Below are 55,474 nucleotides of genomic sequence, written 5' to 3'. Positions count from 1 at the left end.
TGCGCTACGTCGGCTATCTCACCTGTCCCGGTCTCCCCCAGGTCGTGACCTACGATGCGGGCGACCGAACGCTTCGCCCGCCGGTACGTTTGTACGCCGAAGCGGACGACGACGTACTCGCGCTCCAGAGCGATGTACCGGTCTCCCCCTCGGCAGTATCTGATTTCGCACACTGTCTCACGGGATGGATAGCGGAGCAGAACGCTCTCCCGTTGTACTTCAGCGGATGGCCCACCGAAGTGGGCGACGGACGGGCGCTCTGGGGCGTCGCCACAGGCGATGGCGGCCGACTCCTGGACGAACGGTCCACCGAACCACCGGCAGAGGACGGTATCTGGAGCGGCCAGACCGGTGCACTCCTCAATCGCGCACAGGAGACGAATCTGACCGCGCTCGGGTTCATCACCGAAGCCGACCCGCAGTTTCCAGACCCGGTCGCAGCCTGTGTTCTCATCAATCAGGCGATCAACCCCATCGCAGGGGTAGAGATCGACGACTCGGCACTCCGTCAGCACGCCGAAGAGATTCGAGAGGAGAAAGCACAGTTCGCACACCAGATGGGAGAGACCGACGGTGACGACAGTTCACGCGCCGAACCGCTTCGGATGTTCCAGTGAGTTTCACGAGGTGGTCGAACGACTCTGAACGACCATCGTCACGAACGCCTCCATCGACTGGTCGGTGTTCCATCGGACTTATCCACGCCAAACTCGAACCGGGAACTGATGGAGCGAAGTGCGGCAATCGAACGCGTCGAGGAGATCGTCGAGACGGTCGAAAACGATACCATGCCTGTTCCTGTCCGTGAGATCTGGGTGTACGGTGACGTGGCACTCGGTCTCGATCCCATCGACCGACTCGACGTGTACGTGACGAAAGACATCCTGCTCCGAGGGGACAGCGCCGATCGCGAAACCGAGTTCGTGGACACTCACGGCGTGAAAGGTATCGGGAAGACCGTTCGCGCGGCGTGGGGCGACGAACACCCCGAGTTGATCCGGGCGAACGACAACGGCTACGCAGCCCCCGAGAAGTGTCTGGCGGCCCACCTCCTCCCCGAGGACGAACCGGTGCATCTCGAAGTCTGCAATTCGAGTTTCGAAGACAACGTCACGCAGCGACTCAAAGGCGCGATCACACGAAACGCCTACGAGCAGATCCTCGACCCGCGTGGCGTCTGTCTCTGGGTCGACGGGCACCGAAGCGACGAAGCCTTTCGGAAGTTGCACGCCAGCGAGTTCGCCTTCCCGACGCTTCCCGACGCGCTGGAGATGCTCGGAATGGACGAAGAGAAGACAGGAAAAGCGGCGGAAGCCGTCGAATCCTACCGACGACGGCAGGAAGGCACGACGGTTCGCGGTGACGTAGTGTAGCGGTCGATCTGCGAACAGGCGGCACGCTGTTCACGCGGGGGATTGCCGCACAACAGCCCAGACCCCCCGCGCGGTGATTCTCAGGTCACGTCGGGTCTGGCTGCGTTTCGGTATATAAATTCTCGGTCGCGTCGCCATCTCTCGAATCACCTTCGAAACGTTACTTCTGGAACACGTCTTCGAAACGCTACTTCTCGAATCCGTCCTCGAATCGGAACGTCCCGTCTCGCTGAACGACTTCGCCATCGACCTCGATGAACGAATCCTCGCTCATATCGACGATCATGTCGAGATGCGTTGCGCTCTCGTTGTACGGTTGACCCTCCGGCACCGTCTCACCGATCGCCCGTCCGATAGCGAGGTGGACGGTGTCGCCCATCTTCTCGTCGAACAGCATGTTGTAGGTGAATCGGTCGATGTCGCGGTTCATCCCGATGCCGAGTTCACCCAGTTTGCGAGCGCCCTCGTCTGTATCGAGAACGCCCGTGAGGATTTCCTCGTTCTTTTCGGCACCGTGTTCGACCACCTCACCGCCCTCGAATCGGAGCCACGCACCTTCGATCTCTCTCCCCTGCCGGATGAGCGGTTTGTCGAATAGCACGGTTCCCTCTACCGAATCAGGAACCGGTGCGGTGAACACCTCGCCACCGGGCAGGTTCTTCTCGCCGTAATCGTTCACGGGTTTCATCCCCTCCACACTCATCCGGATGTCCGTGGTGTCACCGGAAACGATATGAACCTCGTCGGCCGGGTCTAAGATCTCGACCATCTGCTGTTGGAACGCACGCTGTTCGTCCCAGTCTTTGTTCACTGCACCGTAGACGAACTCCTCGTAAGCTTCGGTGCTCATCTCGGCGAGTTGGGCTTCGCCGGGTGCGGGGAACTGCGTGCCGACCCAGCGTTTGCCCATTCGCTCCTGTTGAATCGGTGCGTTGGCGCTCGCGTAAGCGGCGGTCTTCTCCGGTGGCACGTCGCTCGTCTCCGCCGTATTCTTCGACCCTTTGACGATGATGACGACATCTGTCTCCTCCATCTTCGCCAGCGAGTGCTCGTGGAGGTCGAAATCGGCGGTCTCACAGTTTCGGAGGAACGCCCGGTCTGCCCGCGAACTCCGCATCGAAAGCGTGGGTTTCGCACCGCGCTCACCGAGCTTTTCGTAGAGTGCGACCACGAGGTCTTCCGCGACTGCGGGTGCAGCGACCTGTACCGAATCACCCGGTTCGACCGTCACGGAATGGTCGACGATTATCTCTGCGTGCTCGTGGATTCGTGGATCCATATCGTATCCCTGAACCGTTCTCGTGATAACGGTTTGCAGTCTCCCGTTTTACCGACGAGAATGAACGACCAGAAAGCGTATCTATCAGCGGTTCTCAGTCGAGCGCGTGCCATCTCACATTCTTTCCAGGCGGACAGTTCTGCTTGGTTGTCTCTCCCTCTGTGCGGGGTGTTCGTATGGGATCGGCTAGGAGGGTCTCCGTATCGGCGGAATCGTCCTCATCAATCGGGATTCGGAAACACATACGCTTTCGGTACGGCTTCGTCGTGACGGGTCACTCGTTCACGATGAGACGTACGAGCTAGGAACCGATGCTGAATCGGCTGGTCACAGTATCGACGCAACGTGGCCTTCTTCGCCAGCAGTGTACGAAATCGAGGTCGCAGTCGATGGCGGGTCGTCGGAAACGGTCGAATACACGAGCGACGACGCGAACGGTGACTGTACCATCGTCTATATCGAGACGCGACCAGGAACGCTGTACATCGGAAGCCACGAGTCGGCCGAGGAGTCGATCGACTGTTAGCACTCGTCTTCGACGAGAATCACCGAATACCCCCTCACCACGGCGTGTGGGTACGTATCTCGGACCACCGTATTGTGTGCGTCGTTCGTTTCTCGGTTCACACTTTCCCAGTCGTGACGTAGAACGGAACGACCTCGGCCCGCCGATACTCGTCCGCTTGCATCTGGTCGATAACGGCACGGCCCATCTCACGCCAGTCGGTACGCAGTCGGTCGTACTCGTTCGGGTCGAGTGGCCCGACCAGCATGTCGTGCCTGTCCGCCAGCGCCCCCGCTGTCGCTTTCCGTTTCGCGTCTTCGAGGTCGCGTTCCGAGTACGGCGGTTCGACCGTCTTCGCGTGGTGGTGCGTGCGGGTCGAAACGTCGTCGAGTCCGGCGGCGTGGAAGGCGTCTCTCGTTCCCTCTCCACCGAGCGTCACGTCGGTGTTCACGCCCGCGACGTACGCTTCACGCGCGCGTCGGGAGAGTTCACTCTCCTGCGAAACGGTCGACTCGACGGACACAGCCGAGTTGTCCGGTTCGATGGCTGCCACGAGGCCAGAGGAGACGCGTGTGAACTCCTCCACCGTTCGCTCCGGGTCGGGGAGATTGATGAGGAGAGCCTGACAGACGACGAGGTCGAAACTGTCGTCCGGAAACGGAAGTCGGTTGGCATCGCCCGCGACCACCGGGACGTGTTCTCGTGCGACCGCGAGCAGTCGTGGGTCTGCATCGACGCCGATTACGTCTCCGGATGTCTCTGTTGCGAGGACACGCGCGAGTTCACCTGTGCCACAACCAACATCGAGTACGCGCTGGCGGGTGTCGAGTTTGAGGTCGCGGAGTGCCTCGCGGGACTCCCAGAGGCCCTCTCGCGTCTGTTGGAGGTAGTCGGCAGTGAACTCTCGCACAGTCTTATCTCGTCACTTCGAGCAGTGGCACAAAAAGCGGGGCGGTTCCGGTCGACGAGCAGGGTGATTTTGATCGGCCGTCGGGCTATCCTACTCGGCCACCTACCGTCATACCAAGGTTGATACCTACCAGCGAACCTACGGTGAGACAGTGTCGTCATCACGTACCGATTTCCTCTCCGGCGTTCGAGTCGCCCTCCCGATACTGCTTGGTGTCGTCCCGTTCGGAATGGTCGCTGGCGTCGCCGCGGTGAACGCGGGCATCCCCGCGATACAGGCGATGGCGATGTCGGTTATCATCTTCGCAGGCGCGTCCCAACTGGCCGCCGCGGATCTCATCGGACGAACTGCACCCGTGGCGGTCGTCGTTCTGACCGTCCTCATCATCAACCTCCGGATGATGATGTACAGTGCGTCCATCGCGCCCTACTTCAAACGCCAGTCGGCGCGGTGGAAGGCGGGACTCGCGTATCTGCTCACCGATCAGGCCTACGCCGTCTCCGTACTGGAGTTCGAACACGACGAGACGACGAGTCGGCGGTGGTACTACCTCGGTATCGCAACCCCTCTCTGGGTGACGTGGCAGATCGCCACCGTCGCCGGTATCTTCCTCGGAACGACCGTCCCCGCAGGCTGGCGACTCGAATTCGCGGTTCCACTGGTCTTCCTCGCGGTGCTCGTCCCGAGCGTCACCGACCGTGCGACCACCGTTGCAGCAATCGTCGGTGGGACGATCGCCGTCGCCGCCAACGGACTGCCGTTCAATCTCGGACTCGTCACCGCCGCGGTCGTCGGTATCCTCGCTGGTATGTTGTTCGAGGAGGTGGCCTGAATGGTACAGACTGAGTTCGGGACAGGAACCCTGTGGCTCATCATCATCGCGGCGGGTATCGGAACCTACGCGATTCGACTGTCGTTCATCATCTTCTTCGGGCGACTCGACGACATCCCGGAGCGCGTCGAACAGGCGCTTCGATTCGTCCCTGCCGCGGTTCTCTCGGCACTGGTCGTCCCCCAACTCGTCTACGTCGATGGATCGCTCACCCTCTCGGCGGACAACGCACGCCTGTTCGCGGGCACGCTCGCCGTACTGGTCGCGTGGAAGACGGAGGACATCTTGGCGACGCTGGCCGCCGGGATGGGTGCGATATGGTTGTTCAGTTTCCTATTGCCGTAGGAATCGGCCGATCTGGGGTGTTCAGATCTCGTCTCGCCGAGTCACCGGCCACGCAGAACCGTCGCTGCGACCGCGACGACGACACAGACGATGGCGAGACCTGTGACGACCGGATTCCCTGTCGAATCGAATCGCCAGCCGAAGAGGGTGTAGCCGACGAGACCGACGAGGAAGGCAAGAAAACCGACAAGTTGGAAGGGTCTGGACTGGAAGCGCATATCGGGGGGTTTCAGCCGGGTATCAAAAAGATTCGGAGGTTGGAGTGGTGGCTCAGCAGTCGCCGTTATCGTGGATCTCTTTCACGCGCTCGATGTTCCACGCGAAGCCCTTGCCGTTCTCGGTCGGAGTTTCGAGGACGAGAGGAACGTCTTCGAGTTCGGGATGGTTGATGAGCGCGTCCATCCCCTCCTCACCGATGAGGCCCTTGCCGATGTGGGCGTGTTCGTCCTTGTTCGTTCCGCACTCGTGTTTCGAGTCGTTCAGGTGGATACACTGAAGGTGGTCGAGTCCGACCACGTCGTCGAACTCATCGACGGCATCCTCGACACCGTCGCGGGTGGAAAGGTCGTACCCCGCCGCGAAGGCGTGTGCCGTGTCGAGACACACGTCGAGATCTTGCTCCGACCGGGAGAGCACTTCGGCCAGGTGTTCGAAGTCGCCGCCGAGTTTCGTTCCACTTCCGGCGTCGCTCTCGACGAGAACGGTCACACCGTCGGGGATGTCGAGTTCGTCGAGCGCACTGGCGGCGTTGTCGAGACCGCCCTCGACGCCAGCACCGGTGTGCGCGCCGAGATGGACGTTCACGTATTCGACGCCGAGTTTGTCCGCGGCGTCGACCTCGGTTTGCATGCTGGCGATGGATTTCGCTCGAAGGTCGTCTTTCGGCGTACAGAGGTTGACGAGGTACGAAGAGTGGATGACCCACGGGCCATCGAGTTTCTCCTCGGTTTCGGCTCTGAACAGCTCCGCCTCCTCGTCGCCGATATCGGGGTCTTTCCACACCTGCGGCGAGGTTGTGAATATCTGTCCACAGTTGCCGCCGAAGGCGACCTGTCGGTAGACAGCGTCGGCGATATTCCCGTGTGGGGGCTTCGACTCGTCGCTGGAGACTCTCGAACGGGAGATGGAAACGTGTGCTCCGACTCGCATGTTCGCTGGGTAGTAATCCGGGGGTCAAAGGTACTTCGAAGCGCGTGTCTTGACCGAATCGTTAAATCAGAAGACTGAGAGAACAGGATGATGACCAATTCAGACGAACTGTCGGTCGGGGACAGCGCACCCGAGTTCAGCGCCCCACTCGTTACCCCCGACGGAGAGGTCGTGGAAACGCCCCTGTCCGCATTCCTCGAAGACTGTCCGGTGTTGCTCTCGTTCTACACGAACGATTTCAGCCCGGACTGTATCGACGAGTGGTGTTCGTTCCGCGATTACGACTGGTTCGCCAGTGGCGAGCAGGTGCAGGTCGTCGGCGTCAGCAAATCCCGTCCGACGACACACCGAAGATTCATCGACTATCTCGACCTCCAGTTTCCACTATACAGTGACCGCGACCTCGCCATCGCCTCGTCGTTCGGCGTGAAGTATCGCGCGTTCAAGATCATGAAACGAGCCAGGCGGTCGTGCTTTCTCATCGGCCAGGACGGAGAGATTCGATACGTTTGGATCGGTAGTCATCCAATCGATCCGTCGAGGGATACACCACCACTGACGGAGATACACGCCGCTATCGAAGCGGAGTTCGGCCCGGAACCCGAGACGTTCGGGTTGGGATGAGATTCAGGCAGTCGGATCGTCGCGCTTTTTCGTCCACGATTCACTTGCGAACTTCGCGTCCGCGTGTTCACGCGCACGAGCTACCTCTGCGTCCGTCCACGATCCTTCCTCGGCATCTGCCCAGTCGTGAAGCGCGTTCTCGACCGCAGTGACGGCTTCGTCGCGGTCGATACTCACCTGTTCGTTTATCGTCGTCACGCGGTCGGCGAACTCACTGGGCGTCGTTTCGGGGTCGGCGAACGTCGAGAGGTGGCGATCTGCATCGAGTGCGAACTTCAACGACCCGTGCTGGATGACGGCATCTTTCCGCCGGTACTGGGCGTTTCCGCTTATCTTCCGACCGTTCGCCACGATATCGTGGGCTGGGTGGAGTTCCCGCAGATAACACGCCGGTTCGTAGAGCACGGGTAGCGTTTCGTCCGTGAACTGGGCGTCGACCCCCATGCGCTCGAAGGCGTCGAAGACAGGGTCACAGAGCAGTTCGTACGTCTCCATCAGATCGCCAGGAAGTTCCTCGGCGGGAGCGACGATTGAATAGGAGATGTCACCGAAGTTGTCGTGATAGATGCCGCCACCGCCGGTCGGTCGTCGAGTGACGGTGATACCTTCGCGTTCGCAGAAGTCCCAATCGACCGTCTCGGGGTCTTGTCGATAGCCCAGCGATAGCGTACTCGGCTCCCAACGATAGACGCGGAGGGTACGCGGGCCGCCCTCGGCGGCGGTTTCGGCCGCGATCTCGTCCAGTGCCATGTTCAGTGGGCCGTCCCACGACTCCTCTCGAATCAGTCGCCACTCCCTGTCCGCCAGCGTCATGACTCGGAGTTAGGAGGGGTCGGGGAAATCGATTGCGGACGAGGGATCTCCGAGACCGTGGAGCGGCGATGGCGATTCAGCGTTCGAACGTCCCCGTGAACACGTCTTCTGCGATTCGAACATCGTCGAGGGCGTCGTCCAGGTCGCGATGGGGAACGCCCGGTTCCACGTCCAGCATCTCCGAGAGCGCGATCAGTCGGAACCGGTACTCGTGTGGGCCGTGACCCTCCGGCGGGCACGGTCCGCGATAGCCCAGTTCACCGAAGTCGTTTCGTCCCTGGTACGCACCGTCGAGCGTGCCGACCGTCTCGGTTTGCGGGATACCTTCGTGTATCTCGACCGTGTCAGGCGGCAGGTTCCAGAGGAGCCAGTGGGTGAACGTCGTGGCTGGTGCATCCGGATCGTCTACGATGACCGCAAGCGACTCGGTCTCGTCGGGGACGTCGCCGATGGTCAACTCCGGGGACACGTCCGCTCCCTCGCAGGTGAACTTCTCGGGAATCGAACCGCCGTGGGTGAACGCCGACGTGCGAAGTGAGAGGTCGGTCATACGAAGCAGTTCGACACCGATTTCAATAGACGTGACGGCCTCTGTGAGGGGATGGCGGCGAAGATGGCGCATTCACATCGTCGAAAGAGGAATCTGCCGCAGTAATCACCCGGTGGTCTGACCTGGAACGAAGACGACGTCCACGACGACGTCTTGTCCCGTCTCTCTGGTCATTCTGTCGTCGATTCGCCGTGCCACGTCGGGTGGAATCTCTTCGTTCGGGCGGTGTGCCGCGACGACGTTGACTTGGGCGGGCCTATCAAGTAGCACGTCGTCCACGTCGTATTCGACGCTGACAGACTCGGCTTTCATCGCACCGAACTGGCCGTCGTCGTCGAACATCGCATCGACTTCGACTTCCGCCACCTGCTCGACGTTTCCGACCTGAAAGGACGCCCACGTGACGGCACCGAGGGCGATGGATAGCAGAGCGATACCGAGAACGATGGTGCCGATACGGACCCGGACTATCCGACGAGCCTCCTCGGCGTGTTCTCCTCTTTCGGGGCGGTATCCGGCGACCCAGAACAGGATGAGTGCCGAGAGATTGATGGCGAGCAGGTTCACGAGGACGAGCACGCCAGCAGCGACGGTGACGCCGGGGTATCCCCACGCCAAACCGAGCCCGGAGGTCGCAGCAGGCGGGATGAGTGCCACCGCGATGGCGACGCCGACCAGAGCCGACCCGGCCCCTCGCATGATGCTCACGGCACCAGCGATACCCGAACCTAGTGCCAGAAAGAGTGAGAGGAAACTTGGCGTCGTCCGCTCTCCGACTTGCGGAATCGTCCGGATGTCGATGGGCGGCAAGAGGACGGACTCTTTCAAGAACAGTCCGAAGACGGCGGCAGTGGCGATTGCTGCGAGGAGACCGGTTACCTGCAGCATCACACCTCGGGACGTCATATCGGAGTTTGCGAGCACCGCCCCGACGCTGGCGGAGATCGCGGGACCCATCAGTGGGGCGATGACCATCGCGCCGATGATGGTCGCGGACGAATCGAGCAACAGGCCGGTCGTCGCGATGAGCGTGCTCACGATGAGGAAGATGAAGAACGTCGAGGCCGCGGGCGCGAGGTCTTCGGCCCGCGCAACGAGTTCGTCACGCGAGATGCGATAGCCGCCGTATCGCTCCTTCAGTGCCCCGAGTTTCTCGGAGACGACCGTCTCCGTTGGCATGACGATGGTGTAGGAGTCCTCCTTGATGCCCGCCGCGTACAGCCGGTCGAGGACGGGTTCGACACCGGTTTCGGGAACCGGAAACGAGACCAGAGCCTCGAAGTTGCCGCGACCCGTCTCCTCCCAAACGGCATAATCGATCCCCTCGTCGTCGAGGACAGAGAGCACCTCCGCCCGACCCCCCTCTGGAATGAGCACCTGAACGAGACGCATGGGGGCTGCTACGTGTTTGGAGAATATAATATATAAGAAACTATAATTAACATATCATTTCTGATTTGATATTACGGTTGGTCACGACGATTCGACAGTCGTTTCGTACTGTCGTGAGAGTGCTCCGTCATGGACGACTCCCAGACAGGCCTCCTCCACCACGTCGAACTGTACGCCTCCGATTTCGAGACGTCGGCCTCGTTCTGGGAGTGGTTGCTCGGCGAACTCGGCTACTCTGTCTACCAGGACTGGGACGATGGTCGGTCGTGGAAGCGCGGAGCGACCTACATCGTCCTCGTACAGGCCGACGAGGAGTATCTGGACGTCCCCTACCACCGCTGTCGGCCGGGGCTGAACCACCTCGCCTTCCACGCCGAGTCGCGCGAGCACGTAAACGAGATAACCGAGAAGTTGCGAGAGCGGGACGTCCCGATTCTCTACGAAGACGACCACCCCCACGCTGGCGGTGAGGGCCACTATGCGGTCTACTTCGAAGACCCAGACCGGATGAAAGTCGAACTCGTCGCACCGGAGTGACGGCGTGGGAATTCTCCGTCTGCTACTCATGATATCGCTGGACGGTTTTTGAAAGCCCTCGCGTGCTCTCGGTGATTGGTCGGTGTGCGCTTTCGGCGGTTGATCGGCCAGCCGATACTGGGTTGCTGTCATGGAATCTAAATCCTATCCGATGCCGTACTGGCTAAGCAGTTCGAGGCCGCCGAACTCGAAGAGAAAGTAGTAGAGCTGGACGAAACCAGCCACGACGAGCACCGCGCCAGCGACTCGCGTCAGTCTGCCCGACTGCCGAGAGAGACGGCGAACGAGCGTATCACGACCGAGGGCTGCGAGGAGGGTGACGGCGACCATCAACAGGCTCATCCCGCCAGCGTACGCGCCGAGGGTCATCACTGCGGCGACCGAACCGGCGGAGAGGGCGCTCAACGCGACGGCGATGAAGACGGGAGCGGTACATCCCGCCGCCGCCACGGCGTAGACGACGCCGAACAGCACGAACCCGGTCGCAGACCGTCGGCGTTCGGGAAGCGGAACGTGGAACGTCACCGACTTCCCCGCGAGCATCACGGAACCCAATACGACGAGTATCGCCCCTACCACGAGTTCGAGGATGGTCACACTCGCGAGTGCGCGCGTGCCGACCACCACCGCGATGCCGAGGAGTGCCGCGTACACGACGAAGAAGCCGATGCTGGCGAGCAGCCCGACGATGCTAGCCCGCCGGATTCGGACGTGTCGGGGAACGCTCTCCGCATCCTCCTCACGACCGAGGTAGTAGGCGACGTAGCCCGGCAGAAGTGGGTACGCACACGGGGCGAAGAACGTCACGACGCCTGCGCCGAAGGCGAACACGATGCGGGGAGTTTCGAACTCGATCATCCTCTCACGGCTTCGATCTCGCTGACGATGGTGTCGGTTGCGGCCAGTCCGACGTGTCGCCAGTGCTCCGTTCCATCGGGTGCGAGCAGAAGAAGCGTCGGTAACCGTTTCGCATCGTACTGCGTCGCCGCTTCGAGATCGGGGTCGATCGCAACCGGCCACGTCGCGTCGTACTCCTTCCAGAACGACCGGACGGCCTCACGATCTGTCTCGGACGTTATCGAGAGCAGATAGAACGACTTGGAATCGAAACGCTCGCGCACTGCTCGGAGGTGTTTCATCTGTGGGCCACAGGGTGCACACCACGTCGCAAAGAAATCGAGCAACACCGTTTTCTCCGGAGGCCGAACCCGGACGGAACCTCCCGGTGACCCCGCGACTGACAGGGTTTCCAGTTCGCTCGTTCCGGACTGACTGCCGAGACATCCCGCGAGGACGCCCACCCCGAGGACACTCGCCCCCTGTGTACCTATCCGTAGGAACGCCCGACGGGTGTACCTGTCCATACTCGACGTTCGCTTCGAAACCAGTTATCGGCGCGGGGGTCGTGCGAATCACTCACACACTCGCCAGTGGACTAAGCCCATCTGCGACAACCGACGACTATGGAGCGACGTGCGTTTCTGGCGACACTCGCCACCACCACGGTCGGCGGACTCGGTGGCTGTCTCGGCGGTGTGGAGCACCGCGGCGACCTGTTCGGAAAGGGCGAATCAGGAGGGGATACAGAACGACCACCGACCGCACCGCGCATCGACGACCTACCGGTACCGAAGAAGGAACTGAACCGCGGCGCGTTACGGGACGCGATTCCGGCCATCACGGAGCCTGCGTTCGGCTCCGACTGGGAGGGTGTCACGGTCGAAGTCACGAACGAGTTCGGGACGTACACGGCCCATCCACGACTCGCTGACAACGACGAGGTTATCGGCATCGAACGGGCCGGACAGGCCCGCGCGTACCCACTCCGGGTGCTGAACTGGCACGAGGTCGTCAACGATTCGCTCGGCGGCCCACTGCTCGTCACCTACTGTCCGCTCTGTGGCAGTGGCGTCGCCGCAATCCGCGCACCGCGCGGCGAGAAGACCGTGTTCGGCGTCTCCGGCTTGCTGTGGAACGCGAACCTCGTGCTGTACGACCGGACGACTGATAGCCTCTGGTCGCAACTCGCTGCGACCGCTATTCGTGGCCCTGCAATTGGCGAGACGCTTGAACTCGTCCCATCGACGCTGACGACGTTGAAGGCGTGGCGCGCTGAACACCCCGATACGAAGGTACTACTCCCGCCACCTCGATCGAACACGGTCGTCGGTCGAGAGCATGGGATGCGCGACTACTCGCTCGACCCCTACGGTGGGTACCGAACGAACGAACAGATCGGATTCGATGGAGGGTCGTTCGAGGACGACCGTCTTCACCCGAAAACGCAGGTACTCGGCATCGTCGCAGGCGGGGAGGCACGAGCATATCCCCTGCCGACGGTGCGTCGCACGGGAGTCGTCAACGACAGGGTCGGAGGCAAACCCGTCGTCGTCGCAAGCGCCCCTGGTGAGGCACTGGTCGCCCACTATCGACGGGTAGACGGAACCACCCTCCGGTTCGAGGCCGACGGGCGAAAATACCTGCGAGCAGGCGGCTCGCGCTGGCGACGAACCACCGGCAGAGCCGTCGATGGCCCACATGAAGGGACGAAACTCGACCGGGCCACCGACGTGCCGCCGTTGTTCTGGTTCGCGTGGCTCGACGCCCATCCGAAGACGAGTGTGTGCGAACGGTGATACGGGAGAGTGTGAATCGTCTCGGGGTCAAGCCCCAGGGCATTCTCCTAGACCGCCTGTAAACGATGGCTTTGCGGTCGTGACCTCGAACCGCCCGACCGCGCGCGGATTAAGTGCGTCGGAAGCCGACACAAGGACATGAACCGTCGGCAGTTTCTCGCCGTCGTGGGTAGCAGTGGAGTAGCCGGTTGTTTCGGCCGCCCCCCAGAAAGCGAGACTGGCGAGACGACGACATCCACGAGCGATACGGCCACGACTAACGCGAACACTACGAGCGGTTCGAACACCACGATCGACAGCAGTCTCGCCGCACAGGGATTTCCAGCGACGATCTGCGAGGAAGAGCCACCGGGTGGATTTCAGGCCGTCGACGAACCTGCGTTCGCCAGCGATTGGTCGGGTCGGGAGATTTCGAAGCGGTACGGGGCGCTGAGCGCCGAAACCGTCGTCGTCGGGGTCAAGAACGGACAGGAGGTTCGAGCCTATCCCCTCTCCGTGCTCCGGTGGCACGAAGCAGTCAACGACACGTTCGGCGGGCCTCTGCTCGTCACTTACTGTACTATCTGTCAGAGTGGACTCGTCGCTGACCGGTTAGTCGCTGACGAACCGACCGTCTTCAGTGTGACCGGACTCCTGTGGCAGGCCCCCGGTCTCAGAGCGGGGGCGAGCGAACAGGAAGGGAAGGTCTTCGGCGCGACCCCGAAAAACGAGCCGGCCAGCGTCCGGAACTCGGGGAACCTCGTGCTGGCCGACGAGACAACCGGCAGCTACTGGAGCCAGATACTTGCCGAAGCAATCTGTGGCCCACGAACCGGCGACGAACTGTCGATTCGCCCTTCGGCACTTGCCACATGGGATGAATGGCGATTCGAGCATCCGAAGACAGAGGTGCTGTTGCCACCACCACACTCGGGGACGCTGCCGAAGTGAGAGTGAGGGGTGTCTATCGACTCGTCATCGCTGTTGGACGAATGTCTCGATGCGGTTCATCGCTTCGCGGAGGTCGCTCATCCCCGTCGCGTAAGAGACGCGCAGGTGGCTCTCACCGCCAGCGCCGAAGACGCTTCCCGGCACGACCGCGACACCCTGTTCTCGAAGGAGATCTTCGGCGAACGCCTCGTCGTCGCCGTCGCAGGCGGGGAAGGCGTAGAACGCACCTTTCGCCTCGAAGCAGTCGAGACCCATCTCCTCGAAGCGCGAGAGCACGAATCTGCGACGGCGGTTGTACTCGTCTCGCATCTCCGTGACCGCATCTTCACAACTACGGAGGGCTTCCAGTGCGGCGTACTGTGCGGTCACTGGAGCCGAAAGCATCGAGTACTGGTGGATTCGATTCATCGCGTCGATAGCCTCCTTCGGGCCGAGCGCGTAGCCCAGGCGGAGTCCGGTCATCGCATACGCTTTCGAGAAGCCGTTGAACACGACCGTCCGTTCGCGCATCCTAGGGAACGTCGCAATCGATGTGTGGTCACCCTCGTAGGTGAGCGCGGCGTAAATCTCGTCGGAGAGGACGAACAGGTCGTGGTCTCGGGCGAACGCCGCGATCTCTCCGAGTTCGTCGTCGGTTATCGTCGCACCGGTGGGGTTGTTGGGATAGCACAGCACGAGGGCTTCGGCCTCGTCTGCGCCTGCATCCGCCAACGCCTCGTAGGTGAGCACGAAATCGTTGGCCGCGTGGGTCGGTACCCGAACTGGTTCGCCACCCGAGAAGACGATGCCCGGAACGTAGGAGATGTACGACGGTTGGTGAACTGCGACGCGGTCGCCGGGGTCGACCAACGCTCGCATCGAGAGGTCGACGGCCTCGCTCGCACCTGCGGTCACCAGAATCTCGTCGTCCGGGTCGTAGTCGAGGTCGTACCGCTCGACGTGGGACGAGATGGCTTCTCGCAGGTCGCGCCGCCCGCGATTAGCGGTGTAGGACGTTCGTCCCTGCTCCAGTGCGTCGATCGCGGCGGTGCGCGCGGCCCACGGTGCGGAGAAATCCGGCTCTCCAACGCCGAGGGAGATGATGTCGTCTCGCTCCTCCGCGAGTTCGAAGAAGCGCCGGATACCCGACGGTGGAACTCGTTCGACGCGGTCGGCTGGGTTCATGGCGAGATAGAGAGGCGGTCGTCTTCGTCGTGGTCGTCGAACTCGATGCCCCGCTTCTTGTACGTCTCCATTACGAAGTGGGTCACCGTCTGGGTCACCTCGGGGATCGGAGCGATCTGCTCGGAGACGAAGTTCGAGACGTCGTGCATCGACTCACCTTCGACATAGATTGCGAAGTCGTAGTCGCCGCTGACCAATCGAAGCGACGTCACCTCCGGGAACTTCGCTATTCGGCGGGCAATCTCTTCGTACCCCGTTTCGCGGTCGAGTTCGACGTTGAGTTCGACCTCTGCCTCGACGTGTTCGTCCGAGAGCTGGTTCCAGTCGACGACAGCGTGATAGCCGCGAACGACACCGTCCGATTCGAGTTCGGCGACGAGCGACTCGACCTCCGACTCCGACAATCCTGTCTGCCGGGCGAGGTCGGCGGTGCTCTCACGGGCGTTCGAAAGCAGGACGTTCAGTAGTTCCCGTTTCGAGTCCATGAATCCCCTTGCTGGCGGGGACACAAGTAACTACTCGCACCTGCCAAACCTGCGTCAAAACGGTCTGCGAACAAAAACGGAGCGCGGGACGATCGATCGTGCAAAATCAGAGGCGAAACGGCGGCTTCTCCCTTCGAGACGGTCAAAAACGAGATATCAGTCGTGCATCGTCTGTCGTCTGGGAAGGAGATTTCGTATAGCAGAATGGAATTTATGAAGTGGTGGGGTAGCTGAGAACGCGACTGGAGAGACAGGTCCGAAACAGCGTCTTCCGGGCGCAGAGCCGGGAATTAAGCCATATCACCGACACGTCGACTCGATCTCGAACAGGATAGTGAAATCAGTAGGACCAGGATATTTTATTACATTGACTTTGCCACGGTATTGAAGTATGTCGAGCTGTAAAATCCGCTGGTGATACGATGAGTTGGCAAGACCTCGTCTTCCTCGCTGGAAACGTGTTCTCACTCGTCGTACTCGTGCCGACCCTCCGCGACGAGATGGCGACGATTCCGCTTGGAACTGCCCTCCCGTCGGCAGTCATCGGGTTGATCTACGGGACGGCGTTCGCCACCCTCGGAATGTCACTCTCCGCGCTCGGAGCAGTTCTTACGGGACTCATGTGGAGTGCAATCGCTCTCGTTCGGTCGCCGAACCCGCTCAGCAACTCATCGAACAAGACGCCGGGGTCGCATCCCTCCCCTCGATCGCCGGGCACGCCCAACGAGTAGTATCTCTTCCATAGCCATCGTTCTGTAGCAGGATTCGAAGCGTACGGACAGTGCCGACACCAGTCGTTGTCGCAAATGCCTTACGCCGCGGCCAGCTAGAAGTCGATGATGGTTCGGAACGTCGCGCCAGAGATGGCTGAGCTGGAGCCGGAAGACTTCTATCTCCTCTCCGGTGTCGAGCAAGGGATGCGCTTCAGCGAGTGGGTACAGAAGGAGAAGATTCCGAAGTTCTCCCGGCTGACCAGCGAGGAAGTCGATTATCGGATCGACCGCTGTCTCGACCGGGGGCTGCTCCAGCGCAAGACCATCCAGTACGAAGGCTACACCCTCACGTTCGAGGGGTACGACGCACTGGCCCTTCGGGCGTTCGCCGAACGCGATTCGATCCAGGGCGTCGGCTCGCCGCTCGGTGTGGGCAAAGAAAGCGACGTGTATGAGGTACAGTCGTTCCGCCCGCTCGCGTTGAAATACCACCGTGAGGGGTACACCAACTTCCGCGAAGTGATGAAAGAACGCGATTACACGTCTGACCACGAACACGTCTCGTGGCTCTACACGGCACGGAAAGCCGCCGAGCGAGAACACAGCGTCCTCGAAACGCTCTATCCGGACGTGAGCGTCCCCCGACCTATCGACTACAACCGCCACGCGATCGTGATGGAGAAGGTCGATGGTGTCGAACTCGCGCGTGCGAAGTTCGAAGACGAGCAGGTCGTCCCGGTGCTAGACCTCGTACTCCGCGAGATGAGCGAGGCTTACGCGCGCGGGTATGTACATGCTGACATGAGCGAGTACAACGTGTTCGTCAGCAGCGAGGGTATCACGATCTTCGATTGGCCGCAGGCGGTTCCCACCGACCACCAGAACGCGGCGGAGTTCCTGGAACGCGACGTTCGCAACGTGGTGGGCTACTTCCGCCGGAAGTACCCTCGACTCGTCGGTGACGTGGACGTGTCTGGTCTCGCGCGCGCCATCGCGAACGAGGAGTTCGAGTCGGTGCGCGACCACTCAGAGGACGAGTGACACGACCGCGAGTACGACGAAGATGATGACCAGCCACTTGGCGATGTCCATCGACAACCCCGCGACGCCACCCGCGCCGAGCGCCCCGGCGAGGATGGCGAGGACGAAGAACGCGACCGCCAGTTCGAGGATCGCCATCAGTCGATCACCCCATCGATTTCGTATCGGAGTACGAAGTTCATGAGGACAAAAACGCTTCCAAGCACCTTTTTCTCGTGGCACGAACTAGCAAGCCGTTTATCGTCGTTGCTCGTCTCTAAGGCTTTAGTACGTTGATTTCGACGTTCGAATAGTATTTGACCTGTTGAGATACATTAAATAATTTAATTTGTTGTCAGAATATTAATCGAGTATGTCGAAACAAGACATCTCGACGTACCTCGAACAGCACCCACGAATGATCGGCGTCCTCTTTGCGGCTAGTCTGTTGTTGATGCAGGCCGGGAACGTGGTGGCTTCCATCCAAGCACACGATGGCCCTTAAAGAGAGTCAAGATAAATATCGGTACTCCAACTCATTTCACCGTTAACCTCTACGGGATGTGACTCGATGTCTAAATATTTGTTCAATTCATCGGAAGATATTTCGATAGCTCTTGATTCACCAGGAACCAAATAGCGGCTATTGTCATTCACAGCATTTGGGGAAAATGTAGAACCGATTTGATATTTAGGCGACGCATACGTGTAAGCCCGTATTTTCCAAGAATTTTCCGGCGATAATTTCGTCACATGTGGCGATCCATTCTCACCCTGTACTAACCTTTGACTCCCATTTCCGAGTGTGATGTACTGATACCCAGACACAGTTTCCCGCCGCGCCAAAGACAACGCAGTTCGCAGTGGAAACCCACAGTTGAGCAGACGAGCGAATGTCCTTCCAACCCGAGTCGCGGTGTCGTTCGCCACGTCTGCCAACGTCACGACACCCGCGATGCTTCCCTTCTCGACCAGCGCACTCCCTTGGTCGTACGACTGACAGGCGTTCAAGAAGAACGCGGTGACGGCCACCTCGTCGAGTGTTCGGGCATCGAGCGAGCCGTCGGAGCACTGGAATCCCTGTTCGTCCACGTGGCCGATGTAGTGGAGCAGGTCGGTGGAGCATTCGAATCGCTCGCGGAGTTCGTCGGTCGTGAGGTCGTATTCGATGGTTACGTCGTACTCCAAGAGGCCGCGGAATCCGTAGAGTTCGTCCACGACCTCGGCCTCCATCGCTTCGTCGTTGCAGACCACACGAACGTCGATGCGAGGTTTGTTCGGGGCGGAGTAGTCGAATCGACGTTTGAGGGCGTCGATGGATAGTTTGTTCGCGCCAAGGGGATAGCCGTCGCCGACCCACGCGTGTTCGGTCGTCTGCACTGGATTCGGCCTGACGATGTCTGCCTCGTCCGGCGTTTCGTCACCGCCACGAGTCAGACCTACGGAAACCGGCGTCGGCTCCGATTCGTCGGAGAAGCCACTGCGATAGAAGTCGCCGAGCAGTTCGGGTTGCGAAATGGCCTGCTTCGCTGGCGAGGCTGGAGCACTCCGAACGAGCGAGAGGTCGTACGCCAGGAACGGAAGCACCTCCACGTTCTTCGGTATCGGCGTGATGTCGGTCGTGAGACTCCACTGCGGAACGTACTTGGCGATGGTTTCGAACGGCACCGAGAGATACGCGGCCAATTGCTCGGGAAGGGTCGCATCGTAGAGCGCCGCGAAATCGATGTCGACGAGTGGTTCGACCTGTGCTCGCTCGTAGAGATCAACCTGGATGAGACCGTCGACTCGCGTGAGACAGTCGAAGAAGACGACCTGCCGGAGAACGCGGTTGATGGTCTCCTCGTAGGTGCCGTCTTCTTCCAGTGAGTACTCGAACCCATCGGCGACCAATCGAGGGTTGCGTCCGCGAACGACCTCCGCGCCGAGGTAGTAGGCCAACGACGACGCGGAGTAGACCGCCTCGTTCGTCATCGGCAGTCCGATTCGAACGCCAGTATCCGGCGGGCCGATCACGTCCGGCACGTCGAACTCGTCGCCGACTTCGATGAGTGGTGGCTGCCCGCGAAGTGTCGGATACGACCGTTCAGGAGAGGTCGTCTTGAGCGCTGAGCCGAACGTCGATACTGCCCGCATCGCTTCTTCGACACTCCCGGTTACGGTGATGGTTCCGGCAGGCTGCTCGTGGTACGAACGCGCCCCGATTCGGATGCGCGTCGTCTCTTCGAAGGTGATACGAACCGACGTTCCATCCCGACTGAACGATACAGTAGAATCGACTGCCACGTACAGTTTGATGGGTGTGCTGCTGAGTTCGAGGAACCGAACGCCCCCCGGCAGCGAAACGTCCTCGGCGTTTGGGTTGTACTCCGTCTCGAACTCCCCAGACTCCGAATAGACGAATACGCTCGCCAGCTTAGGAAACACTATCTTGTCGGTCTCGACGGTCACCGCCGAATCGACGGGATAGTAGAACGGCCTGGTGTCTGCCGGCGTCGGCTCGTCCCCACGAGACGTGTACAGTTCGAACCGAACCTTCTCAATGGGGTCGTAGATCTCGACGCCGTCTCGCTCGGCCAACGAATCGAACAGTGGTTCCACGGATTCGAGTGTTTCAAACTACAGATACTTATAGCTCTACCCACACGGTTGTCAGATCGAGTGCCGGGACGTGCCAGCGATGATCGGGATTGAGACCATCGCGCTGGCGGAGTTCGATACGTGCGTCGAAGAGCGGAGACAGCTCCTACACCGTCTCGGCGTCGTCCGGCATCGAGAGGTGGTAGTGCCCCATGCCGTGGACACCCTTCATCAGCGCACCGACCGACCGAAGGAATCGCTTGACAGCGACAAGTTCGTGCTCGTCCACGAGGTAGTTCAGCGAGTTGATACCGAGCCGAATCGCGGCGGGTTCGACGCCACCCGCCGCGTCATCGTAGAATCCGATCGCTGTGACTATCTCTTCGCGTAGTTCACGTATTCCGTTCTGTCCGTCCAGCGGCGGAAGTTCGGTGTCGGCCCCTGTCGCAGACTGGGGCACGGCGCGCCGTCTGTTTCCTCGGTCGATCAACCAGACGCTATCGTCGTCACAGCCGACACCACTTTGGAAATGGTCGTCTGCCGTATCGACGCCCGCATCCGTGAGCGCGAGAACGCGCTTTCGGTCGTGGGCTTCGTCGCCGAAGAGCGTCTGCGATGCCCGATTCGCCACACCTTGTGACACCTCGCCTGTCACTAGAAGATTACTTCCGCGCTGTCGGAGGGTTCCGAGATGACTCTGGAACGCGCTCACGTCCCCTGTGTCCCGGAGTAACTCTCGACAGTCGTTCATTTTAATCTGTATTCTACGTAATCTGATAAAACTGCTTTGGTTATCCCACATCGAAGACGAAGACCTTAAACCCGCGAACCGGAAATTAGTCGATAACTCGCTGGACGACGGGCACCAGTGGGCACCTGCGAACGCAGGCCGGAATGTGGCGTGCGCGGTTCTCCAAACCGCGAGGAGGCGGCCTCACCGCCGATTACGCTGAACCACTCGACGCCCGTGGTGATAGACCATGGCAAAAAGTTTCTATTCCCATATCCGAGACGCATGGCAAGACCCGGACGACGGCAAACTCGCCGAACTCCAATGGCAACGAAAACAGGACTGGCGCAAAGAGGGCGCGATCGAGCGAATCGACCGCCCGACCCGACTCGACCGCGCCCGCTCGCTCGGCTACAAAGCGAAGCAGGGCATCGTCGTCGTGCGTTCGAGTGTCCGCAAGGGTGGCGCACGCAAACAGCGACACAAGGCAGGTCGCCGTACCAAGCGCCAGGGTGTCAACCGCCTCGGTCGGCGTAAGAACATCCAGCGCATCGCCGAGGAGCGTGTGAGTAAGAAGTACCCGAACCTTCGCGTACTCAACTCCTACTGGGTCGGCGAAGACGGGAGCCAGAAGTGGCACGAGGTCATCCTCGTAGACCCCGAACACCCCGCCATCCAGAACGACGACGACCTGAACTGGATCTGTGACGACACGCACCGAGGCCGCGCCCAGCGCGGTCTCACGAGCGCGGGCCAGAGCAACCGTGGCCTCCAGCAGCGCGGCAAAGGCACGGAGCACACCCGCCCGAGCAACTCGAAAGGCAAAGGCCGCGGCAAGTAACGTCTCTCGCAGATTTTTCGGTGACCTGATTCGATAGCGGTCGCTATTTTTCAAAAGTTCTAATTCGACAGTTTGAGCGCCCAATAGGCCGAGTCGCGTCTTTGTGACTGCATATCGATAAACCGACAGGTGCGATATGAAATCGGGAGTAAGTCGTCAGTACAAGAGGAGGGGGTAGGATTCGTCAGTGAGAGGCCAGTGGCGGGTCGAACCGCCGTCATTCGGTGCTACTGCTGGCACCACTTGTCGCGGCGTCGTCCTCGTCCTGGGAAGTGTTTTCGTTGACGGTGTCGGGATTCGTCCCGATGGACTCACCCATCGAGACGGTCGGTGTGAGTGGCTCACCGTGGAGCAGTTGAGGGAGGACGATACGGACCGTTTCGAGCATCAAGATGAACACGATCGGTAGCAGGAAGAAGCCGTACCAGCCGAACAACACCGGGCCGAGCAGGTAGGCGAACATCATCATCACCATGTCGAGTTGACGCCCGGTCATGTACGGCTGAACGAACGTCTGCGGGAAGATGTCGAGGGCGATGAAGTAGACGACGAGGACGGCTCCGACGAACGCGAAGTGGTTACCTCCGGCGTTCATCGCCTGGAATCCGAGGTAGCCGACGACAGGGAGATAGATGAGTTTCCCGACGACGACGGGAACCAGACTAGCGACGCCGGTCAGAAACGCGAGCACGAAGACCATGGGGATGGCGAGTCCGCCCGGTGCGAGGAGATTCGTCCCCGAGTACGCAATCAGCGCGATGAGGGACATGACGATGACGAACAGGAAGTTCCCGAAGAAGACGGATTCGAGGTCTTCGTCGACGGCGGAAGCGTACGCGTAGGCCGTCGTTTCTCGCCCGCCGAACAGCTGTGTCAGGCCATCTTCGATGTTGTTGTCGTTCTTGAGCAGGAAGTAGGAGATCGTCAGCGACAGTCCCAGCAGCAGGAGACCACCGATGAGCGCTGAAGCCGCCTTCATCCCGGTTTCAAGCAGTTGAGCGGGGTTCGTCACGAACTGCCGTGGGTTCTGCATTGCAGAGAGCAGTGTTCGACGCTGTTCGTTCGACAGTGCACCGAGAAAGCTTCCCGGAAGCGGAACACCACTCGTACTACCGAGCAGCTGTTGAGCCTGGTGAACCACCTGGATGCCAGCGTAGAGGGTGAGCAAGACGACCGGAAGGAGAACGACCACGAGGGTCAGTGTGGCCACGATTCCGTCCGAGTCGGTGAGAGGACTGAGCCGCCGGTATATCGGTCGCGTGGCGTAGTAGCCAAACACACCGAGCACGATCATTCCGACGAACGAGTAGGCGATGAACGCCGCCGCGATGCCGAGTGCGAGAACGAACAGCCACCAGCCGATACGAGAACGGTTTTCGAAAGGTGAGGATGGGATATCGGTCACTTCTTTTCGAATAGTGGTCTCTCCCTCGAAACGGTTGTGGCTGCATTCTGCGAGCGGATGGTCGAGTTGGTCGTGCACGACCAACTCGACGACTGTGGTCTGGAGAGGTCGTCCGTGGTGCTTCTGCGTTACTCGACCGTCTCGAGTTCCACTGCGACCTCCACGTCACCGCCCAGTTCGACGCCGACCTCGAACGGCCCCCATTCGAACTCGAACTCGGCCAGTTCCGCGTCGATTCGCCACTCCAATTCGTTAATGTCTTCTTCCCCCACCTGTACTTTCATGGTGACCGACAGAAGTACGGCGGCCTCCCTGAAATCTCTTCGTGCCGCCAGCCGCGGACGATCGACGGTTACCGGTCAGTTCCACGGTGCCGTCTCGAAATCGACCTGTCGACTCGTTTGGTCGATGCTGTCGATCCGTTCGATGTCCTCGTCGGGAAGCGACAGTCGTCGTGCCTCGAAATTCTCGCGAAGATGCGCTTCCGAGGAGGATTTCGGGATGACGACACAGTCTTTCGACAGCAACCACGCGAGGCTGACCTGCGCCGGGGTTGCTCCGTGCTTGGCGGCGATATCGACTACCTCCGGCACCTCGGTCACCGTTCCCTTCGCCAGCGACGAGTAGGCGACTAATCGATGGCCGTGTTCGTGGGCGTACTCTCGAAGTTCCCCCTGTTGGAGAAGCGGGTGGCATTCGACCTGATGGGCGAACAGTGGTGCGTCGAGCTGTTCGAGCGCGGTTTCGAGCAGTGGCGGTGTGAAGTTCGAAAGCCCGACGTGGCGAATCAGACCGCGCTCGTACAGTTCGTCGAACGCCGCAAGCGTCTCCTCGGGGTCGTAGGCTCGTATCGGCCAGTGGACATACAGGAGGTCGAGCACGTCGACGCCCAATCTGTCGCAGCTCTCCTGTGCGTGTGTTAGCACGTCGTCGTACCCGAGATTGCTCGAATGGATCTTCGTCGCAAGGAACACGTCGTCGCGGGTGCAGTCAGCCGCCGCGATCCCCTCGCCGACTGCGACTTCGTTCTCGTACATCTCGGCGGTATCGACGTGGCGATAGCCGATATTCAGCGCGGTTTCGACGCTCGCTTTGCAGACATCTGGGTCGGTGTTCTCGTATGTTCCGATGCCGATTTTGGGGGTTGTTTCGAATGACATGTGTATCTACTCCGTGGTCGTGATCGGACTGCTGCGGAGGTATCAGCTGTGGCGATAGATTACAGCATGTCGACAGTAAAAGCCTCGCTGAAACGCATTATTGTAATCTGCTTGTTAGTTTGTCTCGTCGGTCATGCAGAATCGGTAGAGTCGGGCGTACACCAGAGCACCACGCCGTCGTGCGCCTCGGTCGGGTTCACGAACTCGTATCGGTCAGCTTCGACGCGCCGGACGATGTGGTTGGCGACGAAGTAGCTGACCTTCGCCGACCCATCGGCGTGGACGCTGGATGCAGTCGTCGTCCCGTCTCCACGGTGTTTCCCGTAGCCGAAGTCGACGATAACGTGGACAACGAATCCGCCGTCGACGCGGTTCACGTCGGCGACAGAGAGCCCCGTGATATCGACGTACGTGAGCGTGGCGAATCGACTGCCTTCGGTTCGGAGGATCTCGTTGGTCTTGTACGCTCGCTCGGTCGCTTTCACGAACGTGACAACTGGTTCGCGTGCGAGTCGTTCCGGCGGTTCGGGGTACGACTTCGGGGCGACACGATCGCTCGTCGTGATGGTTGTCATCTTCGGCGGCGTCGGCGTGGTCGGCTGGTCGCAACGTCGCCACTCGTCGGCGGTGGTCGTGGACTGGGTCGGCTGGTGCGACGGAGTCGTCTCGGCCGCCGTGTCCGTTTCGGTCGGCTGCGTACTTGTCCCGCCGACAGATCGGGACGGCGACACATCGCCGAGGCAGCCAGTAGCGAACACGAGCGACCCCGACGTCATTGTCATGAGGAGGGTGCGTCGGGAAACGCGAGAGGCGGGCGGTGACATACCATCGGCTAACCTTTGTCTTCGTAAATATTTTCTGTGGCTTGACAGCTGTGGGAGAACGGATTGCGTGGCCGACTACTCCTCGCGCTCGCCGACCTTCACCAACTGCTTGCCGATGTTCTCCCCTTCGAACAGCCCCAAGAACGCATCAGGGGCGTTTTCCAAGCCCTCGGTCACAGTTTCTCGATACGCCACGTCGTCCGACGAAACCCACTCGGCTAACTGTCGCGTCGCCTGCTCGAATCGAGGTGCGAAATCGCTGACGAGGAAGCCCTGCACGCGCGCGCGTGTCTCGATGAGTGTCCCGAGTTTGCGTGGCCCGGTCGGAATCGACTCCTCGTTGTAGAGTGCGATCTGCCCGCAGATGGCCACCCGCGCGTCCACGTTCAGCTTCGAGAAGACGGCGTCGGTTATCTCGCCACCGACGTTGTCGAAGTAGACGTCCACGCCATCGGGTGCGGCATCGTTCAGGGCCGCCCCGTAGTCGTCCGTCTGCTTGTAGTTGATTCCCACGTCGAAGCCACACTCGTCTTCGAGGAACGCGACCTTCTCGTCCGACCCCGCGAATCCGGCGACACGCGCACCAGATAGCCTCGCTATCTGGCCTGCGACCGACCCCACCGCACCCGCCGCGCCGGAGACGACGACGGTGTCGCCCGCTTCCGGTTCGGCCACCTCTCGCATCCCAAAGTAGGCGGTTCGGCCGGGCATCCCGAGGACGCCGAGAGCGGTAGAGACGGGAGCGAAGTCTGGGTTCACGCGCTGGAGGGAACTACCGGGTGCGCTCACGTAGTCGGCCCACTGGAGGTTTCCGGCGACCACGTCGCCCTCTTCGAAGCCCGCACCGTTGGATTCGACAACCTCAGCGACGACACCACCCTGTAGCGGGTCTCCGACGTCCCACGGCTCGGCGTACGATTCTCGCGCGCGCATTCGCCCGCGCATGTACGGATCGACCGAGAGGTACAGCGTCCGAACGAGTGCTTCGCCCGGCCCCGGTTCTGGAACGCCCTCTTCGACCAACTCGAACGTATCGCGGTCGGGTGTTCCCTCCGGGCGCTTCGACAGCAGGAACTTCCGGTTGGTAGCCATACGCGGGCGTACACGCGGAGAGACCAAGGGCACTGTGGTAGGAGAGAAATATGGCAGGAGGGAACTGGGACAAGAGGGCGCTGCGGGAATCGTTGCAAGAGGGACTGAGGATTGCGGTAGGGGAGAACTGTAGCAGGTCACGCACCTTCGACAGCCTCGAACCACGGGTTTATTGCCCGATGTGACCAACGAACGGACATGAGCGGCCTCTCGCTCGACCCGACACAGCTCGACCGCTACTCCCGGCACATCATCATGGACGAAGTGGGGCCGGAGGGCCAGCAGGCGCTCCTGGATTCCTCCGTCCTCGTCGTCGGTGCAGGTGGTCTCGGCGCACCGGTCATCGAGTACCTCGCGGCGGCGGGTGTCGGAACGCTCGGCATCGCGGACGACGACGTGGTAGAGCGAAACAACCTCCAGCGACAGGTCATCCACGGGGACGACGACGTGGGGCGACCCAAAGTCGAGAGCGCGGCGGAGTTCGTCACAGGCTTGAATCCCGACCTGACCGTCGAGACGCACGAACTGCGGGTCGAACCGGAGAACGCCGAAGAACTCGTCACGGACTACGATTTCGTCGTGGACGCCACCGACAACTTCCGGACGCGCTACCTCGTCAACGACGTGTGTACGCTCACCGAGACGCCGTTCTCCCACGGCGCGATCTACAAGTTCGAAGGACAGGTGACGACGTTCACGACGGATGGCCCGTGCTACCGGTGTCTGTTCCCCGAAGCGCCACCCGAAGGGATGGTCGCGGATTGCGCGACGACGGGTGTCCTCGGCGTGCTTCCGGGTACGGTCGGCTGCATCCAGGCAACGGAGACAGTGAAGTACCTCATCGGGATCGGCGAAGTGCTGGATGGTCGGATGCTCTTCTACGACGCGATGGACATGACCTTCGAAGAGGTGGAGTACCGACAGAATCCGGAGTGTCCAGTGTGCGGCGAGGATCCCATCGACTCCATCGGTGAGGTGGAGTACACCGACGAATCGTGCGCAGTGCGGGCGGATTGAGTTCACTGGGCGAAACGATTGAGAACTGGTACCATAGGACATCCTGTTATCGATTCTCGCGTTTCGAGAACGGTTCTCAGCCGATGGAATTCACCTTCTCTTTATATGGGGTCAGCAGTCGTCTTTCAAAATGTAGGTGAAGAACGATGGCAACTAAACAAATCAACACCGAGGCAAACACGTTCGAAAGCAGGCTGGGCGGCCTAACCGTCCGCGGTGAGGCTCACAGCCTCAGTGCGTGGTTCGTCCTCGCACTCCGGCTCATGATGGGCTACGCCTTCCTCCACGCTGGCTGGGTGAAAGTGATGGAGAGTGGCTGGAGTGCGACCGGCTACCTGACCAACGCGGTGCCGGAAGCCAGCCCGCTGTACGGCACGTTCCAGTGGATGGGTACGACTGCCTGGTTCGCTGACTTCCTCGCCATCGCCATCCCGTGGGGCGAGCTCCTCATCGGCCTCGCCCTGCTCGTGGGTGCCTTCGTCCGCCTCGCGGCGTTCTGGGGCGCGTTCATGATGCTGATGTTCTACTTCAGCAACTGGGAGATCGAACACGGCATCATCAACGGCGACTTCGCGTACATGCTCGTGTTCCTCGCCATCGGGGCGTTCGGTGCAGGCCACATCCTCGGTCTGGACAGCCTCATCGAACGCATCGATGTCCGCGGACAGGCACTGGTCGAACGCTACCCGGTGCTCCGCTACATCCTCGGCTAAGGCCGATTTTTTCGGTACTGATCGTCTCATTCGACGCAGATTCGTTTTTTCGGAACTCGACTTCGAGAGAGTCATCGAACGACGGGCTCGACGACAGTATCGAGATGCCGATGAAGAAGGTCATGATGGGATATCTACGACAAGGGTGATGGAGTGTCCAGGACGAGATCACTGATGAGGATTCCTGAAACACCTGGTTGCCATGTCATAACTATCCACGATTTCGATGAGCACGACTGGGGCGATTCCCACGTTTCGAGAACGGTTCTCATCACACAGGAAACACCTTCTCTTTATATAGGAACTGCAGTCGTCTCTAAAATTGTAGGTGAATAACGATGGCAAGCAAAGAAATCAACACTGGATCGAACACGTTCGAAAGCAAGCTGGGCGGCCTAACCGTCCGCGGTGAGGCTCACAGCCTCAGTGCGTGGTTCGTCCTCGCACTCCGGCTCATGATGGGCTACGCGTTCTTCCACGCTGGCTGGGTGAAAGTTGCGGAGGGCGGATTCAGCGCGACCGGCTACCTGACCAACGCGGTGCCGGAAGCCAGCCCGCTGTACGGCACGTTCCAGTGGATGGGCACGACTGCCTGGTTCGCTGACTTCCTCGCCATCGCCGTCCCGTGGGGCGAACTCCTCATCGGATTGGCGCTCATCGTCGGCGCGTTCGTTCGCTTCGCGGCGTTCTGGGGCGCGTTTATGATGCTGATGTTCTACTTCAGCAACTGGGAGATCGAACACGGCATCATCAACGGCGACTTCGCGTACATGCTCGTGTTCCTCGCCGTCGCAGCCTTCGGTGCAGGCCACATCCTCGGTCTGGACAGCCTCATCGAACGCTACGAAGTCGGTGGCGAAGCACTGGTCGAACGCTACCCGGTGCTCCGCTACATCCTCGGATAACGCTGGATTTTCTGCTTTTTCGAAGACTACGAGTACTTTTTTGACGAGAGATAACATCGGCAGCTACGAAACGGAGACGTCGAACGCTGGCGAGACGATTACCAGGACGACATCGACGGTGCGATGCGCTACCGGACGATGGTCGAAGTCGAGTCGAAACATACCGAATTTCGGCGTCGGCACTGCCGTTCGAGATGGGACGATTCAGCGGCATGACAGTCCCAGGCAGAATCAGTGAGTACATGATGGCGGAATCGTTAGAGGCAAACATGGACTCGAACGTGGGGGCGTGGAGTAGCCGAGCACTCGTCGCGCTGACCGTTTTCGGGTCGGTTCCTGTCGTTTCTGCACACGGCGGGGGTCACTCACAGCCGTATCCGCAGTGGCTCGCGCTCGTCGTCCTCCTCGCGGGGGTCGGAATCGTCGCGGGGAGTGTCCTTCTCGGTCGCACCGCGTGGGAACACCGTCGGACGCTCGCACTTTGGGGCGTCTTCGGAGGGCTGTTCGTCGCTGCCGCCGGAGCAGTCGGACTCGTGCAGTTGTCGCCAGTCGAGACGCTTCGGGCGTCGCAGGCACCCCTCAGCAGGGAGTGGTATCAACCACTGACGCTGGCAGCCGGGACGATAATCGCGGTCGGGAGCTTCGTCGCTGGTCGCCTGAAGTGGCCCGAGCGCCCACGCTACGCCGGACTCGGGATGGCGCTCGGTGCGTGGATCGCGTATCCGGCGGTGATGGACGCATTCGGTGCGCGAACTCACCCACTCGGATATCTGCTCGTCTTCGGCCTGCCGCTGGGCGTGGGCTACGTCCTCTGGCGCGATGCATCCGAACCTCTCTCGTTGGTCGTCAGCGACCGCCCTGCTCGCTGGTTCGGAGTCGGAACGGGCGTCCTCGCTGGACTGTTCTTCGCCTTCTCGATGGGGATGCTCACCTTCGTTCCGGAGCACGGCGTCGGTGTGCCTGAAGGAGCGTTCGTCACGACGATTCCAGTCGCCAATCCGCTGGTCTACTGGACTGCCGTGGAGTTCAGCATCCCGCAGATCCCGCTCGCTGGCGTGTTCTCGCTCGGCATGTTGATACAGATCGGAGTGGTCGCCGTGCTCGTCGGACTGAACGGTACAGTCATCGCGTACCAGTGGCAGGGTGGCACGCGAACCGGCACCAGCGAAGTCACCTCCGGGACGGCAGCCGTCGCCGCACCCAACGCCTGCTGTTGCTGTGGTCCCATCATCTCGGAACTCGCCGTGGTGTCGGTCGGTCCGTCTGCTGCAGCCCCCCTCTACTGGCTGTTCATCGATCTGGCGTCGCCGGTGGGGGCGCTCTTCTTCGTCACCAGCATCGTCCTCCTGGCCGGGAATCTGGTCTGGTTCGGCGTGCAAAACGAGTAACGACGCCTACTCCTTCGTATCGTACTCCCATCGGTCACAGATCGCAGACCACACCGACTTTCGGACTGCGTGAACCGTGAGCAGTCGCAGTGCCAGTGATGGATGACGAGGGAGTAGCGACAGCGTCTTCACCGCGTGTCGGTCGATATCTTCGATGTCGATCCCGGATGCAACAGTCACCATCTCCGAGAGGAGGTCGTTTCGACCCTCCGCGAGGACTGTCGTGGTGAGCGACGAGAGGAGATATTCGAAGCGCATCTCTCGGTGGAGACGGCGTGGATACGCCGCGAGGTTGCCAGCCGTGACACACTCCGCGAGTAGGTTCGCGGAGTGGATGGCCTGTGAGATTCCCTTTCCCGTGAAGCGGTTGGCGATGCCAGCAGCGTCACCGACGCGAACGACATCGAGTTCGGGTAGGTAGATCTGGTCGGGATCGAGACTCGGCCCGCGTGGGATGATCGCGACGTTCGTCCGGCTTCGGTCGGGGGCGGGCCACCCGTTTCGCTCGCAGGCGGACTGGAACGCACCGAAGTAGTCGTCAGGAACGTCGCGTTCGTGCCAGCCGACGCCGACGTTCGCACGATTCTCGGTCTTCGGAAACGCCCACTCGTAGCCGAGATAGTCCGCGAAAACGATCCTGCCGTGAGGATAGAGGTCGGAGAAATCACCCGTCACGTCTGCATTGAGCGCAGTCATCCGCCCGGTGTACTCGTCGGTAGTTCCGCGAACCTTACTCGCCAGCGATGGTTGGCCGGTCGCGTCCACCACGAGATCGTGTGTTCGACCGAACTCTCGGAACTCGGCCTTCGACACGCCGTGGCCGTCCTCGACGGTCACACCTCTCGCTTCCAGTCGCTCGGCCCAACTTCGTTCGACCACGTTCCGGTCGGTGATGTACCCATCCCGGGACGGGAAGATTCCCGGCTCGCCGAGATTGTCACCGACGCGAACCGCCACTTCGAAGGCCGGGACACGATTCAGGAACCCGTTCTCGGTCGTCGTATCGAGTGGGATGGCGGAGACGGTAGTCATCGCTTCGCCACAGTTGACTCGCTTCCGGTCGTATCGCTGGCGTTCGTAGAGCGTCACATCGTAGCCGATACGATCCAGCGCGTGGGCTGCGGCGAGCCCGCCCATCGCACCACCCACGACGACAGCGGTATTCCGGGGGCCGGGACACATCGAGTTCCGGGGTCGCATCGAATTGGATACACAGCGACGGGAGAAAAGTTACTCGGCCAACAGGTCGTCGACGAGGCGCGTGAACCGATCCACCATGCGCTCCGGAAGCGACGGCGTGACGACAGCCAGGAGACGGGCCGTCTCCTCGGGGCGAGTCGGAACGAGCCTCACGCGATTCTTCTCGTCACGTCGCTTTTCGACGAGATCTTGTTTGACGAGGTGGTCGACGTGCCATTCGAGCGTGCTCCGAGCGATGCCGAGTTCGTCCGCGAGCGTCGCAGGACGAGCCGACTCGTGTTCTAGCAGCGATACGAGCACGTCGCGGGCGGTTTCGCGGCGGAGCAGGGCGAGCGCCGACCGTTGCCATTCGTCGTACTCCGGCGGGTAGTAGTGGGTCTTACCGTACAGGTGCTCGCTCGTGAGTCGGTTATCGGCGAGCAAGTCCCGGAGGTGGTACTGGACTTGACCGGGGGCGAACCCAGACCGTCGGACGAGGTCGTTGAAGTGGACGCCGGGGCGTGATTCGACGCATCGTTCGATCCGGCTCCGTGTCTCTGTCATCGCGTCTCCACCCTCCGCGTGTAGTACACCGCGCCGACGAGCAGGGCGATGACGACCACGTCCAGCGCGTGTTCCGCGAGGTGGTGTGCCCCCCCTGCGAGGTAGTTCGCGGTCGTCAGCCCACCGACGAGTGCCCGCCCCGCCAGTGCTGCGAACGCCAGCGTCACCAGCAGATAGGGGAGTGTGCGTCGCTGTCGAAACGCCACCAACGAGAGCGCGAGAACGAGCACCGACCCCAGTGCGGCCAACGAGATGACTGCTGGAAGGAGCAGATTGCCATCGGACGCGAGGGCGTGAAGCGGGAGGGCCACGAGAGCCATCTATCACCGTTTCGTGCTCGACGTATCTCAGTCGTTCGGTTTACCCACTACGAGTCGCCGAAGTCGAACTGGTACGAGACGCTCGATAGAACGCGGAGCATCGAACGATGCAGACGCGGTCATAAACCGGAAGACATCGCTTCGAGTGACGCACTTTTGCCACTCCAACCACAAAGAAAGCGTATGAGTGCAACCGACGAAGACACGTTGACGATTTTTTCGGACTACGTCTGCCCGTTCTGTTACCTTGGCCGTCACTCCCTGAAACAGTACCAGGAATCGAGGGACGAAGAACTCGACATCGATTGGCATCCGTTCGACCTCCGTTCGGGGAAACGTGGGCCCGACGGCGAGATAAACCACGACGTGGACGACGGAAAAGACGAGGAGTACTTCGAACGAGCGCGTGAGAACGTCCGGCGATTGCAGGAGCGGTACGACGTGGAGATGGAACAGGAGATAGCTACGGACGTCGATTCACTGCCAGCACAGATCGCGTCCTACTACATCAAAGAGCACTACGACGACGAGACGTGGCTCGAATTCGACGAAGCCATCTTCGCGGCGCTGTGGCAAGGGGGTGAGGACATCGGGGACGAAGAGCTATTGGTGGACATCGCAGAAGAAGCCGGTATCGACGGCGACGAGATTCGGTCTGCCCTCGACGATGAGACGCTCCGCGAGGAGGTCGAAGAGAGATTCGCAGAAGCGCAGCAGCGTGGTGTGACGGGTGTCCCGACGTTCGCCTACGATGGGCATGCGGCACGTGGGGCGGTTCCGCCGGAACAGTTGGAGCGACTCGTCGAAGGAGTCTAACGAAGATCAGCGGTCCTGTTTCTCGGTCGATTAGTTGTAACATTGATGATACTTGGTGGGGCGAGCATCAGCCGCGGTGTGGGCAAACCGAGGACACAGTAGACAGGTTTATGCTACGGATAGTGGACGCAACAGCAGATGCGTATCATTCGATCTCGTACCACCACCCACCCTCATAGAACGTTACGCGACGTTATTTATGGATGCAAACATTGTATCTTATTGGCGAAAAAGCATAATTATCCCACAAACCAAGCGTATCTATGACTTCTGAGGGGATTACGCGTGCGAGGGTGCTCGCGGCCATCACCGCAACCGAGGTGATGCATGAACCCGTAACCGCGAGCGAAGTCGCGGAGACATTACGATGCTCCCGACAGCGAGTTTCGAAGGCACTCCACAAACTCGCCGAACAGGGTCAGGTTTACACCAAGATGGTTGGCGCTCAGATCCGCGTCTGGTGGGTCGCCCCCACTTTATCCGCTCATACCGAGTCCGACCAGGAACGCGCTGGGAATCTGCCACTAAGCGCCCAACTCCCCGATACGACTCCCATCGGCGTTGCTATGTTCACCCCCGAAGGAACGCTTTGTCATGTGAACGACCGGGCGAAAACCCTCCTTGGCATCGCCGACGATAGAGAGATGAAAGCGACCGCATTCGATCGGCCAGTCTACGACAGTGATGGGACACTTCTTCCTCCAGAACAACTTCCGCTTGCCCGCGCCGCAAGAACCGATGAACCAGTGTTCGCCCAAGAGGTTCAGGTCGAAACACCTGCTGGGTATCGCCGCTGGCTTTCGGTGAACGGTACACTCGGATTCACCGACAATGAAGGTAGTGAGCAGGTGCTCATCGTCGTCCAGGACATCACGAAGCACAAAGCACGAATCAACCAACTCGAACAGCAGCGTGAGCGATTAGAGTCCGAACTCCGAACCGAGAAAGAGCATTTTCGCGTGGCATTGGCGAACTCGCCGCTCGTCGCGTTCAGATTAGATACGAACCTCCGCTATACGTGGATCGGCAATCCCCACGAAGATTTTGAGGAGGTAGACGTCCTCGGAAAACGCGACGACGAACTATTACCACCGGACGCAGCAGAGACCATCATGGCACCGAAGCGAGAAGCATTGGAGACCGGCGAGCGCGTCCGCGAGGAGGTGACCTACGAGTTGCCGAGTGGTTTGGTGTCGTACGACCTCACGGTCGAACCGCTCCGCGACGAGTCTGGGGAGATCGTCGGCCTCACCTCTGCTTCACTGGACATCACCGAGCGCATGAGGCACGAGCGGAAACTCGAAGAGACGGTCGGGAAACTAGAACAGGCCAATGAACGTCTAGACAGTTTTGCGAGTATGCTCGCCCACGAACTCAGGAACCCAGTTGCCATCGGCCAGATGTACTGTTACGAGCTTCCGGACGACGTCGACCCGGAAGTGGTCGAGTACATCACGGAGGCGTTCGACCGTATCGAGGATATGATCGACATCATGCTGGTGGTGACGCAAGGGCGAGCGGCCGTTGGCGAGCGCCAGTCGGTGCAACTGACAAACGCAGTCGAGGCTGCATGGGATTCGATCGACACCGATGATGCGACGCTATCGGCGAATATCGATGTTACGATACAGGCGGACGGGACGTACATCTGGCATCTCTTCCGGAATCTGTTCGAGAATGCGATCGAACACGGTGGGAGCGATGTTACCGTCGAAGTCGGTGAGTTACCCACTGGATTTTACGTAGCCGACGATGGTTCTGGAATCCCAGCAGAGAACCGAGAGACGGTGTTCGAAGTGGGATACACGTCGGCAGCCGAGTACGGCGGAACGGGATTAGGGTTAGCGTTTGTCCGGGAGATCACCAAAGTGTATGACTGGGAGTGTACGATAACGGAGAGTGCCTCCGGCGGGGCACGCTTCGAGTTCAAAGACGTTCGGTGACGAGCTGGAAGGTACCGTTTTGGAGCATGTTCGAACAACGACAAAGACCGCTAAAACCCCGGCAACGAGGGGTTACCGGTGAGTGAGAAAAGGGAATGGAGTCGGCTCAGTTTCCATTCCCTGTACCTATAGACCGACGTTCGATTCCGGGCGCTTATTGCCCCGCACGCACTGGGTTTCTCGCATGGACGCGGCGCTCGGGGCACCCGAAAAGATGGCCGAAAACAGCGACGAGCTGACGCCGATGATGCGCCAGTATTTCGAGCTGTGTCGGCAGTACGAAGACTCGCTGGTGCTGTTTCAGGTAGGCGACTTCTACGAGACGTTCTGCGAGGCGGCGGAACGAACCTCCCGTCTCCTGGAGATCACACTCACGAAACGCGAGGACAGCACCGGGACGTACCCGATGTCGGGAATCCCCATCGACAACGCCGAATCGTACATCGAGACGCTCCTCGACGCAGGGTATCGCGTCGCCGTCGCAGATCAGGTTCAAGACCCCGACGAGGCTTCCGGCGTAGTCGAACGAGCCGTCACGCGAGTCGTCACGCCGGGGACGCTCACCGAGGACGAACTGCTACACACCGACGACAACAACTTCGTCGCGAGCCTCACCCACGACGACGGGTACGGGCTGGCCGTCCTCGACGTTTCGACCGGCGACTTCTACGCGACGACGGTCGAAACCGAGAGCGAAGTCCGTGACGAAGTTGGTCGCTTCGCACCCGCAGAGGCCATCGTCGCGCCCGACGCACCCCGGACGCCCTTCGACGCCGATTGCATGGTCTCGAATCACGACGAATCGGCCTTCGAAATCGACAGCGCGGGCGACCTCGTCGCGGAGTACTTCGGTCCGCCCGAGCGACTGCTCGCCACCGACGCAGAGGTTCGAGCGTGTGGTGCGCTCCTCGCGTACGCCGAGTACGTCCGTGGCGGTGAGGAAGGCCATCTCGACTATCTCAACCACCTCACTCGATACGATCCCCGGTCGTACATGCTGCTCGACGCCGTCGCACTCGCGAGCCTCGAACTGTTCGAACCGCGAGCGGTTCATGGACAGGAAGACGCGACGCTCGTCGGCGTACTCGACGAAACCGCCTGTGCGCTCGGTAGCCGAAAACTGAAAGATTGGCTTCGCAGGCCCCTGCTCGAACCCGACCGAATCGAAGCGCGACTCGACGCCGTCGACGAGTGGACGACGCGCGTGCTTGCACGCGAAGAGATTCACGACCTCCTCCGAGACGTGTACGACATCGAGCGCCTCATCTCCCGCGTCGCGCGTGGCCGGGCGAACGCCCGCGACCTGCGTTCGCTGAAGGAGACGCTCGACGTGGTGCCGGACGTTGCCGAGGCAATGACCGACGTAGAGTCACCGAAGCTGACGACCCTCCGAGATAACCTCGACGAGATGGCCGACGTTCGTGACCGAATCGGACGAGCCATCTGCGACGAACCACCTATCGAAGTCACCGAAGGCGGAGTCATCAAGTCGGGCTACGACGACGAACTCGACCAACTTCGTGAGACAGAACGGTCGGGCAAAGCGTGGATCGAAGACCTCGAAGCGAGCGAACGCGAGCGAACGGGGATCGGCTCGCTCAAAGTTGGCTACAACCAGGTGCACGGATACTACATCGAGGTGACGGACCCCAACCTCGACAAAGTGCCCGAAGATTACACGCGACGACAGACGCTCAAGAACTCCGAGCGATTCTACACGCCGGAACTCAAAGAGCGCGAGGACGAGATCGTTCGGGCCGAACAGCGCGCCGACGACCTCGAATACGACCTGTTCCGCGAGGTACGCGACGCCGTCGCCGAGGAGTCCGAGCGAGTGCAGGCGCTCGCCGACACGCTGGCCGAACTCGACGTACTCGTCTCGCTCGCCGAAGTCGCCGCCAAGCACGGTTACTCGCGCCCCGAGGTCGGCGGCGAGGGAATCGACGTTCAGAATGGCCGACACCCGGTTGTCGAACGAACCGAAACGTCGTTCGTCCCGAACGATACCCACCTCGACAGCGATACCCTGGCGGTCATCACCGGCCCGAACATGTCGGGGAAATCGACGTACATGCGCCAGGTCGCGCTCATCACCCTGCTCGCACAGGTCGGCAGTTTCGTCCCCGCCGACGAGGCCCGGATTGGACTGGTCGACCGCATCTTCACCCGTGTCGGGGCGAGCGACGACATCGCTGGCGGGCGCTCGACGTTCATGGTCGAGATGACCGAACTCGCGGATATCCTCCGGAATGCAACACCACAGTCGCTCATCCTACTGGACGAGGTCGGTCGTGGTACGAGTACGACCGACGGCTTCGCTATCGCGCGGGCAGTGACCGAGTACGTCCACGACGAGATCGAGGCGAAGACGCTGTTCGCCACGCACCACCACGACCTCACGGCTGTCGCCGACAGCCTTCCCGATGCCATCAACTTGCACTTCGGAGCGACCGAACACGACGGCGAGGTCGTCTTCGAGCATAGCGTCGCATCCGGGGCGACGACCGCCTCTTACGGGGTCGAAGTCGCACAGCTCGCAGGCGTCCCGGACGACGTTATCCAGCGGTCGAAGAAACTGCTCGACGACGAACGACGGACGGACGAGATGAAGGGAGAGACGGACGACGAGATGGGGCAAGGGACGGACGACGAACTGGAGAGTGATTCGGTTGGCGAGGAACTGGCCTCGCCAGTATCCGCCGCATCTGAAGACGCACTCGCCGAACTCCGACAGACGAACGTCGCCGACACGACGCCGCTCGAAGCACTCCAGTTACTCGACCGGCTGAAGCGGTCGCTCGATTAGGGTTCGAGCGAGACGAACTCCAACCCGCTTTCTGCGAGCATGTTCCGAGCGCGCTCGGTCACCGATGGAGCGACCAGCACGCCGCGTATCTCCGCCCCGGCATGGAGGTCTCGTCGAAGCGCGTCCATGTATCGTCGAAGTTGCCCGACGGCGTCCGGCCCGACGCGCCTGCGCTTGAGCTCCACGACCATCGTCGTTCCGGAGGCGTCTTTTCCGTAGATATCGATAGCCCCGGCAGTCGTCTGGCGCTCCGTCGCCAGCGGCGTGAACCCCTTCTCCACGAGGTCCGGGTCGTCCAGGATACGCTGGCGGAGATCCTCTTCGGTGCCAGCGAGCGAGAGTTCCTTCGCGTCGGTCACGTCGAACGCCGACACCTGGGCCACGTGCTCGAAATGAACCGCCAGCGATTCGTCCGGGTTCGGTCGCCGACTTCTAACGAGGAGTCGCCCGTCGTTCAGTTCAGGGTCGAAGATTCCGCCCGGCGGTTGCCAGTTGACCGGCTTCTGACCCTCCTCGGTGTGAACGAGCGTGGTTCCATCGGGTTTGAGCACGAGGAGACGGTCGCCCGGCCCGAGATAGCTCTCTGCGCGCCCGTCGTACTCGACGGTGCAGCGACCGAACAGCGTTACGAGGTCGCCGCGTTCGAGCGCCGCCTCGACGTGAACCAGCGCCTCACGATGCGTCGGTGTCAGAAGCGTGGAGGGGTCGTTCCTCCCATCCGTCTGCGTCACTACCACTCGGTAGTTGGCGACCGGATAAAAACCGACCGCCCTCAGGTCATCGATATCACCTCCCGACGGTCACCTGCCCACTCGGTGACCCTGGCATCGAGATACTCTGTCGCCTGTTCCTCGTCGAGAGCGCCACGACGAACCATATCCCTGACCACTGCTCGCGTCGCGCGAAACCATCGTCGGACGTGCGCTGCGTCTCGGTCATCGTAGACGGAGACGAGAACGCCCGCGTCAGTATCTACATCTACGTCTGTACCAGTATCCACGTCGATATCAGTGTCTACGCCGATGACAGCGTCGCCGTCTATCGCAGAACCGAACCAGAGCGGGAGATACGCAGTGACGACCCACGCGAGGGAGACGAAGTAGAACGCCTCGAACTGCTGGTAGTCGAAGGTTGCGGCCTCCTCGAACGAAAGCCCGGTCGCTCGTGGCGTGGGTTCGACGGCGGGCGTCCATCTGTCGTCAATACCGCCAGCGAAGGGGGTCTTCGGCGTGATTCGATGACGGAGAGCGATAGATGTCGCTCCCCAGTGTGCATAGTGGCGGTCGAAGCGTCCATCGGGTCGCTCGTAGGCGACGAGTGCTCGATGTCCCACGGGTAGGCCGCAGTGGTTCCGTCATCGTATAAGAAGATACGTGAGAAAGGACGCGACCGACGAGGACTCTGGTGGAGGGGTTCAGTCCAGCACTTCCGAGGCGTTATCCCGAGGCCGATACCCGAGTGCTCGTTCGGTCTGCAGGATCGAGAGAAATCGTTCGTCGTTGCGTGAGATGGCGTGAGCGGTGACGGCAGTGTCGGGGAGCGATGCAGTCGCAGCAGCACGTACTACGTCGCGGCAGTCGCGGGGGCTGAGCCACATCGCTCGGGCGAAATGGGCGTGTTCGGCAGATTCGTCCTGCTCCGCTCGGAGGTCCTCTTCCGAGAGGAGCCAGCCGATTCGGAGGTTGACGACCTCGATGCCGTGGCGGTCGGCGTAGTAGGTACCGAGGGCCTCGCCGGTCACCTTGCTCACGCCGTAGTAGGAGTCCGGACGTGGCGGGTCGTCCGGATAGACGGGATGAGCCCCGTCGGTGACCATCGTCTCCGTCTCGGATGGGTCGGCAGCGTTGTACATCCCGACCGCGTGGTTCGACGAGGCGAAGACGACTCGCTGGAGGTCGTGTTCGCGTGCGGCCTCGAAGACGTTGTGCGTCCCTTCGATGTTCACGTCCACCGTGCTCCGCCAGTCGGCCTCCGGTGACGGATTCGCGGCGAGATGGACGACGACGTCGTGGCCTTCGAGCACGTCGGCGAGGGCCTCGTCGTCGGTGACGTCGCACACTTCGCCGTCGATGTCGTCGTGCTCCCTGTGGGTGATTGGCGTCACGTCGTACTCTTCGAGCGCCGCCAATGACTCGCGCCCAACGTTGCCTGCCGCACCCGTCACTGCTATCCGTGTCATGTCGGCGAGATGGGCGTCCTGCGACGTATAGCTCCCGGCCAGCGAACTCCCCACCGACCGAACCACCACCGATTAGTGCCACTGGCAGATAGTTCGGGTATGACCGACCTCGGGAAGGTAGACCGCGACTTCTTCGACGAGCACATCTATCCCTACCTCGGCGCGGAGCGCGACGACGTAACACTCGGCCCGAAACACGGGGTGGATTTTGGGGTCATCGAGATTGGTTCGGTGGGCCACGATGTCAATGGAGTCGGCCAGCAAGTCGTCGCTCTCGCCACCGACCCCATCTCGATCCTCCCAGAACTCGGCTTCGAGCGCGCGGCGTGGTTCGCCTTCCACGTCGTGATGAGCGACGTGGCGGTGAGCGGCTTGCGCCCCACCCACCTTGCAGTCGATTTCAACCTGCCGCCGGAGATCACGGACGAGGAGTTCGCTACCGTCTGGAAGACGTTCGACCGTGAGGCCCGAGAACTGGGCGTCAGCATCGTAACCGGCCACACGGCCCGCTACACGGGATGTCAGTACCCGTGGGTTGGCGGGGCGACGACGCTCGCGGTCGGCAACCGCGAGAATCTCGTACGACCGGACGGCGCGCGTCCCGGCGACCGCGTCATAGTCACGAAAGGGCCGGGCGTCGAGGCGGCGGGATTTCTCGTCACGCTGTTCGAGGAACACGTCGAACTCCCGCAGGAGGACATCGACGCGGCGAAAGACCGGTTCTACGACATGAGTCCGGTCGAGGATGCGCTCATCGTGGCGGAGGCGGGGCCGGTGACCGCGATGCACGACGCCACGGAGTGTGGAATCCACGGCGCGCTGGTCGAGATGGCCCGTGCGGCAAGCGTTCGATTCGACGTGTCCCACGACGACGTACCCGTCCTGCCGGGCGTGCTGGAAGCCTGCGAGTTCTTCGACATCGACCCATGGGAATCGACGACGGAGGGAACGCTGGTTCTGACCGTCGAATCAGCGGGCGCAGGCGACGTGCTCGCTGCACTGGACGACGCCGGAATCCCGGCGGCCGAAATGGGTACGGTAACCGAGGGCGATGGAGTCTACGTCGATGGAAGTCGAATCGAGCATCCCGACGTCGACCCCTCGTGGCAGGTGTTCGCCGAGTACGCCGACCGGGAGTGAACACCACTGGTAAATACTACAGAGTTATAACACCGACGTATGAGCAACCTCGGCAAAGTAGACAGAGCGTTCTTCGAGGAGTACATCTACCCGCACCTCGGCGCAGAGCGCGACGACGTGGCGCTCGGGCCACAGCATGGCGTCGATTACGGGATATTCGAGGTCGGCGAACATGCCGTCGTGACGGCGACCGATCCCATCTTCGTCATGCCGTCGCTCGGCTTCGAGCGCGCGGCGTGGTTCGCCTTCCACATCATCATGAGCGACGTAGCGGTGAGTGGCGTCCAGCCGACTCACCTCTCGGTCGATTTCAACCTGCCGCCGGAGATCACGGACGAGGAGTTCGAGACCATCTGGAAGACGTTCGACCGCGAGGCCCGCGAGTTGGGCGTCAGCGTCGTCACCGGCCACACCGCACGATACGCTGGCTGTAGCTACCCCATGGTCGGCGGTGCGACCGCGATGGCGGTCGGTGACCCCACCGCGGTCGTTCGACCGGACGGGGCACGACCCGGCGACCGCGTCCTCATCACGAAAGGGCCGGCGGTGGAGGCGACCGGCTTGCTCTCCATCCGCTTCGAGGAACTGCTCGACCTTCCGGACGAGACGGTCGAAGCGGCGAAAGACCGCTTCTACGACATGAGTCCCGTCGAAGACGCGCTCGTGGCTGCAAATGCCGGGAACGTTTCGGCCATGCACGATGCGACCGAAGGCGGCGTTCACGGTGCACTGGTCGAGATGGCCCGCGCAGGCGGCGTCCAGCTCGACGTGTCCCACGACGACGTGCCCGTCCTGCCGGGCGTGCTGGAAGCCTGCGAGTTCTTCGACATGGATCCGTGGTCGGCGATCAGCGAAGGTACCCTCCTGCTCTCGGTCGCATCCGATGACGCTGACGATGTCATCGCGGCACTGGACGACGCCGATATCCCTGCGGCAGACATCGGCGAGGTTCGTGAGGGAGACGGTGTGACCGTCGATGGCGAGCGAATCGAGCATCCGGAGATCGACCCATTCTGGGGAACCTTCGAGGAGTTCATGGGGCGATTGGAATGACGCGAAATCCCGCACCCGTCGAACCGCCGGTCGCATTGACCATCGCGGGAAGCGACTCCGGTGGCGGCGCAGGTATCCAGGCCGACCTGAAGACGATGGAAGCCCACGGCGCGTTCGGTACGAGCGTCGTGACGAGTATCACGGCCCAGAACACGCGCAGCGTCGAACGAGCGTTCACGCTCCCTGTCGAGGAGATCGAAGCCCAGTGTTCCGCCGTCCTCTCGGATTTCGACGTTCGAGCCGTCAAGACCGGGATGCTCGCGGAGGCTCCGGTCGTGCGAAGCGTCACGGAACAGGTCGCACCGCTGGACGTGTCGGTCGTCGTCGACCCCGTGATGGTCGCTACGTCGGGTGACCGACTGTTGGACGACGAGGGCGAAGAGGCGTACGAATCGCTCCTCGACCACGCGACGCTCGTCACGCCCAACACCGACGAGGCAGAAGTGTTGACGGGCGTGTTGCCCGAAGACGAGGAAAGTTCCCGAAAAGCGGGCGAAGCGTTGCTCGAACTGGGTGCCGACGCCGCACTCCTGAAGGGTGGGCACGTCCCCGGCGAGAGGGTACAGGACGTGCTGGTGACCGACGAGGGTGTCGAAACCTTCGTTCACGAACGGATCGAGACCGACGCGACGCACGGGTCGGGCTGCACCATATCGAGTGCTATCGCCGCCCAACTCGCACACGGCGAGGATCTCCGTGACGCGGTCGCTGGGGCGACGACGTTCATGGAACGCGCGGTGCGCTATCCACTCGACGTCGGTGAGGGGCCGGGGTCGGTTCACCACCTCGTCGGCCTCCGAGAGCTGGCAGACCGCCACCCCACCGCAGAAGCGGTCGAGGAGGTCGTCCGGTCGTTCGTCGAGCGAGACGTGAGCGTGCTCGTTCCCGAGGTCGGCATGAACGTCGTCGGGGCGACACGGTACGCCGAGCGAGTCGGCGAAACCGCCGCCGTCGAAGGGCGGATCACGCGCACCATGTCGGGCGTGAACCCGAATCGTGGCGTTCGCTTCGGCGCGTCGAGTCACGTCGCCCGATTCCTGCTTTCGGCGCGCGAGTTCGACGCCGACCTCCGATTCGCCGTCAACTGCCGGTTCGACAGCGACGTGGAAGATGCACTGTCGGCGCTCAGCGGCGAGATCGTCGAGTTCGACCGAGGAGCAGAACCCGAGGACGTGAAAGCGCACGAAGGAAGCACGATGCAGTGGGGTGCCCGCCGGGCGTTCGAGTCGGTGGGCGAGACCCCAGTGGCCATCATCGACCGTGGCGAAGTCGGCAAAGAAGCCATCGTGAAGCTGATTGCAGCAGATACGGGGGCGCTGAAGCGACGGACGTTCGCGGTGCTCTCTGCGTTGGAGTCGTAGTCAGGCGTCGTTCGAATCGCCCATCCAGTTGTAGCAGCGGAACGTCTCGCGGTCGGTCGTCAGCATCTCGATGGGGATGAATCCCTTCCCACCGCGAGCACCGACTTTCGGCTTGTCGGGGTCGTCCGCGACGAACATCGGTTTCGCCCGGAGTTTGAACGTCACTTCGAAGTCGCCGACGCCGTCTTCGCCGGGGTCGAACGACATCTGCACGCCGGACGCGCCGACGCCGAAGGTGACGTGACCCCCGGGCGATTCGACTGCAACGTCGTGGCTTGCCATCCCGCCAGCGAGGTCGGAGAACCAGTCGGCCATCTCCTCGCGGTCGAGGTCGGTTTCGAGGTCGAACGACCCATCGTCCCCGATATCACCCTCCTCGAAGACGAACTCCGGATACTGGAGGTCTTCGGGTGAGAGAGCGTGGTCGTGGTCACCGTCGGCAGAACTCTCCTCGTGGTCGTCCCCCGCGGTTTCGTGGTCGGCGCACGCTTCACACTCGTCGGTCATAGTTCGGACACGAATCCGAGAACACATTACGCTATCGAGAACAGAACGGACGGCGAACGATCTTCAGAAAAGCGTCGATTTTGATCGTTTACGATGCGATCATCGAGCGACAGCTTTCGGCACACTCTTCCAGCACGTCGGCACAAGCCTGACAGTGGTCGTGGTCGTGGCGCGAGCACTCCTCGGCACACTCCTCGCACGCACCAGCACAGGCTTCCGCGAGTTCGACGCTGTAGTTCGAGTTACGCGCCATGAATCGGGCGTGCTGGGTGGCGATGTCGGCCACGTCGCGGCAGAGGCGGATACACCGCGCCATGTCGCCATCTTCGTCGAGACACTCGTCGGCACACCACTCACAGACCTGTGCGGCCTCGAAGCAGTTGTCGATACAGTCCGACTGTTCGTCGTTAAGGTGGTCTATCTGGGTGACTGCCATGTGGTGAGAAACGAGGGTATCGGCGGTCGGTATTCTGGTTGCTTACGCAACTGATTTTTCAGACCCAGTGACGAACACGCCGAGACCGACGACGAACGTCACGAGCGAGAGGAAACCGACCGCGAGGTGCCAACCGGCCAGCCAGTACGGTAGTTCGACCACGTGGCGGGCACTGGCGAGCAGGTAGCTGAAAACGGGGAGTTTCGTCGCACCCTCTCCGACTGCGACACCCGAATCGTAGGCTGCTCCGGCGGGATACTCGCCGGGAACGCGGTCTGCCTCGTAGGGAACCGTCGGAACGCGAGCACTCCAGACCATCGCCCCGGACTCGTTCAGTTCAACGACGCGATTGTTCCGACTGTCGGTGATGAGTGTGTGGCCGTTAGGGAGGCGGTCGGCATCACGAGGCCAGTCGAACTCGATGCCGCCCGCACCTTCGGCCTGCCACGCGACCGTCCACTCGCTATCGCCATCGTCGTCGTCTCTACTGTCCTTCCGATGGAGTTCGACCACCCGGTCGTTCTCACTGTCGGCGACGAGGATGGCGTTCTCCGAGAGCCACTGGGGATTGTGCTGTTTGTTCAACACGCTCGGGTCACCATCCTCGTTGACGACTTCGACGACGCCCTTTCCGCGTTCGACGACGACGAGCTGGTTGGCGTTTCGAACACTGACGAGATAGCGCCCGTCACCGATTCTATCTACGTCGTTGATGTGGAGCCAATCGGTCGTCGTGGGGTCTGTCGGTGCGTCGTAGAACTCGCTCGCGTTCCACTGCCACGTGACGCTCCCGTTCCGCGCGACGGTGAACACTCGTTCTCTGTCCATATCCGCGACGAGCAGTTCGCCGGAGGGCAGGAACTCGGCATCGTGAACCTCGCTGTTCAGACTTGTTCGGACGGGGAACGACCACTCGTAGACGACGTGTGGTGTGGGGGTTGGATCGATGACACGAACACCCGTTCGCTCGCACGGTGAGTCGTAGGGGCCACAGTCACTGTAGCCTCGGGCCATGAACGAGGCGAGGATAGAACCGTTTGGAAGTTCGGAGACGTCGTGATAGCTCGCCGCCTTGCCGTAGTCCCACTGCTTTCGTCCGTCGACACCGATCACGGCGACGCGACCGTTCGTCGTCGTCGATTGGACGCCGACGACGGTTTCGTTGCCTGCACCACGAACCGATGTCTCCGAGATGGGCGGGGCGACCGCCGCACTGATGACGAGCACGAGCGCGAAACCAGTGACAGCGAACGTCATCAGACCGATGCCGATACCGCGCTGCGACTGCGGAACGACGAACCGAGGACCCACGGAAACCACGTGGATGCGGTGAAGTCTGCGAACGGTAAAACCGTGCTGGCCGCGATAGACCACATTCGCCAGCGCGAATCCACACCGTTTTATCCGCGCTCGAACTCACTCCGCACATGATTTCGGTTGCCCGTCTCCGGAGGTGTCCGCCGTGAGTGAGGGCGGCATCGTCGGGGAGTTTCTCTCGCTCAAATCCGAGACGGACGCGGACGTGTTGACGATGCAGGTCGGCGATTTCTACGAGTTCTTCGCCGACGACGCCGAGTTGGTCGGCGACGTGCTCGATCTGAACGTGTCACAGAAATCGAGCCACGGGAGTAGCTATCCGATGGCTGGCGTCCCGCTCTCGGAACTCACCCCGTATCTGAAGCAACTGGTCGAACGCGGCTACCGCGTCGCCGTCGCCGACCAGCACGAGACCGAGAACGGGCACGCCCGCGAGATCTCGCGGGTCGTGACGCCGGGAACCCTCCTGGAAACCAGTTCCGCGGACGCCCAGTATCTCGCGGGTGTCGTCCGCGTCGAGGATGGCTACGGACTCGCCTTTGCGGACGTGACGACGGGACGGTTCCTGGTCACCGCGGTCTCCGGCCCGGACGCCGACGAGCGCGCACTGACGGAGCTGTATCGGTTCGACCCCGCCGAGGTACTGCCCGGCCCAGAAGTTCGAAACGACGATTCGTTCCTCGAACGAGTGCGCGAACGTACCGACGCCTCCCTGTCGGTTCACGACGCGAACGCCTTCGCACCGGGGAAGGCGACCCATCGAACCCGCGAACAGTTCGGCAAGGAGACGCTGGTGAGTCTCGGACTGGACTCGGGCGAGGGGGCGGAGGTTCGTGCGGCAGGGGCCGTACTCTCCTACGTCGAGGAGACGGGGGCGGGCGTCCTCGGGTCGATGACGCGCCTGCAATCGTACCACACCGACGACCACGTCGAACTCGACGCGACGACCCAGCGGAACCTCGAGCTCACCGAGACGATGCACGGCGACCGGAAGGGATCGCTGTTCGAGACGATCGACCACACACGGACGAGTGCGGGTCGTCGCCTGCTGAAAGAGTGGCTCCAGCGTCCGCGGCGGTCGCTCGACCTGCTTCGTGAACGCCAGTCAAACGTTGCCGCATTCGCGGAGTCGGCGCTGGCCCGCGAGGAGATTCGAGAGACGCTATCAGAGGCGTACGACCTCGAACGACTGGCGAGCAAGGCGGCGTCGGGAAGCGCGGACGCACACGACTTGCTCCGGGTTCGAGACAGTCTCGCCGTCCTCCCGAAGGTCGCGGATTCCATCACCAACGCGCCCTCGCTGTCGAGTTCGCCACTCGCGGAACTCGTGGCTCGACCGGACAGGGCGCAGGCGGAGCGACTCCGTGAGGAGTTGGCCGACGCACTGGCGGACGACCCACCGAACACCGTCACGCAAGGCGGTCTGTTTCGCCGGGGTTACAACGAGCGACTCGACGAGATCATCGACCAGCACGAGACGAATCTGGAGTGGTTCGACACGCTCGCAGGGCGCGAGAAGTCCCGGACGGGCATCACCCATCTGCAGGTCGACCGCAACAAGACGGACGGTTACTACCTGCAGGTCGGCAAGTCGGAGACCGGCAAGGTTCCCGAGGAGTACGAGGCGATAAAGACGCTGAAGAACTCGGAGCGGTACGTCACCGAAGAACTCCGGGAGCGAGAACGCGAGATACTGCGTCTCGAAGAACAGCGAGGCGAGATGGAGTACGAATTGTTCCAGCGGCTCCGAGCGCGCGTGGCAGAACACGCGGAACTCCTACAGGACGTCGGTCGCACGTTGGCCGAACTCGACGTGCTGGCGAGTCTGGCGGTTCACGCCGTCGAAAACGGATGGGTACGGCCGGAACTCACCGAGTCGGGACTGGACATCCAGCAGGGCCGCCATCCGGTCGTGGAGCAGACGACCGAGTTCGTCCCGAACGACGTGCGGATAGACGACGACCGCGAGTTCCTCATCGTCACCGGGCCGAACATGTCGGGGAAATCGACGTACATGCGGCAGGTCGCCCTCATCACCCTGCTCGCACAGGTCGGCAGTTTCGTCCCCGCACGCGAAGCGCGCGTGGGACTCGTCGATGGCATCTTCACCCGCGTCGGTGCCCTCGACGAGTTGGCACAGGGGCGCTCGACGTTCATGGTCGAGATGCAGGAGTTGAGCAACATCCTCCACTCGGCGACCGAGGATTCGCTCGTCATCTTGGACGAGGTGGGGCGCGGAACCGCGACCTACGACGGGATCTCCATCGCGTGGGCGGCGACGGAGTATCTGCACAACGAGGTGCGGGCGAAGACGCTCTTTGCGACCCACTACCACGAGTTGACGACGCTCGCGGAACATTTGGGGCGCGTCGAGAACGTCCACGTCGCGGCAGATGAACGAGATGGCGACGTGACGTTTCTCCGCACGGTCGAGGAGGGACCGACCAACCGCTCCTACGGTATCCACGTCGCGGATCTAGCGGGCGTACCGATGCCGGTCGTCGAGCGTTCGCGGGACGTGCTCGACAAACTGCGGAAGGAGAAGGCGATCGAGGCGCGGGGTTCGGGAACGGGCGAGTCGGTACAAGCAGTCTTCGACCTCGGGTCGGGGAGTTTCCAGGGGAGTGCGTCTGCCGATGGCAGTACGCCGGCGGAAGCAAGTGGAACGTCGGACACGGCGGCGGCCGATGGAATCGATTCCGACTCGCTCGACCCCGAAACCGAAGCCGTGCTGGACGAACTCGCCGGGACTGAGGTGGCAGACGTGTCGCCGATAGAGCTGATGTCGAAGGTACAGGAGTGGCAGAAGCGTCTAGAGGAAGAACGGTAAAATAACGAACGTTTCCACTCGCATCGTCGTTTCTCTCCGGGCAAATTTTCCCCGGTTGTCTTTTGCCGTCAGCCCACGAAGCAGGGGTATGCAGCGCCGACGCTTCCTTACGGCCACTGTCGCTGGACTCTCGGCAACACTAGCTGGGTGTGGTGGGTCAGGGTCTTCCCCGACCGATTCGAACACGGACGGCACTACTGGAGCGAGCGGAACGCAAGCATCGAAGACGACCGACGGGACGACCGGAGAGACGGCACCCGATTCGGTCGGTCTACAGACGCTGGCAAGTGGGCTACAAGCACCGATAGCCATCGCCTTCGCACCCGACGCCGACCGTCGCTACATCGCCGACCAGGACGGCCGCATCTACGTTCACGAGTCAGGAGGCCTCCGCGACGACCTGTTCCTCGACCTGCGCGATACAGTCGAATTCGGTGGCGAAAAGGGACTGCTGGGAATGGCGCTCCACCCCGATTTCGCCACGAATCGGCGGCTGTTCGTCCGCTACAGCGGCCCGCGACGTTCCGGAACCCCCGCCGGATTCAGCCACACGTTCGTCCTCGCTGAGTTCAAGGCGACCGAAAACGGCAAGCGGGTGAAACGGGATAGCGAACGCTCCGTCCTGGAGATTCCAGAACCGCAGAGCAACCACAACGCGGGGGACATCAAATTCGGGAACGACGGCTATCTCTACGTGGCTGTCGGCGATGGCGGTGCTGGCGGCGACCAGGGCACGGGCCACGTCGCCGACTGGTACGACGCCCTCGATGGGGGGAACGGACAGGACGTGACCGAAAACCTCCGAGGGAGCATCCTCCGTATCGATGTCGACGGTCGGGCTGACGGCAAGGGCTACGCCATCCCCGACGACAACCCACTGGTCGGGACGAACGGTCTCGACGAACACTACGCGTGGGGATTCCGGAACCCGTGGCGGATGTCGTTCGACGACGGAACCCTCTTCGTCGGCGACGTCGGCCAGAGTCGATTCGAGGAGGTGAGCATCGTCGAGAAAGGGGGCAACTACGGCTGGAACGTGAAAGAAGGAACACACTGCTACGGGGCGGACGACTGCCCGGACGAGACTCCGGGGAACGTTCGGGGTGGCGAACGTCTCGTCGATCCGATCGTCGAGTATCCACACTCGGGCGCGTCGGTCAGTGGGATATCGGTCATCGGCGGCTACGTCTATCGCGGTTCGGCACTGTCGGGGATGGACGGAACCTACGTCTTCGGCGACCTGCAAGCAAACGGGCGGTTGTTCGCCGCGACTCCCCCCGACGATGGCGGGATGTGGCCGACGCGAGTGATCACGGTGGCCGGTGACGGGAGCGCGAAACTCGAACAACTCCTCTCGTTTGGCCGCGACGGTTCCGGAGAGCTATACGTACTTGGTATTGGCGAGAGCGGTGGCGGGGTTCACCGTCTCGTCCCGGCCAAGTGATTTCGGTGAAGAAAGTCCGGGGGTTTCGTCACCGGACAAAGAACGTTTCGAGACCGAATCCCGACGCGACCAACAGCCGCGATGACGATTCTCGACTGCCAAACATCAATTTTCAGATGCGTTGAAATCAAACGCATATATCTTCCCATTATTTTCATCGGCGTATAACGGAAGCAGGATATATTTCGAATTGATGCGATTGTATTAATGTATGGAGAGAAGAAGCTTCGTCTCGGCAGCAGGGACGCTCGGTGCACTGTTACTGGGAAGCGAATCGGTCGGCGCGAGCCAGAGTCACGATACGCCCCAGGGGAGAGAAACTGGACGACCGACACCAAAGACGAAGACCGTCATCCACCTTTCGAGCGGTGACGCGATGGACAAGAAACACGCGTTACTCAACGCGAAGAACCTCCTCGAAGATGAGACCGTCCCCGTCAACGACCTCGTCTTCCTGGCGAACGGGAAGGGCGTACTCGTGTACACGCCGCCCACCGACGACAATGAGTTCGCCGACATCATCGAGATGCTCCAGGAGCAGGGAGTGACCTTCCGAGCGTGTGAGAACGCGATGGAACACCTCGGTCTCACGGAAGACGACCTGCTTCCGGGTGTCGAGCCAGTGCCGTCTGGCGTCGGTGAACTCACTCGACTCCAGCAACTGAGCTACGGGTACATCAAGTCGCCATAACCGTCATCTCAGCCGGCGGTCGAGTCGCCCGACTCAGTCGGGTCGTTCTGAGGCTGCGAACTTTTCTCGAACCGAAAACGGCCGAGCGAACACTCGAATATTTTTGTGATCGCTTCATGATTGTTGCACACGTACGACGAAGTGATGCAGACCACACCCGACCATCATGTCTCGGCACGCGACGAGCATATCCACACGACCTGGAGCCGTAACCACGAGCCAGTCCGAACGGTCGAGTCCGGCGATGTCGTTACCTTCGACTGCCGCGACGCGACGAACGAACGACTCGACGCGAATGCGACCGTGGCCGACGTGTATTCAATGGCAGACGATTCCACCGGCCATCCGTTGACTGGGCCGGTCTCCATGGCCAGTGCACAGCCGGGAGACGTACTGGCGGTCGAACTCCTCGATTTCGAGCACGACGGCGTCGGCTTTTCGTACTTCTATCCGGGCGACGAGGGGTGGGGTCTGCTTTCGGAGGATTTCCCCGACCCTGGTCTCCACGTCTGGGAGCTAGAGGACGATGTCGGCACGTTCGTCGACGGCATCGAAGTTCCGCTCGACCCGTTTCCCGGTAATCTCGGCGTCGCACCTGCCACTGGGGGAGAACACAGCACGACACCACCGCGTCGGGTCGGTGGCAATCTCGACGTGAAACATCTCACGGCCGGGTCGACGCTGTACCTGCCGGTCGAGGTTGACGGAGCACTGTTCAGCATCGGCGACTGCCACGCAGCGCAGGGTGACGGCGAAGTCTGTGTCACGGGCATCGAAGCATCGATGACGGTGACAACTCGGCTCCGACTCCTCCCTGACCGAACCATCGAACAGCCACAATTCGAGACGGCAGGCCCGTTCTCGACTGACGGCGACCGTATGTACGCGACCACCGGCATCAGCGACGATCTGATGGATGCGACGAAGAAAGCGGTCAGACACATGATCACGCATCTCCACGAACAGCATGAGTTGACGCGTACGGAGGCGTATCTACTGTGTTCGGCGATAGTGGATCTGAAGATCAACGAAGTCGTCGACAAACCGAACTGGGTCGTCTCGGCGTACGTTCCGCAGTCGATCTTTCCAGAGCGGAACAATCGATAACCAAACCTGAGGGGGAACGGCGTGACCATTCCGGAGCGGAACGATGTGACCGTCGAGTGTGATAACTACTCGACCGTATCACTTGCCATCGGTGTCACCCACCAGCGACGACCAGGAGCGCAGTCGCTCCGATAGCTATCAGGGCCGTCGTTACGGTCGTCCACCCATCGATGGGGCTTCTCGAAGAACCCCACACCCAGACTACGACGAGCGTGGCGACCGTGAGACCCGCACCGAGCCAGGGAGAGACGCCGAGTTCCGCCGCGACGATGGCCTCGTCCTGTCGTCCTAGCCAGGATGGGCTTGCAACTGCGATGAGATACGGCACTCCTCGGTAGAGGAGCGGGACGAGCAAGAATGGATAGATACGTTCATCTCCCGACCGACGGAGCCAGACCGCAGCGACCATCGCCTGTCCAACCGTCACCAGCGGTCCAGCTAGGGCGACGATCGCCAGATGCCACGGCGAACCGTACACTCCCTCGATGGGACAGCTCCCGTTCAGGGACATCACCATCCGATTTCCGAGAAGTTCGCCGACGGTGGTATGTGCCAGTTCGTGGAGCACCATCGTCGAGAGGACGGCGGCGAGCGTCGCCAACAGATATGGGACGCCAAGGCGACTGATCGTCCGCCGGAATCGGTGTGGGTTCGGTACATCATCGGACAGTCCGAACGAAGTGCTATCGGTCACGGCAACCACACGTCCAGTACTCGACAGCCGACATTATGCGAGCGGTCTTTTCTCGGATACTGGGAAGCACTGAATCTTAGTCAGAAATCGCTCCAGTTGGCTTCGGTCTCGGCACAGTCTATCACGAATGGTCGAGATCTGTGCAACGAATATTTGCGGCGATAGTCGAAGACACTCGAAAGTGACCGTTCTGGGAGTGCCAGACCGGTTTTCGTGCTGCTATGGTACGAATCTGGAGATGCTTGGCCACCCATAGTCGACACATATCGAATCGTCTCGGGGGGTTCTCATCGATGAAAACCGCCGTTTCGAGAGGCCGGGCGACATAGAGAGACCCTCTCGTTCCACAAGAGGACGCCTATCGACCCACAAGCGAACGTATATATTCGATACTGACTGTGGAACTGCAGTTCGTTGCCCCCTGCTATCGAGGGTCTTCTGTGATCGAGACGGCGACACGGTGGCCGGGGTACGACCAATCATGTCAGACAAGAAATTCGAGTTTTCACGACGGAAAGCGCTGCTCGGTCTCGGCACCATCGGTGCCGGTGCCGCATTCGGCGGTGCAGGGACGATGGCGTTCCTGAACGACCCCGAGACGATCAAGAACAACACGGTAACTGCCGGGAACCTCGATCTGAAGATCGACTGGGAGGAACACTACAACGGCGAGATCATCGAAACACAGCCGCCGATCGACAACCCCGGCCCTATCTTCATGCTCGACGACGTGAAGCCGGGCGACTACGGCGAGGCGACCATCAGCCTGCACGTGTACGACAATCCGGCGTATATCTGGCTGGCCGGCGAGTTGACGGAGAGTGCGGAGAACGGTCAGCGCGAACCCGAACTGGAGACGGAGGGCGAGGACACCGACGGGATGGGTGAACTCGCGGACGCTATCCACGCACGCCTGTGGTACGATGACGACTGCGACAATAAGTTCGACCGCGTCGCAGGTGGACAGGAGCTGGAGGTCGCACTCGTAAGCGACGTCTCCGGGTCGATGAGAGGGAGCAATCTGACCGCGCTCAAGACCGCGGCGACGAACTTCGTCGACAACTTCAGTTCGCCGGACGAGGGAGCGGCCATCTCCTTTGCATCCACTGCTGGTGTCGATCAGGAACTCACGACGGACTACTCGGCTATCAAATCCGCAATCAGTGGGTATTCGGCGGGCGGCGGGACGGACATCTCCGCAGGCATCGATGCCGCAAGGAACGAACTCCTCAACGGGACGAACGCGACGGCGAGTGCCACGAAGGTGATGGTGCTCCTGAGCGACGGACAGAGCAACGAGGCGGCCGCCAAGAACTCTGCATCGACTGCGAAAGGTGACGGTATCCGCATCATCACCGTCGCGCTCGGGTCGGGGGCGGACACGACGCTCATGGAGGAGATCGCCAGTTCACCCGACGACGCATACGTCGGTGGCGTCGACGACCTCGGAACGATCTACTCCACCATCGCGACGAGCATCTTCACCGGCGAACAGGTCATCACGGAAGGCTCACTCACGGAAGTGCTCGCCTATCTGAACGACGGTATCCTGCTCGACGGCGACCGAAGCACGGAGGAGGCGGACTGCTACTCCGCGAACACGAAACACTGCCTCGGCTTCGAATGGTGGCTGCCCAAAGAGGTCGATAACGAAGTGCAGTCCGACAGCGCGAAGTTCGACTTTGACTTCTACGCCGAGCAGTGCCGCCACAACCCGGAGCCGATGAATCCGTGGAGTAACAGCGCCTGAACGAGAGCGAGCACAGCGAAACGAACGACCGCAACGCAACGAAAACGACCGACCGCTCCGCACCAGGAGGCGCGTCATCGATTTTTTGGGAACTCACCCACCATCGACAGGGTCTCCCACCGCCAACAGGGGCTGCCATCGTTAACGGGAGCACCCATCGCCAACAGGAGCGGGGAGCAACAGACAGTCGGAGAGCGTCGCTCCGGACGACGAGAAATCAAGATGGAACTTCCTGCACGGGGCGCGACCTACTGTACGATGTCGATATCGTCAGCCTCGCCCGCGACCGTCCAGTCGTCGTCACCGAGGCTGTAGTGGCGAACTTCAGGGGTCGTCCACTCACCTTCGACGCACTCCGCGCTGACCTCGCACCGCCGGATCGCTTCGTGTCTCGGTTCGATCTCCAGTCGGAATCGGTCGTCAGGCATGTAGTCGATGGGACTCGCGGGCCCTTCGAACGTCGTCCCGTCAGTGAGTTCGATCCTGACGTGATTGCCCAGAGTTACGACTTCCAGTGTTTCGGTGAACGATTCCATGTAGGATGTTCACACGGGTGGTACCGGTGTAAGCATTGTGGCTCGCATCGGCACAGGTTCATGGAACGGTCGTTGAAGCGGACTCGTCCGAAACCTGCGGAAGAGAGCCGAAACCGGGGTCCAAGCCGACACTAGAAATGCTTCTTTACGATTCCATCACCGCATTCCCAGAGATTCAGCCGATGTGTGAGAGCGTGTTTCGGGTGTCACATCCCCAGACCACCCATGCCGCCCATACCGCCCATGCCGCCCATACCGCCAGGAGCGCCGCCCATCTCCGGTTCCTCTTCGCCCTCGCTCTTGCCGAGGTCGCCTGCCGAGATCACGTCGTCGATCCGCAAGAGAAGTTCCGCGGCGTCGGCCGCACTCTGGATGGCCTGGGTTTTCACGCGCAGGGGTTCGACCACGCCCGCGTCGAGCATGTCGGTCACGTCGCCCGTTTCGGCGTCGAGTCCTGCCGCATCTTCCCCTGCATCGTGGCGGCTTCGGAGGTCGGTCAATGCGTCGATGGGGCCGACACCTGCGTTCTCGGCGAGCGTGCGCGGGATCGCCTCCATCGCGTCGGCGAAGGCTTCGACCGCGAGTTGCTCCCGGCCACCGACGCCATCGGCGTAGTCACGCAGAGCCAGTGCGAGTTCCGTCTCGGGTGCCCCGCCGCCGGGGAGGACGTTGCCCTCGAGGAGGGTGACCCGGACGACCCCGAGGCTGTCCTCGACGGCGCGTTCGACCTCCTCCACGACGTGTTCGGTTCCGCCTCGCAGGAGGAGGGTGACGCTCTTGGGATTCTCGCAGTCCTCCACGAAAAGCATCGTGTCACCCGCCACTGAACGTTCTTCGACCAATCCAGCCTCGCCGAGGTCGGCAGGGTCGATGTCGTCGAGGCCGGAGA

59 protein-coding genes (2 of these 59 running past the window's edge) are annotated in these 55,474 nt (G+C 61.3%); 28 read left to right on the top strand and 31 right to left on the bottom strand.

Going from position 1 to position 55,474, the window contains the following annotated elements; genetic code table 11:
* Positions 1-617, top strand: the 3' portion of a protein-coding gene (locus ACR3FE_RS05680) for a proteasome assembly chaperone family protein (protein WP_458206119.1). It extends 121 nt beyond the left edge of the window; 617 of the gene's 738 nt are visible here — the last part of the coding sequence; its start codon lies beyond the left edge, outside the window; its stop codon occupies positions 615-617.
* 108 nt (positions 618-725) lie between these two features.
* The gene (locus ACR3FE_RS05675) at positions 726-1,373 is read left to right on the top strand and encodes a DUF7095 family protein (RefSeq protein WP_458206118.1); all 648 of its coding nucleotides are present in this window, start codon (positions 726-728) and stop codon (positions 1,371-1,373) included.
* A 187-nt stretch (positions 1,374-1,560) separates the two neighbouring features.
* Here ACR3FE_RS05675 and ACR3FE_RS05670 read toward each other — a convergent pair whose 3' ends face one another.
* The gene (locus tag ACR3FE_RS05670; protein WP_458206117.1) at positions 1,561-2,652 is read right to left on the bottom strand and encodes an aminopeptidase; all 1,092 of its coding nucleotides are present in this window, start codon (positions 2,650-2,652) and stop codon (positions 1,561-1,563) included.
* Positions 2,653-2,854: 202 nt separating this feature from the next.
* Here ACR3FE_RS05670 and ACR3FE_RS27780 point away from each other — a divergent pair, with 202 nt between their 5' ends.
* The gene (locus ACR3FE_RS27780; protein WP_472850184.1) at positions 2,855-3,178 is read left to right on the top strand and encodes a hypothetical protein; all 324 of its coding nucleotides are present in this window, start codon (positions 2,855-2,857) and stop codon (positions 3,176-3,178) included.
* Positions 3,179-3,275: 97 nt separating this feature from the next.
* Here the strand turns inward: ACR3FE_RS27780 and ACR3FE_RS05660 are convergent, their stop codons facing one another.
* On the bottom strand, positions 3,276-4,067 hold the full coding sequence (locus tag ACR3FE_RS05660) for a class I SAM-dependent methyltransferase (protein WP_458206115.1): 792 nt from the start codon (positions 4,065-4,067) through the stop codon (positions 3,276-3,278).
* Positions 4,068-4,218: 151 nt separating this feature from the next.
* Between ACR3FE_RS05660 and ACR3FE_RS05655 the strand changes: the two genes are divergently transcribed.
* Positions 4,219-4,899 carry an AzlC family ABC transporter permease gene (locus tag ACR3FE_RS05655; protein WP_458206114.1) on the top strand — a complete coding sequence of 227 codons (681 nt, stop codon included), beginning with the start codon at positions 4,219-4,221 and terminating at the stop codon, positions 4,897-4,899.
* Positions 4,900-5,244, top strand: coding sequence for an AzlD domain-containing protein (locus ACR3FE_RS05650; protein ID WP_458206113.1), 345 nt, complete (start codon positions 4,900-4,902; stop codon positions 5,242-5,244).
* A gap of 41 nt (positions 5,245-5,285) precedes the next feature.
* Here the strand turns inward: ACR3FE_RS05650 and ACR3FE_RS05645 are convergent, their stop codons facing one another.
* Complete coding sequence (locus ACR3FE_RS05645; RefSeq protein WP_458206112.1) at positions 5,286-5,462, bottom strand: hypothetical protein; 177 nt, start codon at positions 5,460-5,462, stop codon at positions 5,286-5,288.
* Positions 5,463-5,514: 52 nt separating this feature from the next.
* Positions 5,515-6,393 (bottom strand): deoxyribonuclease IV, encoded by an 879-nt coding sequence (locus ACR3FE_RS05640; protein WP_458206111.1) that lies wholly within the window; start codon positions 6,391-6,393, stop codon positions 5,515-5,517.
* A gap of 90 nt (positions 6,394-6,483) precedes the next feature.
* Here ACR3FE_RS05640 and ACR3FE_RS05635 point away from each other — a divergent pair, with 90 nt between their 5' ends.
* Positions 6,484-7,017, top strand: coding sequence for a redoxin domain-containing protein (locus ACR3FE_RS05635; RefSeq protein WP_458206110.1), 534 nt, complete (start codon positions 6,484-6,486; stop codon positions 7,015-7,017).
* Positions 7,018-7,020: 3 nt separating this feature from the next.
* On the opposite strand, the gene ACR3FE_RS05630 is transcribed toward ACR3FE_RS05635, so the two are convergent.
* The 3 genes from ACR3FE_RS05630 to ACR3FE_RS05620 all read right to left on the bottom strand — a co-directional run bounded on the left by ACR3FE_RS05630 (position 7,021) and on the right by ACR3FE_RS05620 (position 9,772).
* The gene (locus tag ACR3FE_RS05630; protein ID WP_458206109.1) at positions 7,021-7,830 is read right to left on the bottom strand and encodes a lipoate--protein ligase family protein; all 810 of its coding nucleotides are present in this window, start codon (positions 7,828-7,830) and stop codon (positions 7,021-7,023) included.
* A gap of 76 nt (positions 7,831-7,906) precedes the next feature.
* On the bottom strand, positions 7,907-8,452 hold the full coding sequence (locus tag ACR3FE_RS05625; protein WP_458206108.1) for a YbhB/YbcL family Raf kinase inhibitor-like protein: 546 nt from the start codon (positions 8,450-8,452) through the stop codon (positions 7,907-7,909).
* 33 nt (positions 8,453-8,485) lie between these two features.
* Positions 8,486-9,772, bottom strand: coding sequence for a TIGR00341 family protein (locus tag ACR3FE_RS05620; RefSeq protein ID WP_458206107.1), 1,287 nt, complete (start codon positions 9,770-9,772; stop codon positions 8,486-8,488).
* A 129-nt stretch (positions 9,773-9,901) separates the two neighbouring features.
* Here ACR3FE_RS05620 and ACR3FE_RS05615 point away from each other — a divergent pair, with 129 nt between their 5' ends.
* On the top strand, positions 9,902-10,309 hold the full coding sequence (locus ACR3FE_RS05615; RefSeq protein WP_458206106.1) for a VOC family protein: 408 nt from the start codon (positions 9,902-9,904) through the stop codon (positions 10,307-10,309).
* 144 nt (positions 10,310-10,453) lie between these two features.
* Here the strand turns inward: ACR3FE_RS05615 and ACR3FE_RS05610 are convergent, their stop codons facing one another.
* Together ACR3FE_RS05610 and ACR3FE_RS05605 are read right to left on the bottom strand one after the other, a co-directional pair.
* A complete protein-coding gene (locus tag ACR3FE_RS05610; RefSeq protein WP_458206105.1) occupies positions 10,454-11,167 on the bottom strand; it encodes a cytochrome c biogenesis CcdA family protein in 714 nt (237 codons plus the stop codon).
* Positions 11,164-11,673: a TlpA family protein disulfide reductase gene (locus tag ACR3FE_RS05605; RefSeq protein ID WP_458206104.1), complete on the bottom strand. Its 510-nt coding sequence runs from the start codon at positions 11,671-11,673 to the stop codon at positions 11,164-11,166. The genes ACR3FE_RS05610 and ACR3FE_RS05605 overlap by 4 nt, the downstream gene beginning before the upstream one ends.
* Positions 11,674-11,772: 99 nt before the next feature.
* On the opposite strand from ACR3FE_RS05605, the gene ACR3FE_RS05600 reads away from it, so the two are divergent.
* Both ACR3FE_RS05600 and ACR3FE_RS05595 read left to right on the top strand, forming a co-directional pair.
* A complete protein-coding gene (locus ACR3FE_RS05600; protein ID WP_458206103.1) occupies positions 11,773-12,945 on the top strand; it encodes a DUF3179 domain-containing protein in 1,173 nt (390 codons plus the stop codon).
* Between the two features lie 138 nt (positions 12,946-13,083).
* Positions 13,084-13,875: a DUF3179 domain-containing (seleno)protein gene (locus tag ACR3FE_RS05595; protein ID WP_458206102.1), complete on the top strand. Its 792-nt coding sequence runs from the start codon at positions 13,084-13,086 to the stop codon at positions 13,873-13,875.
* Positions 13,876-13,899: 24 nt separating this feature from the next.
* Here the strand turns inward: ACR3FE_RS05595 and ACR3FE_RS05590 are convergent, their stop codons facing one another.
* Positions 13,900-15,039, bottom strand: a complete 1,140-nt coding sequence (locus ACR3FE_RS05590; protein ID WP_458206101.1) for a pyridoxal phosphate-dependent aminotransferase — start codon at positions 15,037-15,039, stop codon at positions 13,900-13,902.
* A complete protein-coding gene (locus tag ACR3FE_RS05585) occupies positions 15,036-15,524 on the bottom strand; it encodes an Lrp/AsnC family transcriptional regulator (protein WP_458206100.1) in 489 nt (162 codons plus the stop codon). Before ACR3FE_RS05585 ends, ACR3FE_RS05590 begins: the two co-directional genes overlap by 4 nt.
* 422 nt (positions 15,525-15,946) lie before the next feature.
* On the opposite strand from ACR3FE_RS05585, the gene ACR3FE_RS05580 reads away from it, so the two are divergent.
* Positions 15,947-16,255, top strand: coding sequence for a hypothetical protein (locus tag ACR3FE_RS05580; RefSeq protein ID WP_458206099.1), 309 nt, complete (start codon positions 15,947-15,949; stop codon positions 16,253-16,255).
* 108 nt (positions 16,256-16,363) lie between these two features.
* Positions 16,364-17,278 carry a serine/threonine-protein kinase RIO2 gene (locus ACR3FE_RS05575; RefSeq protein ID WP_458206098.1) on the top strand — a complete coding sequence of 305 codons (915 nt, stop codon included), beginning with the start codon at positions 16,364-16,366 and terminating at the stop codon, positions 17,276-17,278.
* Here the strand turns inward: ACR3FE_RS05575 and ACR3FE_RS05570 are convergent.
* The gene (locus ACR3FE_RS05570) at positions 17,264-17,410 is read right to left on the bottom strand and encodes a DUF1328 family protein (RefSeq protein ID WP_458206720.1); all 147 of its coding nucleotides are present in this window, start codon (positions 17,408-17,410) and stop codon (positions 17,264-17,266) included. The two genes, ACR3FE_RS05575 and ACR3FE_RS05570, sit on opposite strands and share 15 nt — an antisense overlap.
* 220 nt (positions 17,411-17,630) lie before the next feature.
* Here ACR3FE_RS05570 and ACR3FE_RS05565 point away from each other — a divergent pair, with 220 nt between their 5' ends.
* Positions 17,631-17,762: a DUF7503 family protein gene (locus ACR3FE_RS05565; RefSeq protein ID WP_458206097.1), complete on the top strand. Its 132-nt coding sequence runs from the start codon at positions 17,631-17,633 to the stop codon at positions 17,760-17,762.
* Here the strand turns inward: ACR3FE_RS05565 and ACR3FE_RS05560 are convergent.
* Together ACR3FE_RS05560 and ACR3FE_RS05555 are read right to left on the bottom strand one after the other, a co-directional pair.
* Positions 17,759-19,858 (bottom strand): CHAT domain-containing protein, encoded by a 2,100-nt coding sequence (locus ACR3FE_RS05560; RefSeq protein WP_458206096.1) that lies wholly within the window; start codon positions 19,856-19,858, stop codon positions 17,759-17,761. The two genes, ACR3FE_RS05565 and ACR3FE_RS05560, sit on opposite strands and share 4 nt — an antisense overlap.
* 145 nt (positions 19,859-20,003) lie before the next feature.
* Positions 20,004-20,588 (bottom strand): DUF7504 family protein, encoded by a 585-nt coding sequence (locus tag ACR3FE_RS05555; RefSeq protein ID WP_458206095.1) that lies wholly within the window; start codon positions 20,586-20,588, stop codon positions 20,004-20,006.
* Positions 20,589-20,817: 229 nt separating this feature from the next.
* Here ACR3FE_RS05555 and ACR3FE_RS05550 point away from each other — a divergent pair, with 229 nt between their 5' ends.
* Positions 20,818-21,408 carry a 50S ribosomal protein L15e gene (locus ACR3FE_RS05550; RefSeq protein WP_458206094.1) on the top strand — a complete coding sequence of 197 codons (591 nt, stop codon included), beginning with the start codon at positions 20,818-20,820 and terminating at the stop codon, positions 21,406-21,408.
* Positions 21,409-21,625: 217 nt separating this feature from the next.
* On the opposite strand, the gene ACR3FE_RS05545 is transcribed toward ACR3FE_RS05550, so the two are convergent.
* The 5 genes from ACR3FE_RS05545 to ACR3FE_RS05525 form a co-directional block, all read right to left on the bottom strand.
* Positions 21,626-22,813 carry an AI-2E family transporter gene (locus ACR3FE_RS05545; protein ID WP_458206719.1) on the bottom strand — a complete coding sequence of 396 codons (1,188 nt, stop codon included), beginning with the start codon at positions 22,811-22,813 and terminating at the stop codon, positions 21,626-21,628.
* Between the two features lie 128 nt (positions 22,814-22,941).
* Complete coding sequence (locus ACR3FE_RS05540) at positions 22,942-23,097, bottom strand: hypothetical protein (protein ID WP_458206093.1); 156 nt, start codon at positions 23,095-23,097, stop codon at positions 22,942-22,944.
* A gap of 75 nt (positions 23,098-23,172) precedes the next feature.
* Positions 23,173-23,973 (bottom strand): aldo/keto reductase, encoded by an 801-nt coding sequence (locus ACR3FE_RS05535; protein ID WP_458206092.1) that lies wholly within the window; start codon positions 23,971-23,973, stop codon positions 23,173-23,175.
* Between the two features lie 131 nt (positions 23,974-24,104).
* Positions 24,105-24,797, bottom strand: a complete 693-nt coding sequence (locus ACR3FE_RS05530; RefSeq protein ID WP_458206091.1) for a hypothetical protein — start codon at positions 24,795-24,797, stop codon at positions 24,105-24,107.
* A gap of 75 nt (positions 24,798-24,872) precedes the next feature.
* The gene (locus ACR3FE_RS05525) at positions 24,873-25,889 is read right to left on the bottom strand and encodes an NADP-dependent oxidoreductase (protein ID WP_458206090.1); all 1,017 of its coding nucleotides are present in this window, start codon (positions 25,887-25,889) and stop codon (positions 24,873-24,875) included.
* A 198-nt stretch (positions 25,890-26,087) separates the two neighbouring features.
* Here ACR3FE_RS05525 and ubaA point away from each other — a divergent pair, with 198 nt between their 5' ends.
* The 4 genes from ubaA (at position 26,088) to ACR3FE_RS05505 (ending at position 29,912) form a co-directional block, all read left to right on the top strand.
* The gene (gene ubaA, locus ACR3FE_RS05520) at positions 26,088-26,906 is read left to right on the top strand and encodes an SAMP-activating enzyme E1 (RefSeq protein ID WP_458206089.1); all 819 of its coding nucleotides are present in this window, start codon (positions 26,088-26,090) and stop codon (positions 26,904-26,906) included.
* A 146-nt stretch (positions 26,907-27,052) separates the two neighbouring features.
* Complete coding sequence (locus ACR3FE_RS05515) at positions 27,053-27,619, top strand: DoxX family protein (protein ID WP_458206088.1); 567 nt, start codon at positions 27,053-27,055, stop codon at positions 27,617-27,619.
* 338 nt (positions 27,620-27,957) lie between these two features.
* A complete protein-coding gene (locus ACR3FE_RS05510) occupies positions 27,958-28,524 on the top strand; it encodes a DoxX family protein (protein ID WP_458206087.1) in 567 nt (188 codons plus the stop codon).
* Between the two features lie 212 nt (positions 28,525-28,736).
* Positions 28,737-29,912 (top strand): hypothetical protein, encoded by a 1,176-nt coding sequence (locus ACR3FE_RS05505; RefSeq protein WP_458206086.1) that lies wholly within the window; start codon positions 28,737-28,739, stop codon positions 29,910-29,912.
* Between the two features lie 6 nt (positions 29,913-29,918).
* Here ACR3FE_RS05505 and ACR3FE_RS05500 read toward each other — a convergent pair whose 3' ends face one another.
* Genes ACR3FE_RS05500 through ACR3FE_RS05490 form a run of 3 tightly spaced genes read right to left on the bottom strand, consistent with a single transcriptional unit; the run spans position 29,919 to position 31,975 of the window.
* A complete protein-coding gene (locus ACR3FE_RS05500; protein WP_458206085.1) occupies positions 29,919-31,112 on the bottom strand; it encodes an NAD(P)/FAD-dependent oxidoreductase in 1,194 nt (397 codons plus the stop codon).
* A gap of 30 nt (positions 31,113-31,142) precedes the next feature.
* On the bottom strand, positions 31,143-31,655 hold the full coding sequence (locus ACR3FE_RS05495) for a winged helix-turn-helix transcriptional regulator (RefSeq protein WP_458206084.1): 513 nt from the start codon (positions 31,653-31,655) through the stop codon (positions 31,143-31,145).
* A complete protein-coding gene (locus tag ACR3FE_RS05490) occupies positions 31,652-31,975 on the bottom strand; it encodes a DUF7471 family protein (RefSeq protein ID WP_458206083.1) in 324 nt (107 codons plus the stop codon). Before ACR3FE_RS05490 ends, ACR3FE_RS05495 begins: the two co-directional genes overlap by 4 nt.
* Positions 31,976-32,158: 183 nt before the next feature.
* Here ACR3FE_RS05490 and ACR3FE_RS05485 point away from each other — a divergent pair, with 183 nt between their 5' ends.
* From ACR3FE_RS05485 to mutS (ACR3FE_RS05475), 3 genes are all read left to right on the top strand, one after another.
* Positions 32,159-32,791 (top strand): DsbA family oxidoreductase, encoded by a 633-nt coding sequence (locus ACR3FE_RS05485; protein ID WP_458206082.1) that lies wholly within the window; start codon positions 32,159-32,161, stop codon positions 32,789-32,791.
* 263 nt (positions 32,792-33,054) lie between these two features.
* Positions 33,055-34,734: a PAS domain-containing protein gene (locus ACR3FE_RS05480; RefSeq protein ID WP_458206081.1), complete on the top strand. Its 1,680-nt coding sequence runs from the start codon at positions 33,055-33,057 to the stop codon at positions 34,732-34,734.
* A 184-nt stretch (positions 34,735-34,918) separates the two neighbouring features.
* Positions 34,919-37,540 (top strand): DNA mismatch repair protein MutS, encoded by a 2,622-nt coding sequence (mutS, locus tag ACR3FE_RS05475; protein ID WP_458206080.1) that lies wholly within the window; start codon positions 34,919-34,921, stop codon positions 37,538-37,540.
* Here mutS (ACR3FE_RS05475) and nucS read toward each other — a convergent pair.
* The 3 genes from nucS to ACR3FE_RS05460 all read right to left on the bottom strand — a co-directional run bounded on the left by nucS (position 37,537) and on the right by ACR3FE_RS05460 (position 39,719).
* Positions 37,537-38,271, bottom strand: a complete 735-nt coding sequence (gene nucS, locus ACR3FE_RS05470) for an endonuclease NucS (RefSeq protein ID WP_458206079.1) — start codon at positions 38,269-38,271, stop codon at positions 37,537-37,539. The genes mutS (ACR3FE_RS05475) and nucS overlap by 4 nt on opposite strands.
* A gap of 41 nt (positions 38,272-38,312) precedes the next feature.
* Complete coding sequence (locus ACR3FE_RS05465) at positions 38,313-38,873, bottom strand: DUF6735 family protein (protein ID WP_458206078.1); 561 nt, start codon at positions 38,871-38,873, stop codon at positions 38,313-38,315.
* A gap of 81 nt (positions 38,874-38,954) precedes the next feature.
* Entirely contained in the window at positions 38,955-39,719 is a 765-nt protein-coding gene (locus ACR3FE_RS05460) for an NAD-dependent epimerase/dehydratase family protein (RefSeq protein ID WP_458206718.1), read from the bottom strand.
* Positions 39,720-39,818: 99 nt separating this feature from the next.
* Between ACR3FE_RS05460 and ACR3FE_RS05455 the strand changes: the two genes are divergently transcribed.
* Genes ACR3FE_RS05455 through thiD form a run of 3 tightly spaced genes read left to right on the top strand, consistent with a single transcriptional unit; the run spans position 39,819 to position 43,273 of the window.
* On the top strand, positions 39,819-40,859 hold the full coding sequence (locus tag ACR3FE_RS05455; RefSeq protein WP_458206077.1) for an AIR synthase family protein: 1,041 nt from the start codon (positions 39,819-39,821) through the stop codon (positions 40,857-40,859).
* 39 nt (positions 40,860-40,898) lie between these two features.
* Complete coding sequence (locus tag ACR3FE_RS05450) at positions 40,899-41,912, top strand: AIR synthase family protein (protein WP_458206076.1); 1,014 nt, start codon at positions 40,899-40,901, stop codon at positions 41,910-41,912.
* On the top strand, positions 41,909-43,273 hold the full coding sequence (gene thiD, locus ACR3FE_RS05445) for a bifunctional hydroxymethylpyrimidine kinase/phosphomethylpyrimidine kinase (RefSeq protein WP_458206075.1): 1,365 nt from the start codon (positions 41,909-41,911) through the stop codon (positions 43,271-43,273). Before ACR3FE_RS05450 ends, thiD begins: the two co-directional genes overlap by 4 nt.
* On the opposite strand, the gene ACR3FE_RS05440 is transcribed toward thiD, so the two are convergent.
* The 3 genes from ACR3FE_RS05440 to ACR3FE_RS05430 form a co-directional block, all read right to left on the bottom strand.
* Complete coding sequence (locus ACR3FE_RS05440; protein WP_458206074.1) at positions 43,274-43,780, bottom strand: hypothetical protein; 507 nt, start codon at positions 43,778-43,780, stop codon at positions 43,274-43,276.
* A gap of 88 nt (positions 43,781-43,868) precedes the next feature.
* Positions 43,869-44,216 carry a four-helix bundle copper-binding protein gene (locus ACR3FE_RS05435; protein ID WP_458206073.1) on the bottom strand — a complete coding sequence of 116 codons (348 nt, stop codon included), beginning with the start codon at positions 44,214-44,216 and terminating at the stop codon, positions 43,869-43,871.
* Between the two features lie 42 nt (positions 44,217-44,258).
* A complete protein-coding gene (locus tag ACR3FE_RS05430; RefSeq protein WP_458206072.1) occupies positions 44,259-45,536 on the bottom strand; it encodes an arylsulfotransferase family protein in 1,278 nt (425 codons plus the stop codon).
* Positions 45,537-45,678: 142 nt separating this feature from the next.
* Here ACR3FE_RS05430 and mutS (ACR3FE_RS05425) point away from each other — a divergent pair, with 142 nt between their 5' ends.
* From mutS (ACR3FE_RS05425) to ACR3FE_RS05410, 4 genes are all read left to right on the top strand, one after another.
* A complete protein-coding gene (gene mutS, locus ACR3FE_RS05425) occupies positions 45,679-48,363 on the top strand; it encodes a DNA mismatch repair protein MutS (protein WP_458206071.1) in 2,685 nt (894 codons plus the stop codon).
* 88 nt (positions 48,364-48,451) lie between these two features.
* Positions 48,452-49,807, top strand: a complete 1,356-nt coding sequence (locus tag ACR3FE_RS05420) for a PQQ-dependent sugar dehydrogenase (protein WP_458206070.1) — start codon at positions 48,452-48,454, stop codon at positions 49,805-49,807.
* Positions 49,808-50,018: 211 nt separating this feature from the next.
* Positions 50,019-50,498, top strand: a complete 480-nt coding sequence (locus ACR3FE_RS05415; protein WP_458206069.1) for a DsrE family protein — start codon at positions 50,019-50,021, stop codon at positions 50,496-50,498.
* A gap of 144 nt (positions 50,499-50,642) precedes the next feature.
* Positions 50,643-51,605 carry an acetamidase/formamidase family protein gene (locus ACR3FE_RS05410; RefSeq protein WP_458206068.1) on the top strand — a complete coding sequence of 321 codons (963 nt, stop codon included), beginning with the start codon at positions 50,643-50,645 and terminating at the stop codon, positions 51,603-51,605.
* Between the two features lie 94 nt (positions 51,606-51,699).
* Here the strand turns inward: ACR3FE_RS05410 and ACR3FE_RS05405 are convergent, their stop codons facing one another.
* On the bottom strand, positions 51,700-52,299 hold the full coding sequence (locus ACR3FE_RS05405) for a hypothetical protein (RefSeq protein WP_458206067.1): 600 nt from the start codon (positions 52,297-52,299) through the stop codon (positions 51,700-51,702).
* A gap of 481 nt (positions 52,300-52,780) precedes the next feature.
* Here ACR3FE_RS05405 and ACR3FE_RS05400 point away from each other — a divergent pair, with 481 nt between their 5' ends.
* The gene (locus ACR3FE_RS05400) at positions 52,781-54,049 is read left to right on the top strand and encodes a vWA domain-containing protein (RefSeq protein ID WP_458206066.1); all 1,269 of its coding nucleotides are present in this window, start codon (positions 52,781-52,783) and stop codon (positions 54,047-54,049) included.
* Positions 54,050-54,297: 248 nt separating this feature from the next.
* Here the strand turns inward: ACR3FE_RS05400 and ACR3FE_RS05395 are convergent, their stop codons facing one another.
* Positions 54,298-54,585, bottom strand: a complete 288-nt coding sequence (locus tag ACR3FE_RS05395; RefSeq protein WP_458206065.1) for a hypothetical protein — start codon at positions 54,583-54,585, stop codon at positions 54,298-54,300.
* A 206-nt stretch (positions 54,586-54,791) separates the two neighbouring features.
* Positions 54,792-55,474, bottom strand: partial view of a thermosome subunit alpha gene (gene thsA / locus ACR3FE_RS05390; RefSeq protein ID WP_458206064.1) — the 3' portion only. The gene runs 988 nt beyond the window's last position; 683 of the gene's 1,671 nt are visible here — the last part of the coding sequence; its start codon lies off the right edge, out of view; its stop codon occupies positions 54,792-54,794.

The sequence above is a fragment of the Haladaptatus rarus genome (assembly GCF_054177585.1).
Note: the sequence above shows the minus strand (reverse complement) of the source record. Positions and strands in the feature narration are given on the sequence as shown.

What these genes read in the sequence shown, in the direction of transcription:
- ACR3FE_RS05675 (WP_458206118.1), top strand. Translation starts at nt 726, where the DNA reads ATGGAGCGAAGTGCGGCAATCGAACGCGTCGAGGAGATCGTCGAGACG.
- ACR3FE_RS05670 (WP_458206117.1), bottom strand. Translation starts at nt 2,652, where the DNA reads ATGGATCCACGAATCCACGAGCACGCAGAGATAATCGTCGACCATTCC.
- ACR3FE_RS05650 (WP_458206113.1), top strand. Translation starts at nt 4,900, where the DNA reads ATGGTACAGACTGAGTTCGGGACAGGAACCCTGTGGCTCATCATCATC.
- ACR3FE_RS05645 (WP_458206112.1), bottom strand. Translation starts at nt 5,462, where the DNA reads ATGCGCTTCCAGTCCAGACCCTTCCAACTTGTCGGTTTTCTTGCCTTC.
- ACR3FE_RS05640 (WP_458206111.1), bottom strand. Translation starts at nt 6,393, where the DNA reads ATGCGAGTCGGAGCACACGTTTCCATCTCCCGTTCGAGAGTCTCCAGC.
- ACR3FE_RS05635 (WP_458206110.1), top strand. Translation starts at nt 6,484, where the DNA reads ATGACCAATTCAGACGAACTGTCGGTCGGGGACAGCGCACCCGAGTTC.
- ACR3FE_RS05630 (WP_458206109.1), bottom strand. Translation starts at nt 7,830, where the DNA reads ATGACGCTGGCGGACAGGGAGTGGCGACTGATTCGAGAGGAGTCGTGG.
- ACR3FE_RS05625 (WP_458206108.1), bottom strand. Translation starts at nt 8,452, where the DNA reads ATGCGCCATCTTCGCCGCCATCCCCTCACAGAGGCCGTCACGTCTATT.
- ACR3FE_RS05620 (WP_458206107.1), bottom strand. Translation starts at nt 9,772, where the DNA reads ATGCGTCTCGTTCAGGTGCTCATTCCAGAGGGGGGTCGGGCGGAGGTG.
- ACR3FE_RS05615 (WP_458206106.1), top strand. Translation starts at nt 9,902, where the DNA reads ATGGACGACTCCCAGACAGGCCTCCTCCACCACGTCGAACTGTACGCC.
- ACR3FE_RS05610 (WP_458206105.1), bottom strand. Translation starts at nt 11,167, where the DNA reads ATGATCGAGTTCGAAACTCCCCGCATCGTGTTCGCCTTCGGCGCAGGC.
- ACR3FE_RS05605 (WP_458206104.1), bottom strand. Translation starts at nt 11,673, where the DNA reads ATGGACAGGTACACCCGTCGGGCGTTCCTACGGATAGGTACACAGGGG.
- ACR3FE_RS05600 (WP_458206103.1), top strand. Translation starts at nt 11,773, where the DNA reads ATGGAGCGACGTGCGTTTCTGGCGACACTCGCCACCACCACGGTCGGC.
- ACR3FE_RS05595 (WP_458206102.1), top strand. Translation starts at nt 13,084, where the DNA reads ATGAACCGTCGGCAGTTTCTCGCCGTCGTGGGTAGCAGTGGAGTAGCC.
- ACR3FE_RS05590 (WP_458206101.1), bottom strand. Translation starts at nt 15,039, where the DNA reads ATGAACCCAGCCGACCGCGTCGAACGAGTTCCACCGTCGGGTATCCGG.
- ACR3FE_RS05585 (WP_458206100.1), bottom strand. Translation starts at nt 15,524, where the DNA reads ATGGACTCGAAACGGGAACTACTGAACGTCCTGCTTTCGAACGCCCGT.
- ACR3FE_RS05580 (WP_458206099.1), top strand. Translation starts at nt 15,947, where the DNA reads ATGAGTTGGCAAGACCTCGTCTTCCTCGCTGGAAACGTGTTCTCACTC.
- ACR3FE_RS05575 (WP_458206098.1), top strand. Translation starts at nt 16,364, where the DNA reads ATGGTTCGGAACGTCGCGCCAGAGATGGCTGAGCTGGAGCCGGAAGAC.
- ACR3FE_RS05565 (WP_458206097.1), top strand. Translation starts at nt 17,631, where the DNA reads ATGTCGAAACAAGACATCTCGACGTACCTCGAACAGCACCCACGAATG.
- ACR3FE_RS05555 (WP_458206095.1), bottom strand. Translation starts at nt 20,588, where the DNA reads ATGAACGACTGTCGAGAGTTACTCCGGGACACAGGGGACGTGAGCGCG.
- ACR3FE_RS05550 (WP_458206094.1), top strand. Translation starts at nt 20,818, where the DNA reads ATGGCAAAAAGTTTCTATTCCCATATCCGAGACGCATGGCAAGACCCG.
- ACR3FE_RS05540 (WP_458206093.1), bottom strand. Translation starts at nt 23,097, where the DNA reads ATGAAAGTACAGGTGGGGGAAGAAGACATTAACGAATTGGAGTGGCGA.
- ACR3FE_RS05535 (WP_458206092.1), bottom strand. Translation starts at nt 23,973, where the DNA reads ATGTCATTCGAAACAACCCCCAAAATCGGCATCGGAACATACGAGAAC.
- ACR3FE_RS05530 (WP_458206091.1), bottom strand. Translation starts at nt 24,797, where the DNA reads ATGTCACCGCCCGCCTCTCGCGTTTCCCGACGCACCCTCCTCATGACA.
- ACR3FE_RS05525 (WP_458206090.1), bottom strand. Translation starts at nt 25,889, where the DNA reads ATGGCTACCAACCGGAAGTTCCTGCTGTCGAAGCGCCCGGAGGGAACA.
- ubaA (WP_458206089.1), top strand. Translation starts at nt 26,088, where the DNA reads ATGAGCGGCCTCTCGCTCGACCCGACACAGCTCGACCGCTACTCCCGG.
- ACR3FE_RS05515 (WP_458206088.1), top strand. Translation starts at nt 27,053, where the DNA reads ATGGCAACTAAACAAATCAACACCGAGGCAAACACGTTCGAAAGCAGG.
- ACR3FE_RS05510 (WP_458206087.1), top strand. Translation starts at nt 27,958, where the DNA reads ATGGCAAGCAAAGAAATCAACACTGGATCGAACACGTTCGAAAGCAAG.
- ACR3FE_RS05505 (WP_458206086.1), top strand. Translation starts at nt 28,737, where the DNA reads ATGACAGTCCCAGGCAGAATCAGTGAGTACATGATGGCGGAATCGTTA.
- ACR3FE_RS05500 (WP_458206085.1), bottom strand. Translation starts at nt 31,112, where the DNA reads ATGCGACCCCGGAACTCGATGTGTCCCGGCCCCCGGAATACCGCTGTC.
- ACR3FE_RS05495 (WP_458206084.1), bottom strand. Translation starts at nt 31,655, where the DNA reads ATGACAGAGACACGGAGCCGGATCGAACGATGCGTCGAATCACGCCCC.
- ACR3FE_RS05490 (WP_458206083.1), bottom strand. Translation starts at nt 31,975, where the DNA reads ATGGCTCTCGTGGCCCTCCCGCTTCACGCCCTCGCGTCCGATGGCAAT.
- ACR3FE_RS05485 (WP_458206082.1), top strand. Translation starts at nt 32,159, where the DNA reads ATGAGTGCAACCGACGAAGACACGTTGACGATTTTTTCGGACTACGTC.
- ACR3FE_RS05480 (WP_458206081.1), top strand. Translation starts at nt 33,055, where the DNA reads ATGACTTCTGAGGGGATTACGCGTGCGAGGGTGCTCGCGGCCATCACC.
- mutS (WP_458206080.1), top strand. Translation starts at nt 34,919, where the DNA reads ATGGACGCGGCGCTCGGGGCACCCGAAAAGATGGCCGAAAACAGCGAC.
- ACR3FE_RS05460 (WP_458206718.1), bottom strand. Translation starts at nt 39,719, where the DNA reads ATGACACGGATAGCAGTGACGGGTGCGGCAGGCAACGTTGGGCGCGAG.
- ACR3FE_RS05455 (WP_458206077.1), top strand. Translation starts at nt 39,819, where the DNA reads ATGACCGACCTCGGGAAGGTAGACCGCGACTTCTTCGACGAGCACATC.
- ACR3FE_RS05450 (WP_458206076.1), top strand. Translation starts at nt 40,899, where the DNA reads ATGAGCAACCTCGGCAAAGTAGACAGAGCGTTCTTCGAGGAGTACATC.
- thiD (WP_458206075.1), top strand. Translation starts at nt 41,909, where the DNA reads ATGACGCGAAATCCCGCACCCGTCGAACCGCCGGTCGCATTGACCATC.
- ACR3FE_RS05440 (WP_458206074.1), bottom strand. Translation starts at nt 43,780, where the DNA reads ATGACCGACGAGTGTGAAGCGTGCGCCGACCACGAAACCGCGGGGGAC.
- ACR3FE_RS05435 (WP_458206073.1), bottom strand. Translation starts at nt 44,216, where the DNA reads ATGGCAGTCACCCAGATAGACCACCTTAACGACGAACAGTCGGACTGT.
- ACR3FE_RS05420 (WP_458206070.1), top strand. Translation starts at nt 48,452, where the DNA reads ATGCAGCGCCGACGCTTCCTTACGGCCACTGTCGCTGGACTCTCGGCA.
- ACR3FE_RS05415 (WP_458206069.1), top strand. Translation starts at nt 50,019, where the DNA reads ATGGAGAGAAGAAGCTTCGTCTCGGCAGCAGGGACGCTCGGTGCACTG.
- ACR3FE_RS05410 (WP_458206068.1), top strand. Translation starts at nt 50,643, where the DNA reads ATGCAGACCACACCCGACCATCATGTCTCGGCACGCGACGAGCATATC.
- ACR3FE_RS05400 (WP_458206066.1), top strand. Translation starts at nt 52,781, where the DNA reads ATGTCAGACAAGAAATTCGAGTTTTCACGACGGAAAGCGCTGCTCGGT.
- ACR3FE_RS05395 (WP_458206065.1), bottom strand. Translation starts at nt 54,585, where the DNA reads ATGGAATCGTTCACCGAAACACTGGAAGTCGTAACTCTGGGCAATCAC.